The sequence below is a fragment of the Massilia norwichensis genome (assembly GCF_024753245.1).
GTDB classification, from domain to species: domain Bacteria; phylum Pseudomonadota; class Gammaproteobacteria; order Burkholderiales; family Burkholderiaceae_D; genus Telluria; species Telluria norwichensis.
Map to the genome: position 1 here is coordinate 1 of NZ_JANUGX010000010.1, position 57,671 is coordinate 57,671.

Sequence of the window (57,671 nt, forward strand, 5' to 3'; positions counted from 1 at the left end):
GGTGCCCACCCTACGTCCGGGTACCGGTAGGGTGGGCACCCCGTGCCCACGCGGACACCGGAATCACACCACCAGGCGCCCCGCCGCAATCGTCAAGGTCCGCCCGCAACGCGCCGCCATCGCCGGATCGTGCGTCACCAGCACCAGCGTCGAGCCGTGCTCGCGGTTCAGCTCGAACATCAGCTGGATCACCGCCTCGCCGGTGGCGGCATCGAGGCTGCCGGTGGGCTCGTCGGCGAACAGCAGCGGCGGATGCGTGACGAAGGCGCGCGCCAGGGCCACGCGCTGCTGCTCGCCGCCGGACAGGTATTTCGGATAGTGGCGCAGGCGGCTTTCGAGGCCGACCCGGCTCAGCATCGCCGCCGCCTTGTCGCGTGCGTCGCCGTCGCCGCGCAGTTCCAGCGGCAGCATCACGTTTTCCAGCGCGTTCAGGTGCGGCAGCAGCTGGAAGGACTGGAACACGAAGCCCAGCTTGGCCTTGCGGAAGGCGGCGCGGCCATCCTCGTCGAGGGCGAAGATATCGGTGCCGTCGAGCTTGACGGTGCCGCTGGACGGCGTGTCCAGACCGGCCAACAAGCCCAGCAGTGTCGACTTGCCGGAGCCGGAGGCGCCGACCAGGGCAAGCGTCTCGGCCGGTTGCACGGTAAAATCGACACTGTGCAGGATGGTGAGTTCGCCGCTGGCGTCCGCCACCCGCTTCGACAGGCCGGCAACTTCGATTGCCGGATGCCGGACACTTGTCTCACGTTTGGTAGCCTCGGGAATATCACGCATGCTTGCTCATCTCAATCTCAAAGTCAGGAAATGGACTGTCGGTACCCTGGCGGCCTTCGCGCTGGCCGCCTCCGGGAGCGCCTATTCTGCACCAAAAACCGTGCTGGTGGTGGGCGACAGCCTGTCCGCCGAATACGGCCTGGCGCGCGGCACAGGCTGGGTCGCCCTGCTCGAACAGAAACTGAAGGCGGCCAAGCTCGATGCGCGCATCGTCAACGCCAGCATCAGCGGCGACACCACCAGCGGCGGGCGCTCGCGCCTGCCGGCCCTGCTGGCCCAGCACAAGCCGAACGTCGTGGTGCTGGAACTGGGCGCCAACGACGGCCTGCGCGGCCTGCCGATCGCCTCGGCCGAAGACAACCTGCGCTCAATGATCGCGCTGTCGCAGCAGAACCAGGCCAAGGTGCTGCTGGTCGGCATCCGCATGCCGCCGAATTACGGCCGCGCCTATACCGAGCGCTTCACCGGCATGTACAAGGCGCTGTCGACGGAGCTGAAGGTGCCGCTGGTACCCTACATGCTGCAGGGCGTCGACCTCGTGCCCGCCAACTTCCAGGCCGACCGCATGCACCCGCTCGCGACCGCCCATCCCGTCATCCTCAATAACATCTGGCCGCAACTGGCGCCGCTCATCAAAAACTAACGAATGAAATACCCCGCTGTCCTCAGCTTCAACGACATCTTCCCGCAGCTCGACGCGTTCGACACCATCATCGACGCGCGCAGCGAATCGGAATACGCGCTCGACCACATCCCCGGCGCCATCAACTGCCCGGTGCTGAACGACGAGGAGCGCATCCTGGTCGGCACCACCTACAAGCAGGTCGGTTCCTTCGAAGCGAAACGGATCGGCGCGCCGCTGGTGGCGAAGAATATCGCGCGTTACATCGACACGCTGTTCGCCGACAAGCCGCGCGACTGGAAGCCGCTGGTCTACTGCTGGCGCGGCGGCAACCGCAGCGGTTCGATGGCGCACATCCTGGCCAAGGTCGGCTGGCCGGTGGTGCAGCTCGATGGCGGCTACAAGGCTTACCGCGCCTACGTCGCCGCGGCGCTGGAGAACCCGCCGGCGCTGTCCTTCCGCGTGGTCTGCGGCACCACCGGCAGCGGCAAGAGCCGGCTGCTGGAGACGCTGGACGCGATCGGCGCGCAGGTGCTCGACCTCGAACGCCTGGCTGCGCACCGCGGCTCGGTGCTGGGCCACCTGCCCGGCGAACCGCAGCCGACCCAGAAGATGTTCGAGACCCGCATCTGGGACAAGCTGCGCCGCTTCGATCCGAGCAAGCCGGTGTTCGTGGAATCGGAAAGCAAGAAGGTCGGCAACCTGCGCGTGCCGGACGCCGTCATGGAGCGGATGCGCGCTTCGCCTTGCATCGCGCTCACGCTGTCGCGGCCGAACCGGGTGCGCCTGCTGATGGAAGATTACCAGCACTTCTGCGCCGACCCGTCGAGCCTGAACGCCCAGCTGGATCATCTGGTGCAGCTGCACGGCCGCGCCAGGATCGATGCCTGGCACGAGATGGCCGAGGGCGGCCGCATACCGGAGCTGGTCGACGAGCTGCTGGTCGAGCATTACGATCCGGCCTACCTGCGTTCGATCGACCGTAACTTCGTGCAGTATCCACAGGCGCAGGTGCTGGAGCTGGGGGATATCGGCAAGGAGGATTTCCTGGCCGCGGCGCGCAGCCTTCAGTCGGCAGCAATGTAGCCGCGCGCGCCGGCCAGCTCCGGATCGTCGAAGATCGCCATCGCGGTGCTCATGCGCCGGAAGCCGAAGCGCGCATAAAATGCCTCCTTGCCGGGCACGGCGTACAGGATGATCTTTCTGTGCCCACGCGCCTGTTCCACCAGCCGCGCCACGATGGCCTTGCCGAGCCCTCTTCCCTGGTGGCTCGGCAGGATGGCGACATCGCACAGATACGCGGCGTCGACGCCGTCGCCCAGCACGCGGCCGGTCCCGACCAGGCTTCCATCATCGTAGACAAAACAGCGGTACAGGCTGTTCGTGAAGGCCGTGCGCAACAGCGCGGGCTCCTTGGTGCCCAGCGGCGCCAGGCGGATCACCTCGGACAGTTCCTTCCAGTCGACGCCATCCAGCGCGTCGCTCCAGTGCAAAGCCATGCCGTTTTCTCCTGTCGAATATGAAAAAAGCCCGGTCCGCTCACGCGTCCGGGCTTCATTGCTTGCTGCCTTGCTGGCTTACTCGGCGGCCTTCGCGCCCAGATCCACCGGCTTGACGTTCACCTTGGCCTTGGCCTTCTTCTTCAGGGCCTCGACGTAGCCGTACAGCTCGGCGTTGCCCACGGCGCGGGCGATCGCGTCGGCTTCCTGCTTGCGGCGCGCCTGGTCCGGCTGGGCCGGCTGCGTCACCTTGCCGATGCGGTACACGCCATAGCCCTGACCCGGCAGTTCGACGCCGACGTAGGCCGGCAGCTTGCTGACGTCGGCCTTCAGGACGGCCATCGCGGCGGTCGGGTTGATGGTCGGCTGCGGCATGGTGCGCGAGACGACTTTCACCTCACCGAAGCCGGTGGCGTCGCCCGATGCCTTGGCGGCGGCGATCCTGGCTTCGCCGGCCTGGCGTGCCAGGCGGATTTCTTCTTCCTGGGTCACGCGCTGACGGATCGCGCCTTCGACTTCGGCCAGCGGACGCTTGGTCGCCGGCTTGAACTCAAGCACGCGGCCCGCCACCAGGGTGGTCGGTGCCACTTCGATGGCGTCGGTGTTGCGCTTGTTGGCGATGGCGTCCTGCGAGAAGATCGCTTTCAGGAACTTGTCGTTGTTCACCAGCGGGTTGCCCACGGCCGGATTCGGCGTGCGGGTCAGACCTTCGACGGTCTGGATCGTGAGACCCAGCTTGTCGGCGGCCGGCTTCAGGCTGTCGGACTGCTCGTAGACGGTATTGGTGAAGGTCTCGGCCAGTTCCGTGTACTTGTTCGACAACTTGGTCTTCTTCAGTTCCGCGACGATCTCCGGCTTGGCCTCTTCCAGCGACTTCTGGGTCGAGGGCACGACCTTGGTCACCTTGACGATGTGGTAGCCGAAGTTCGAGCGCACCGGACCGCTGGTCTCGCCTTCCTTCAGACCGAAGATGGCGTCTTCAACCGGCTTGTCGAACAGGCCCTTCTCGACCACGCCGAGGTCGCCGCCGAGTTCGGCCGAGCCCGGATCCTGCGACTGTGCCTTGGCGATCTTCGCGAAGTCGGCCGGGTTCTTCTGCACCTCGGCCAGTATGGCTTGCGCCTTGGCCTTGGCGGCGGCGTCATCGGCCGGCTTGGCGTCCTTGGCCACGGTGATCAGGATGTGGCTGGCGGTACGCTTTTCCGGGGTCGAGAAGCGCGCCTTGTTCTTGTTGTAGAAATCGGTGGCTTCGGCGTCGCTGACGGTGACCAGCTTGTCGACGGCTTCCGGGTTCAGGACCACGTACTCGGCCTTGATGGTTTCCGGCACCTGGAACAGGGTCGCGTTCTTTTCGTAGTACGCCTTGACCATCTCGTCGGTGACCTTCACCTGCGCGGCGAAGCTCGTCGCCGGGAACAGCAGTTCCTGCACTTCGCGCTGCTGGTCGTTGATGTCCGACAGGCGGCCAGCGACCGAGCGCGGCGCGAAGGCGGTGGCGCCGACCGAGGCGGCCAGCTGCTGCACGGCCATCTGCTGGCGAATGCGCTGCTCGAAACCTTCGGCGGTCATGCCCTGCGAGCTCAGGAAAGCCTTGTAGGCGTCGATGTCGAAGCTGCCGTCAGGCTTGTTCAGGCCGGTCTGCTCGTGGATCGCCTTGACCAGGGCGGCGTTACCGATGGTGAGGTTGTTGCGGGCGACTTCGGCGTTGACGGCGCGCTCGGCCACCAGGCTGTCGAGCACTTCCTGCTTCGCTTCCGGGGTGTCGAACAGCTTCTGGTCGAACTGGGCGCCCATCATGGCGCGGGCCTGCTCGATCTGGCGGCGCTGGGCCGCTTCCCATTCCTGCTGCGTGATGGTGCGGCCGTCGACAGTGGCGACACCGTCTTTGCTGCCGCCACCTTCATACTGACTGACGCCGACGAGCACGAACGAAGGCAGGATCAGCAGGAGCAGCAGGAACTGCATCAGCCGCTGGTGGGTACGGATAAATTCAAACATGGTCAGCCAATCAAGGTTGAAAATGCGATTACAAAAAGCCGAAAAAAAAGGCGAACCGCGGTTCGCCTTTCTTTCACACCTAGCATCTGGCGGAGCGGACGGGGCTCGAACCCGCGACCCCCGGCGTGACAGGCCGGTATTCTAACCAACTGAACTACCGCTCCAGATTCTGTACTACCGATGCATCGACTTGTTGGTGGCGGAGCGGACGGGGCTCGAACCCGCGACCCCCGGCGTGACAGGCCGGTATTCTAACCAACTGAACTACCGCTCCACGCAATAAGGCGACACTTTCCGCTGCACCTCAGCGCAGCGAAGGCATTAGTTTACTGCATCTTTCAGGGCTTTACCAGCCTTAAATTTCGGGACCTTGGCGGCCTTGATCTTGATGGCTTCCTTGGTACGCGGATCGCGGCCGGTACGGGCAGCGCGTTCGCCGACGGTGAAGGTGCCGAAGCCGACCAGGGTCACGCTGTCGTTCTTCTTCAGGGTGTCGGTCACAGCGGTGATCATGGCGTCGAGGGCGCGTGCCGCAGAGGCTTTGGTCAGGTCCGCGGATTTCGCGATTTCTTCGATCAGTTCAGTTTTGTTCACTTCTTTCCCTCGTTAGACATTCGGCAAAAAACCGCAAGCGCGTATTAAACAAGGGGGCAATGCTTTATGTCAAGCAACGTTGCTGCAAAAGCGTCGTTCGAGCGTCGTAAACGACGTGGTTCCCACGTCTCAAAAACGTCATCCCCGCGTCTTAAAAACGTCGTCCCCGCGAAGGCGGGGACCCAAGTGCTGCATGCGTTATCGGCATGTTTGCAAACCTGGGTCCCCGCCTGCGCGGGGACGACGGGATAAGGCGGGGACGACGGGTAAGCGCCGCGACCGCGCTTAATGACGCATATTTAGTGCTTGACCACGCCGCCCTGCCCTTCGGCAGTCGCGGCCACTGGTGCCGCCACGGCAGGCACCTCGACCAGCGCCTCGGGCTGGCGTTCCAGCGCCACTTCCAGCACCTTCTCGATCCAGCGCACCGGCACGATCTCGAGCTTGTTCTTGACGTTGTCCGGGATGTCGGCCAGGTCCTTCACGTTCTGCTCGGGGATCAGCACCGTCTTGATGCCGCCGCGATGCGCCGCCAGCAGCTTCTCCTTCAGGCCGCCGATCGGCAGGACTTCGCCGCGCAGCGTGATCTCGCCGGTCATCGCCACGTCGGCGCGCACGGGGATGCCGGTGAAGGCCGACACCAGCGCCGTCGTCATGCCGATACCGGCCGACGGACCATCCTTCGGCGTCGCGCCTTCCGGCACGTGGATGTGGATGTCGGTCTTTTCGAAGGCTTCGGCCTTGATGCCGAAGCGCTGGGCACGCGAACGCACCACGGTGCGCGCTGCCTCGATCGATTCCTTCATCACGTCGCCCAGGGTACCGGTGCGGATGATGGCACCCTTGCCCGGCACGTTGACGGCTTCGATGGTCAGCAGGTCGCCGCCGACTTCGGTCCAGGCCAGACCAACCACCTGGCCGATCTGGTTTTCCTTCTCGGCCACGCCGAAGTCGAAGCGGCGCACGCCCAGGAACTTGTCCAGGTTCTTCGAGCCGACGATGACGCGCTTGCCATCCTTCTTCAGCAGCAGCATCTTGACGACCTTGCGGCAGATCTTCGAGATTTCGCGTTCCAGCGAACGCACGCCCGCTTCACGGGTGTAGTAGCGGATGATGTCGCGGATCGCGGACTCTTCGACCTTGATTTCCTCTTCCTTCAGGCCGTTGTTCTTGATCTGCTTCGGCAGCAGGTAACGCTGCGCGATGCTGGTCTTTTCGTCCTCGGTGTAACCCGACAGGCGGATCACTTCCATACGGTCGAGCAGCGCCGGCGGAATGTTGAACGAGTTCGAGGTCGCCACGAACATCACGTCCGACAGGTCGAAGTCGACTTCGACGTAGTGGTCGCTGAAGGTGTGGTTCTGCGCCGGGTCCAGCACTTCCAGCAGTGCCGAGCTCGGATCGCCGCGGAAGTCGGCACCCATTTTATCGATCTCGTCGAGCAGGAACAGCGGGTTGCGCACGCCGACTTTCGACAGCGATTGCAGCACCTTGCCCGGCATCGAGCCGATGTAGGTACGACGGTGACCGCGGATCTCGGCTTCGTCGCGCACGCCGCCCAGGGCCATGCGCACATACTTGCGGCCGGTCGCGCGGGCGATCGACTCGCCCAGCGAGGTTTTACCCACGCCCGGAGGACCGACGAAGCACAGGATCGGGGCCTTCAGCTTGTCGACGCGCTGCTGGACCGCGAGGTACTCGAGGATGCGTTCCTTGATCTTGTCGAGGCCGTAGTGGTCCGACTCCAGCACCTGCTGGGCCTTTTCCAGGTCGATGGTGACCTTGGATTTCTTCTTCCAAGGCAGGCCGACCAGGGTGTCGATGTAGTTGCGCACGACGGTGGCTTCGGCCGACATCGGCGACATCATCTTCAGCTTCTTGATCTCGGCCTGGGCTTTTTCCATGGCTTCCTTCGGCATCTTGGCTGCGATCACTTTCTTCTCGAGCTCTTCGATGTCGGCGCCGTCTTCGCCCTCACCCAGTTCCTTCTGGATGGCCTTGACCTGCTCGTTCAGGTAGTACTCGCGCTGCGATTTCTCCATCTGGCGCTTGACGCGGCCACGGATGCGCTTTTCGACCTGCAGGATGTCGAGTTCGCCTTCCAGCTGGCCGAGCAGGTGCTCAAGGCGCTTGGAGACGTTGAAGATCTCGAGGATGACCTGCTTCTGCTCGAGCTTGAGCGGCAGGTGGGCGGCAACGGTGTCGGCCAGGCGGCCGGCGTCGTCGATGCCGGCCAGCGAAGCCAGAATCTCGGGCGGGATCTTCTTGTTGAGTTTGACGTACTGGTCGAACTGCTGGACGATCGCGCGGCGCATCGCCTCGACTTCCGAATCGTCGCCGGTTTCGGAGTTGATCGGGGTCAGGTCGGCGACGAAGTGGCTCGGTGCGTCGGTGATGTGGTTGATACGGGCACGCTGCGCGCCTTCGACCAGCACCTTCACGGTACCGTCGGGCAGCTTCAGCATTTGCAGAATATTGGCCACGCAGCCGATCTCGTAGATGTCTGCGGCGGAAGGTTCGTCCTTGGCAGCGGCCTTTTGGGCTGCGAGCATGATGCTCTTACCCTGTTCCATCGCGGCTTCGAGCGCCTTGATCGATTTCGGGCGGCCGACGAACAGAGGTATCACCATATGCGGAAACACGACCACGTCGCGCAATGGCAGCAGCGGCAAGGTCATCTGTTCAGTAAATTTAGTAGTGGTCATGGCATACCTTATAAAAAGCGTGTTGACGATGTGGGGCGCACAGCGTCGGAACACAAGACCGGCCTCAAAATTATTTTCCGCAATAAATGCGGCAATCTAATATAGCCGTTCCGACAAAAGCGTTATTCAAATAAAAAAGCCACTACGCGACCAGGGTCACGAGTGGCTTTCCGTTTGAAGCCGTGGTCTTTTGTTGAGATAAATTGTACCGCCAAGAATCAGCGTTTCAAGACCTTTTGTGTTGTGTGCGCGAGGAAATTTTTAATTTTCCCCAGCGGCTTTCGGCGATTCGCTATAAATCAGCAAAGGTTTCGCGCCATTCGTGATCGTATTTTCATCGATCACGACTTTCACGACATTTTGCTGACTCGGCAATTCATACATCACATCCAGCAGCGCGTGTTCCAGGATCGAACGCAGGCCACGTGCGCCGGTCTTGCGCGCCAGTGCTTTCTTGGCAATCGCGTGCAGGGCCGCCGGGCGGATTTCGAGTTCCGCGCCTTCCATGTCCAGCAGTTTCGAATACTGCTTGATGAGCGCGTTCTTCGGCTCGACCAGGATCTGGATCAGCGCTTCTTCGGTCAGCTCGGCGAGCGTGGCCACGACCGGCAGACGGCCCACCAGTTCCGGAATCAGGCCGAACTTGACCAGGTCTTCCGGCTCGGCTTCCATCAGCACGTCGCTGACCGAACGCGAGGTCTGGCTCTTGACGTTGGCGCCGAAGCCGATGCCCGACTTTTCCGAACGGTTCTGAACGATCTTGTCGAGGCCGTCGAAAGCGCCGCCACAGATGAACAGGATGTTGGTGGTGTCGATCTGCACGAAGTCCTGGTTCGGGTGCTTGCGCCCGCCCTGCGGCGGCACCGAGGCCATGGTGCCCTCGATCAGTTTCAGCAGCGCCTGCTGCACGCCCTCGCCCGACACGTCGCGGGTGATCGACGGGTTGTCCGACTTGCGCGAAATCTTGTCGATCTCGTCGATGTAGACGATGCCGCGCTGGGCCTTCTCGACTTCGTAATTACAGCTCTGCAGCAGCTTCTGAATGATGTTCTCGACGTCCTCACCCACGTAGCCGGCTTCGGTCAGCGTGGTCGCATCGGCGATGACGAAGGGGACGTTCAGGGTGCGCGCCAGGGTCTGGGCCAGCAGCGTCTTGCCGGAACCAGTCGGGCCCACCAGTAGGATATTGCTCTTGGACAGCTCGATGTCGTCCTTCTTGCCCAAGTGCTTGAGGCGCTTGTAGTGGTTGTACACCGCCACCGACAGGATGCGCTTGGCCGTCTGCTGGCCGATCACGTACTGGTCGAGCAGTTCGGCGATCTCGTGCGGGCTCGGCAGGTCGGACTTGGCGCCACCAGCCACCGATTCCACGTTCGAGGTCTCGTCACGGATGATGTCGTTGCACAGATCGATGCACTCATCGCAGATGAAGACCGACGGTCCCGCGATGAGCTTCTTCACCTCATGCTGGCTCTTGCCGCAGAAGGAGCAGTACAGGAGTTTTTCACCGCTGGAGGATTTTTTGTCAGACATGGGGCAAGTTTCTGTTGAATTGCTGTGAATATAACGCTAATACGGGTGCGCAACAAGCGCGCACGTCTCCATGCTACCCGAAATAAAAAAAGAACGCCCGATCCGCTGTTGCGCTCGGGCGTCTTTCAGCAACATCTAAGTGGAGGCTTATGCGCGATTGGTCAAGACCCGATCGATCAGACCGTATTCCACGGCTTCCTCACTCGACATGAAGCGGTCGCGGTCGGTGTCTTTGTGGATCTGTTCGATGGTCTGGCCGGTGTTGTCCGCCATGATGCGGGCCAGGCGCTCGCGCAGGTACAGGATTTCCTTGGCCTGGATTTCGATATCCGACGCCATGCCCTGCGAACCGCCGGACGGCTGGTGAATCATGACGCGCGAGTTCGGCAGCGAGAAACGCTTGCCCTTGGCGCCGGCTGCCAGCAGGAAGGCACCCATCGAGGCCGCCAGGCCCGTGCACAGGGTCGACACATCCGGCTTGATGAAGTTCATCGTGTCGAAGATGGCCAGGCCAGCCGACACCGAACCGCCCGGCGAGTTGATGTAGAGCGAAATATCCTTGTCCGGATTTTCGCTTTCCAGGAACAGCAGCTGGGCCACGATGAGGTTGGCCATCTGGTCGTTGACAGGGCCAACCAGGAAGATCACGCGCTCCTTCAGCAGGCGCGAGTAGATGTCGTAGGCGCGCTCGCCGCGGCCGCTCTGCTCGATCACCATCGGCACCAGACCGAGGGCTTGGGTATCCAACGCAGGATTACGATTCATACCTGTCACTTTCCTTAAAGAAGAGTTAAAGAAGCCCGGGACCAGCGATCGCCGGCGGCCGGGCTTCAGAGGACTAGCTTACACCGAAGCTCAGGCTTGCGGCGCGCTGCCCATCAGCTCGTCAAAGGCGATGTCCTTGGTCGTCACCTTTGCCTTGCCCAGCACATAGTTAACGACGTTTTCTTCCAATACAAGAGCTTCGATCTCGCCCAGACGACGGCGATCGCTATAGTAATACTTCAGGACTTCTTTCGGGTCTTCGTAGCTTTGCGCGAAGTCTTCGATCTGCGACTTCACCTGCTCCTGGGTTGCCTGCAGGTTGTTTTCCTGCACCAGTTGCGACAGGATCAGACCCAGGCGCACGCGGCGCTCGGCCTTGGTGGCGAACAGGTCGGCCGGGAACGGCAGGCTCTTCACGTCCATGCCGCGCTGGGCCATGTCCTGGCGCGTCTGCTCGGCCAGACGCTGCGAATCCTGCTCGATCATGACCTTCGGCACGTCCATTTCGGTGGCCTTGACCAGCGCATCCATCACGGCTTCCTTGTTGCGGGCCTTGATGCGGGCGGTGACTTCACGCTCCAGGTTGACCTTGATGTCTTCGCGCATCTTCTCGACGCTGCCGTCTTCGATGCCCAGCGACTTGGCGAACTCGGCGTCGACTTCCGGCAGGTGCGCCCACTCCAGCTTCTTCAGGGTGATGGTGAACTCGGCGGTTTTACCGGCGACATCCTTGCCGTGGTAATCCTCCGGGAAGGCCAGCGGGAAGGTCTTGCTTTCGCCGACTTTCAGGCCGACGGTGGCGGCTTCGAATTCCGGCAGCATGCGGCCTTCGCCCAGCACGAATGCATAGTTGTCGGCCTTGCCGCCGGCGAATTCGACGCCGTCGATGCTGCCGACGAAGTCGACGGTCACGCGGTCGCCGTTGGCGGCCACCGGCTCGCCGCCGTCGCCGTGCTCGCCTGCCTCACCCTTGGTGTGGAAGTGCACGCGCTGCTTGCGCAGGATGTCGATGGTCTTGTCGATTTCGGCGTCCGACACCTCGGCCTTGGCGGTCTCGACTTCGATGCCGGCCAGGTCAGGCAGGCTCACTTCCGGGTAGACTTCGAAAGTGGCGTCGAAAGCCAGCATGCCTTCCGGCGCGTCCTGCTTCGGCTCGATTTTCGGCATGCCGGCAACGCGCAGCTGGTTTTCTTCGGCAGCCTGGCCGAAAGCCTGGCCGACCTTGTCGTTCAGCACGTCGGATTCGATCTGGAAGCCGTACTGAGCCGCAACCATTTTCAGGGGCACTTTGCCCGGACGGAAGCCCGGAGCACGAGCGGTCTTGGCCTGCACTTTGAGGCGCTTTTCAACTTCCGTACGTACGTCGCTCAGCGGAAAAGTAAGAGTCAAGCGACGCTCGAGTTTACCCAGGTTTTCGACTGCAGTTGCCATTGTTAAAATCGTCCAAAAAAATAATTATTCGTGGTGCGAGGAGGGGGACTCGAACCCCCACACCATTGCTGGCGTCAGGACCTAAACCTGGTGCGTCTACCAATTTCGCCATCCTCGCGCAGGATTGCATTTTGCCGCAAAAACAAAGGGCGCCCGTGCGTAAAACCGGTCGCCCTGCACTCCGCTGTTTAGGGGCTACAACTTCAACCAGTTATTTTACTGGATTTTCTGACACCATTGGGGATTTTTGAAACGTGCGCAATGGATGAGCTCATTGCGGCTTTTTCACCCTGAACCATGCCGCATACAATGCGGGCAGGAACAACAGCGTCAGCGCCGTCGCCACCAGCAGGCCACCCATGATCGCCACCGCCATCGGCCCCCAGAATACCGAGCGCGACAGCGGAATCATCGCCAGTGCCGCCGCCGCTGCCGTCAGCAGGATCGGGCGGCAACGCCGCACCGCCGCTTCGACGATCGCCTCCCAGGCCGCGACGCCTTCGGCGATGCTGGTTTCGATCTGGTCGACCAGGATCACGGAATTCCGGATGATCATGCCGAACAGCGCGATCACACCCAGGTTAGCGACGAAGCCAAACGGCCGATCCAGCAACAGCAAGGCCATCGCGGCCCCGGCCACGCCCAGCGGCCCGGTCAGGAACACCAGCAGCGCGCGCGAGAAGCTGTGCAGCTGCAGCATCAACAGCGTGAACACGATGAACAGCACCAAGGGCACATTCGCCGAGATCGACGCTTCCGCCTCCGAACTGTCGGCCGCAGCCCCTTCCAGCGTGATGCGGTAGCCGGCCGGCAGCTTGGCGCGCAGCGCCTCCAGCTTGTGCCCGACCTGGGTCGACACGGTCGGGCCCTGGATACCCTCGACCACGTCCGACTGCACCATGATCGCCCACTCGCGGCCCTGGCGCCAGACCACGCCCGGCTCCCACACGAATTCGATGCGCGCCACCTGCGACAGCGGCACCGCGCGCCCGGACGGCGTCGGGATATTGGTGTTGGCCAGCACCGACATGGTCGAGCGCTCTTCGATCGGCTGGCGCACGGCGATGTCGATCAGGCGGTTACTCTCGCGGAACTGGCCGATGGTCGTCCCCGACAGCACGGTGGCGACGGTGCGGCGCACCGCCTGGCTGGTCACGCCCAGCGCGCGCAGCTTGTCCTGGTCGAGATCGAGGCGCAGCACCTTGACCGACTCGTTCCAGTTGTCGTTGACGCCGACCGCGTTCGGGTTCGCGCGCAGCACTTCCTTGACCTGGTCGGCCACGCCGCGCACCACGGCGATGTCCGGCCCCGACACCTGGAACTGCACCGGATACGGTACCGGCGGGCCGTTCGGCAGCAGCTTCACGCGCCCGCGCACTTCCGGAAAATCGTTCTTCAGCACGAGCTGGATCTTGCGCATCAGGCTCTCGCGTTCGTGCGCGGACTTCGGCAGCACCACCAGTTGCGAAACGTTCGACTGCGGAAAGATCTGGTCCAGCGGCAGGTAGAAGCGCGGACTGCCGGTGCCGACATAGCTGGTCACGCTGTCGAGTTCCGGCTGGCGCCGCACCCATCCCTCGAACTTCTTGACCAGGGCCTCGTTGGCCGCGAAGCTGGTCCCTTCCGGCAGCCACATCTCGACCATCAGCTCGGGGCGGCTGGAATCCGGGAAGAACTGCTTCTCGATGAACTTGAAGCCGAACACACCCAGCGCGAACACCGCCAGCGACAGCGCGATGGTCGTCATGCGGAACGTCACGCACCAGTTGACCACGCGCCGGAAGCGGTTATAGGCCGGCGTGTCGAACACATCGTGGCCACCATGCTCGCCGCCTGGGTGCGGCTGCACCTTCAGCAAAATGAAACCGATGTAGGGCGTGAAGGTCACCGCCACCACCCACGACACCACCAGCGCGATCGCATTCACCGAGAACATCGAGAAGGTGTACTCGCCGGCCGCCGACTTGGCCAGGCCGATCGGCAGGAAGCCGGCGGCCGTGATCAGGGTCCCGGTCAGCATCGGGAAGGCGGTCGAGGTGTAGGCGAAGGTGGCCGCCTCGAAGCGCGACATGCCCTCCTCCATCTTCCGCACCATCATTTCGACGGCGATGATGGCGTCGTCGACCAGCAGACCGAGGGCGATGATCAGCGCGCCCAACGACACCTTGTGCAGCGAAATGTCGAAGATCCGCATGAAGAAGAAGGTAATCGCCAGCACCAGCGGAATCGTCAGCGCCACCACCAGGCCCGGGCGCACGTCGATGCGCCAGCGCGGCTTGCTGTGCAGGCCCAGCGCCAGGAAGGAGACGATCAGCACGATCACCACCGCCTCGATCAGCGTGTGCATGAATTCGGAAACCGAGGCCGTGACCGCCGCCGGCTGGTTCGACACGCGTTCCAGCTCGATGCCGACCGGGAGCTGGGCACGGATGCGCGCCACCGTGTCTTCGAGCCCCGTGCCGAGCTGGATGATGTTGCCGCCCTTTTCCATCGACACGCCCAGGCCGATCACTTCCTTGCCGTTGAAGCGCATCTTTTCGCGCGGCGGATCCTCGTAGGCGCGCTGCACGGTGGCGAAATCGCCGAGGCGGAAGGTGGTATTCCCGGCGCGCAGGCTGAGGTTCTCCAGCTGTTGTACGGTTTTCAGGGCGCCGGTCACGCGCACCTGCAGGTTCTCGCTCGGCGTCACCAGCACGCCGGCCGACTCGACCCCGTTCTGGGTCGCGATCTGGTTGACGATGGCGTCGAAGGGGATGCCCAGCTGGGCGAACTTCTGCTGCGAGAACAGGATGTTGACCTTCTCGGCCTGCACCCCGAACTGCTCGACCTTGGCGACCAGCGGCACATTGAGTAACTGCTGACGCACGAAGTCGGCGTAATCGCGCATCTCGGCATAGGTGAAGCCGTCGCCGGAGAGCGCGAAGATGGAGCCGTAGGTATCGCCGAATTCGTCGTTGAAGAAGGGACCGATCACACCCTGCGGCAGCGTGAGCGCGATGTCGCCGATCTTCTTGCGCACCTGGTACCAGGTCGGCGGGACTTCTTTCGGCGGCGTCGATTCGCGCAGCTCGAGGATGATCGTGGTTTCGCCCGGCTTGGAGAAGCTGCGGATCTTGTCGACGTAAGGCGTTTCCTGCAGCTTGCGCTCGAGCGGGTCGGTAACCTGCTGGGCCATCTGCACCGCGGTGGCGCCGGGCCAGCGGGCCTGGATCACCATCGCGCGGAAGGTGAAGGGCGGGTCCTCGTCCTGGCCCAGCTGCTGGTAACCGATGATGCCGGCCAGGAGCAGAACCGCGATCAGGTAGCGCGTCAGCGGGATGTTTTCCAGCGCCCAGCGCGACAGATTGAAATGCTTCATTTGCCGCCCGCCGCCGGCGTGCCCGCCGCTTCGGTTTCCGCATCGGCGCGGCGCGCCACGTCGGCGGTCAGGATCCTGACCTTCTGGCCGGGCTTGAGCAGATTGACGCCGGCCGTGACGATGGTCTGGCCGGGCTGGACGCCGCCGCTCAGCAGCACGTCGTTGCCGGCCACGCCGCCGACCTGCACCGGCTGCAGCCTGACGGCGTTGTTCTCGACCACCCAGACCGCGCTGGCACCCTTGTTCTGCACCAGGCTCGAAAGCGGCACGCGCAACTGGCTGCCGCCGGCGGCCTGGCGCTGGATCTCGACCACGGCCGTCATCCCGAGGCGCACGTCCTCGCTGGCCGGGATCGAGACCTTGACGGTATAGGTGCGGGTGGCGGGATCGGCCACCGGCGCGACTTCGCGGATCTTGCCCGGAATGCTGCGGTCCGGGTCGGCCCACAGGCGCACCTTGACCTGGTCGGCGTGGCGCAGCTCGTCGACCTGGTCTTCCGGCACGCCGATCACGACTTCCTTCTCGTCGGTGCGCGCCACCCGCACCACCGGGGTGCCGGCCTGCACCACCTGCCCGACCTCGGCGTCGATGCCGGTCACCACGCCGTCGGTATCCGCTTCCAGGCTGGCGTAACCGGTCTGGTTGGCCTGTTCGCGCGACTGCGCGCGCGCCGCCTCGACGCTGGCCTGGGCCGAGCGCGCCGCCGCGACCTTCTGGTCGAGCACCGCCTGGCTGACGAAATTCTGGCTGCGCAGGTCCTGGTAGCGTTTCAGCTCGGCGCGCGCCAGCTCATAACTGGTCTGGGCTGCGCGCAGGCTGGCCTGGGCCTGGGTTTGTCCGAGCCGCAGGTCTTGCGGATCGAGCTGCATCAGCACGGTGCCGCGCTTGACGCTGGAACCGACGTCCACCTTGCGCGCACTGATCTTGCCGCCGACCCGGAAACCCAGGCGCGACTCGTAGCGCGGGCGGACGTCGCCGGAAAAGGTGGTGCTGGCGTTGATGCCGCCGGCCGCCAGGGTCAGCGCGCGCACCGGGCGCACGTCTTCCGGCGGCGGCGCCTCCTTCGAGCAGCCAGCCAGCAGGGACAGCGCAACGGACGCGGCGATCAGGGAACGCGAGAGCGGAATACGGGGTAGGTGCACAGTGATTTCCTCTTGGAGGCAGGCCGCGCTGGCGCGGCAAAGGCGGCGACGATATTCTTTTATTAAATCCGAGCAATTATAATCATGCAAACACCGCCAGTAAATGACGTTAGAGTCAGTTCTCAATGCCCGTCGATCACTACGAAAATTTTCCCGTCGCTTCGATCCTGCTGCCGCGCCGCCTGGTGCCCGCGGTCGAGGCGATCTACGCCTTCGCGCGCAGCGCCGACGACATCGCCGACGAGGGTGACGCGCTGCCGGCCGAGCGTCTCGCCAGCCTGAACGCCTACGATGCGGCGCTGGACATCATCGAACGGGGCGACACGCCTGCGGACCCGATGTTCGCGCGCCTGGCCGAGGCCCTGCGCCGCCACGCCCTGCCCCTGCAGCCGCTGCGCGACCTGCTGAGCGCCTTCCGCCAGGACGTGGTCACCACCCGCTACGCCGACTACCCTGCGCTGCTGGATTATTGCCGCCGCTCGGCCAACCCGGTCGGCCGCCTGATGCTGGGCCTGTACGGCACCGTCGACGAAACCAGCCTGCGCGAGTCGGACGCGGTGTGCTCGGCGCTCCAATTGATCAACTTCTGGCAGGACGTCGGCATCGACATCGGCAAGGGCCGTATCTACCTGCCGCAGGAAGACCTGGCGCGCTTCGGCGTCGGCGAAGCCCAGATCGTGCAGGGCGAGGCCAACCCGGCCTGGCGCGCACTGATGCGCTTCGAGGTCGAGCGCGCGCGCGCACTGATGCTGGAAGGCGCGCCGCTGGCCACGCGGCTGCCCGGACGGATCGGCTGGGAGCTGCGCCTGGTCGTGCAGGGCGGTTTGCGGATCCTGGAAGCGATCGAGCGCGCGGATTACGATGTGTTCCGGCGCCGGCCGCAGCTCAAGCGCCTGGACTGGGCGCTGCTGCTATGGCGCGCCGCCAGGATGTAAGGCCGCGATGGTACTCGGCCGGCCCCGGATCGGCTAAGATAGCGGACTTGCACCACGCGCCACGACTTATTTATCTATGTCTCCCGACGACTACTGCCAACAAAAGACCGTCCAAAGCGGCTCCAGTTTCTACTACAGCTTCCTGTTCCTGCCGCCCGAGCGTCGCAGGGCGATCACGGCGCTGTATGCGTTCTGCCGCGAGGTCGACGACACCGTCGACGAGACGCATGACCAGTCGGTGGCGCGCATCAAGCTGGCCTGGTGGCGCACCGAGCTGGCCGCCATGTACAAGGGCGCGCCGACCCACCCGGTGACCCAGGCGCTGCAGCCGCACCTGGCGGCCTACAACCTGCAGCAGGAGCACCTGCAGGCCATCGTCGACGGCATGGAGATGGATCTGGACCAGTCGCGCTACCTCGATTACGCGGGCCTGCGCAAATACTGCTGGCATGTGGCCGGCGTGGTCGGCATCCTCTCGGCCAGCATCTTCGGCGTGACCAATCCGCAGACGCTGCAATACGCCGAGAAGCTGGGCCTGGCCTTCCAGCTGACGAACATCATCCGCGACGTCGGCGACGATGCGCGCAAGGGCCGCATCTACCTGCCGGTCAACGAACTGCAGCAGTTCGGCGTGACCGCGGCCGACATCCTGAATTTCCGCCACAGCGAGAAGTTCGAAGCGCTGATGAAATTCCAGGCCGACCGTGCGCGCGCCGTCTACGACGAAGCCTTCGCCCTGCTGCCCAAGGAAGACCGGCGCGCCCAGCGTCCCGGCCTGATGATGGCGGCGATCTACCGCACCGTCCTCGACGAGATCGAACGCGACGACTTCAAGGTCCTGAACCAGCGCATCTCCCTCACGCCGCTGCGCAAGCTGTGGCTGGCGTGGAAAACCTACATCCGTGGCTGAGCGCCGTGGCTAAGCACATCGCAGTCATCGGCGGCGGCTGGGCCGGTTGCGCGGCCGGCGTCGAACTGGCCGCGAAGGGCGCCCGCGTCACGCTGTTCGAGGCCGCGCGCACGCTGGGCGGCCGCGCCCGCGCCGTGCAGGCCAGGGAAGCCATGCTCGACAACGGCCAGCACATCCTGCTCGGCGCTTATGCGGACACGCTGGCGCTGCTGCGCCGGGTGGGCGTACGCGAGTCCGACGCCCTGCTGCGCCTGCCGCTGCAGATGCGCTATCCGCCGCAAAGCGGCCTGATGGACTTCGTCGCGCCGCGCCTGCCGGCCCCGCTGCACATGCTGGCGGCCCTGCTGCGCGCCAGGGGACTCGAACGCGAAGACAAGCTGGCGCTGGCCCGCTTCACCACCAGCGCGCGCTGGATGGACTGGGGCCTGAACCTCGACTGCAGCGTGGCCGAACTGCTGACCCGTTTCGGCCAGACCCCGCGCCTGATCCGCCTGATGTGGCAGCCGCTGTGCCTGGCCGCCCTGAACACGCCGATCGAGCGCGCCTCCGCCAACGTGTTCCTGGCGGTGCTGCGCGACAGCCTGGGCGCCAGGCGCAAGGCTTCCGACATGCTGCTGCCACGGGTGCTGCTCGACGCCCTGTTCCCCGAGGCGGCGCGCCGCTACATCGAGGCACGCGGCGGCAAGGTGCTGTGCGGTGCGCGCGTCGACGCGATCGCGCCGCAAGCCACAGGCTGGCAGGTGCGCAGCGGCGCCGACGCGGCCGAGGCCGACGCCGTGCTCCTGGCCACGCCGGCCTGGCAGAGCGCCGCCCTGCTGCGCGCCCTGCCCGAGCTGGATGCCCTGGCGGCGCAGCTGGACGCCTTCGAGTACGAGCCGATCTCGACGGTCTACCTGCAGTACGCAGCCGACCTGCGCCTGCCCCAGCCCTTCTGCGCCCTGCTCGACGATCCGGCACATGGCGCCTGGGGCCAGTTCGTGTTCGACCGCGGCCAGCTGGATCCGGGCCAGGGCGGCCTGCTGGCGGTGGTTGTCAGCGCCGCCGCCGACGCGGCCAGCCTGGAGCAGGACGCGTTGGCCACGGCGGTCGCCAGCCAGCTGGCGGCGGCCTTCCGCCAACCCGGCCTGGCGCAGCCGCGCTGGCAGCGCGTATTGACGGAAAAGCGCGCCACCTTCGCCTGCACCCCGGGCCTGGTGCGACCGGCGAACAGCACCGCCCTGCCCGGCCTGTTCCTGGCCGGCGACTACACCGCCGGCGACTATCCGGCCACCCTCGAGACGGCGGTACGCAGCGGCACGGCGGCGGCCCGCCTCACCCTCAGCCCGAAGGCGTGAAAGCCGGTCGTCCAACCCAAACGCAGCCTGGGCCGCGAAAACTGCAGCCTGTCGCAAGGGCGTGGCGGGATGGACCCGTGACGCGTACAGTAGCATCATCGAAACAAGTGTTATCGGATTTGCAAATGAACAGCCTGCTGGCCCTGCGCACCCTGCTCCTGCTCGCCTTCGTCGCCGCCGCGATGGCGGTGCTGTGGCATCCCGGCCTGGGCGCCTCGGGCGACCCGGCGACGGACGCCATGCTGATGGTCGCGCGGAACTGAAGCGGAGCATTCGATGGGAAAGCTGGAATACCTCGAGCTGCTGAAACGCGCCATGCTGGGCCTGCCGCCGGAGCTGCAGGCCAAGACCCTGGGCTACTACGAACAGCGCTTCGTCGACGGCCTGAACGCCGGACGCAGCGAACAGGAGGTGGCGCAGGAGCTTGACGAGCCGACCAGGATCGCGATGACGCTGCGCGCCAACAGCCATCAGGCGCAGCTCGGCGCGCAAGCCGGCGCCCAGGCCGGTGCCCAGGCCGCCGCGCCGCAGTTCAACGTGGCGCCGAAGCGCAACCCGGCCGGGGTGCTGCGGGTACTGGTGTCGGGCGCCGGCCTGGCCATCTTCAACCTCTTCATGATCGTGCCGGCGATGGTGTTCACGGCCCTGCTGATGGCGCTGTACGCCGCGGCCCTGGCCTTCTACCTGAGCGGGATCGCGATCACCGCCAGCGGCCTGGCCGGCAACAGCGAGCTGCGGCTCGACCTGCCGACCCGCTACGTCCAGATCGACAGCGACGATCCGGATGCCAAGCGCCAGATCCGGGTCCAGATCGACGAAAAGGGCATCAACGTGCACGAGGAAGGCGCCGCCCCCGACGGCACCGAGGAAAGGCCGGCATCGCGCCTGCGCCGCGGCGCCGAGGTGGTGGCCGGCAACCAGCTGCACATCACGACCGACATGGACGCCGACTCGCGCACCACCCAGACCCTGTTCGGCTTCGGCATGGTGCTGGGCGGGATTGCGATGTTCCTGCTGTCGCTGGTGGTGACGCGCTACGCGGCGCATGGGGTCAAGCGTTACTTCCAGATGAATTTTTCCCTGCTCAAGGGACACTGAGAGGGCTGCCATGCGCGCATTGATGAAAACCGGCTTCGCCCTGCTGCTGCTCGCCCTGCTGCTGATCGGCGCTTCCTACAGCATGCTACGGGCCCAGGGCACGGGCGGGGCGGCGAGCGCCGGCAGCCGCCTGGTCGACACCGAAAAACGCACGCTCGGCGCGAATGTGGCCGAAGTCGACGTCAGCGGCCCGATCAACCTGACCCTGCGCCAGGGCACCAAGGCCTCGCTCGAAGTACGCGGCGAACAGCGCCTGCTGGCCAACGTCGACACCACGGTCGAGGGCAACACCCTGCACATCGGCCCGCGCGGCATCCTGTTGCGCCATCGCCAGCCGATCGAAGTCATCCTGGTCTTGCCCACGCTCGAAAGCCTGAACATCGCCGGCAGCGGCCAGCACGACGTCAGCGGCTTCTCCGGCGACAAAATCGAGGTCAACCTCACCGGCTCGGCCGGCCTGCGCTTCCACGGCCGCTACCGCGAGATCGAGACCGCCCTGCAGGGCAGCGGCGAGCTTGAATTCACCGCCGGAAATGCCGAGCGCGTGACGGCGGACCTCAAGGGTTCGGGCCATTTGACCCTGGTCGGGGCCGCGCGCGAACTGCATGCGGAGCTGGCCGGCTCCGGCGAGCTGGACGCGCGTCACCTGCGCGCCGAGCAGGTCGAGCTGCAGCACCAGGGCTCGGGCACCAGCGCCGTCTATGCGAGCAAGCGGGTGCAGGTCGAGATGACGGGCAGCGGCGAATCCACCGTCCATGGCAACCCCGACAACCGCGCCGTCAGCCGCAACGGCAGCGGCAGCGTGCATTTCGAGGACTGAGCAGGCTCAGTCCTCGCGGCCCAGCCAGTCGAGGGCGCCCCGGCCCGCCGCGCGCCCGCTGCCGAAGCAGGCGGTGAGCAGGTAACCGCCGGTCGGGGCTTCCCAGTCCACCATTTCGCCGGCCACGAACACGCCCGGCAACGCGCGCAACATGCCGGCCTGGCCGACCAGCGCCTCGAAACGCACCCCGCCGCCGCTGCTGATCGCTTCGTCGATCGGGCGCGGCCGGACGAGCTTCAGCGGCAGCGCCTTGATGGCCCGCGCCAGCCTGGCCGGATCCGCATACTCGTCCTTGCTCAGGCATTCGTGCAGCAGGCCCGATTTCACGCCCTTGATCCCGAGCCGGCTTTGCAGGTGGCTGGACATCGAACGGGTGCCGCGCGGATGCGTCACCTCGGCCAGTACGCGCGCGGCATCGTGATCGGGCAGCAGGTCGATCCAGACCGTCGCCTCGCCATCGCGCAGGATGCGGTCGCGGATGTGTGCGGACAGCGCATAGACCAGGCTGCCCTCGATGCCGGTGGCGGTGACCACGAACTGGCCCTTGCGGTAGAGACCATGGCCGTCCGCGTCCTGCACCGCCAGGCCGACCGTGGTCAGCGGCGCGCCGGCGTGGCGGCTGCTGAAATGCGCACTCCAATCGGTATCGAAACCGCAGTTCATCGGCACCAGCGGCGCCAGCTCGACGCCTTTTTCGCTGAGCAGCGGCACCCAGGCCCCGTCCGAACCCAGGCGCGCCCAGCTCGCCCCGCCCAGCGCCAGCACGGTCGCATCGGCGGCGTCCAGCCGTTCGCCGTCCGGGGTGGCGAACACCAGTTGCCCCTCGCGCCAGCCCAGCCAACGATGGCGCATGTGGAAGCGCACGCCATTCTCGCGCAGGCGGTGCAGCCAGGCGCGCAGCAGCGGCGCGGCCTTCATATCGGTCGGGAACACGCGGCCCGAGCTGCCGACGAAGGTATCGACGCCGAGGCCATGGATCCACTCGCGCACCTGCTGCGGGCTGAAGCCGGCCAGCCAGGCTTCGACCTCGGCGCGGCGCTTGCCGTAGCGGCCGGCGAAGGCGTCGAAGTCCTCGGAATGGGTGATGTTCATGCCGCCCTTGCCGGCCAGGAGGAACTTGCGTCCCACGGAGGGCATGGCGTCGTACAGGTCGACCTGTACGCCGCCGGCGGACAGGATCTCGGCCGCCATCAGGCCGGCGGGGCCGCCGCCGATGACGATGGCGCGGCGTGCGGAATCAGGCGTTTGGGGGTGGGTGCTCATGGGCCGGCATTGTAGTCGATCCGGGTGCTCGAAAATATATGTAAAGGGTGCTTGACATCGGATTTTTTACGGCCTACAGTGTCAAGCATGCTTTACATGACAAGTGACCTTTACATACCTCGAGGAGACAACATGCATGAGAAACGCGTTACCCGCGCTTATTACATCGAACTGATGACGGCGCTCGTGGTGTATACCGTCTTGCTGTCGGCCGCGATCCGCTACGGCCGGCCGATGGAGGATGGCTGGCTGCGCACCCTGGTGCTGGTCACCCCGATGATCGGCTTCGGCCTGATGATCCGGACCATCGTGCGCCATGTCGCCCGCATCGACGAATACCAGCGCATCCGCCTGCTGGAGAACATCGCCGTCGCCGCCGCGATCACGCTGGCCGGCACCTTCACCTACGGTTTTCTCGAGACCGCCGGCTTCCCCAAGATCTCGATGTTCTGGGTCTGGATCGGCATGGGCGTCAGCACCGGCGCCGTGACCTTCATGCGCAAGGTGCTCGACCGATGAAGAACCTGATCCGCGACCTGCGCGGCGAACGCGGCTGGAGCCAGGCCCACCTGGCCGACCTGCTGAGCGTCTCGCGCCAGACCGTGATCGCCATCGAGACCGGCAAGTACGACCCGAGCCTGCCGCTGGCCTTCGCGATTTCCAGACTGTTTGCACGACCGATCGAAACCATCTTCTTCCCAGACCAGGAGCCAGCATGAGCCTCTTCACCTGCCGCAAACCCTACGCGCTTTTCCCCGTCGCCGTCGGCGTCCTCGTTGCGATGCTCTCGTCCGGACCAGGCCACGCAGCGGAAACGGCCGCCCCGCCGGCCAACCGCTTCGCCGCCACCATCGCCCCGGCCGAGCGCTTCGAGATCGATGGCGTGCTGGTGGAGAAGCACGGCAAGGCGGACCGACCCGGTCGCCCGCTGATCCTGATCCCGGGCCTGGCCACCGGCGGCTGGGTGTGGCAGGAAACGGTGCGCGCCTTCAGCGGCGAGCATGCCGTCTACGTCCTGAACCTGCCCGGCTTCGACGGCCGCCCCGCGGCGCCGGCCAAGGCCTTCGACGCGGCGCGTGCCGCGGTGGCGAAGCTGATCGAACAGCGCCGCCTGGACAAGCCGGTCATCGTCGGCCATAGCCTGGGCGCGACCATGGCCATCGCCGTGGCCGAGGACAAACCGGCGCAGGTGGGCGGCGTGGTCGCCATCGACGGCCTGCCTGTCATGCCCGGCACCGAGGACCTGCCGCCGGCCGAGCGCAGCCGCTATGCGCAGACCATGAAGGCGCGGCTGGCCGGCGCCAACGCGTCGCTGTTCGCCTCGCAGCAGCAAGGCTATATGCGCACCATCGGCGTGATGGACATGGGCAGGGCCGACGACATCGCCCTGCTCACCGGCCGCAGCGATCCGGCATCGGTCGGCCAATATGCGGCCGACGTGATCGAACTCGACCTGCGTCCCGGCCTGAAGAACATCCAGGCGCCGGTGCTGGTGATCTCGCCCTTCTTCGACATCGACGGCGGTGCGCAGGGGCTCACCGCCGACGCCAAGGCCGACTACTACCGCGCGCTGATGCAGGGCGCGCCGAAGATCGAGGTGGTGACGGTGGCGCCGGCGCGGCACTTCGCGATGATCGACCAGCCGCAGCAGGTCAACGACGCGATCCGCAAGTATCTGGCCTCGCTGTAAACACGCCGGACCATGCCGGGCTGAGGGGCGCGACATCCGGGCGGAACTACTATATGCTTTCCGGCGCGGCTCGATGGCGGCCGCGCCGTTTCCGTTCTTTCGTTAGGAGAATCATGCCCCGTCTCACCAAGCTTTCCGTGGCCCTGCTGCTCGCCGGCGCCGCGTCCGTACACAGCGCGGCCTTCGCCGCCGAAGCCGCAGCCGATCGGCCCCTGCCCGCGCGCCAGGCCGAGATCGACGCCATCGTCAAGGAGATCTCGCCGCAGCGTATCCAGGCCTATGTGAATAAGCTGGTCGGCTTCGGCACCCGCCACACGATGTCGGACACGACGTCCGAGACGCGCGGCATCGGCGCCGCGCGGCGCTGGATCAAGTCCGAGATGGAGCGCTGCGGCGCCGGCCGGCTGGAGGTGCGCTTCGACGGCCACCTGCACCCGGTCGACAACCGCATCGACAAGCCGACCGAGATCGTCAACGTGGTCGCCACCCTGCCGGGTACCCAGGCCGCTTCGAAGGACCGCCTGTACGTGGTCAGCGGCCACTACGACTCCCGCGTCACCGACGTGATGAATGCCACCGCCGACGCGCCGGGCGCCAACGACGACGCTTCCGGCACCGCGGCCGTGATCGAGATGGCCTGCGTGATGGCGCGCCACAAGTTCGACGCCACGCTGGTCTTCATGACGGTGGCGGCCGAGGAACAGGGCCTGTACGGCGCCGGCGACTTCGCGAAGAAGGCCAAGGCCGCCAGGCTGAATATCGCCGGCATGCTGAACAACGACATCATCGGCAGTTCGCACGACGAGAAGGGCAGGAAGGACGGCTCGCGCGTGCGCCTGTTCGCCGAAGGCGTGCCGCCGCTGAAGGAAGCGCCTTCGCCCGAACTGCGCACGCTGCTGGTGACCGGCGGCGAGAACGATTCGATCACGCGCCAGCTGGCGCGCCACGTCAAGGAGACCGGCGAGCGTTACGTTTCCGACTTCAAGGTCGACATCATCTACCGCCGCGACCGCTACCTGCGCGGCGGCGACCACAGCCCCTTCCTCGACGCCGGCTATGCGGCGGTGCGCTTCACCGAGCCGAACGAAGACTTCAAGCACCAGCACCAGGACCTGCGCGTGGAACAGGGCGTGAAGATCGGCGACTATCCGGAATTCGTCGATCCCGAGTACGTGGCCCAGGTGACGCGCGTGAACGCCGCTTCGCTGGCCTCGCTGGCGCTGGCCCCGGCCGCGCCGCAAGAGGTGAAGGTCAGGACCGCGGCGCTGGACAACGGCACCGACCTGATCTGGAAGGCGAATGCCGAACCGGACGTCGCCGGCTACCGCGTGGTCTGGCGCGAGACGACCGCGCCGCTGTGGCAGGGTGCGCGCTACGTCGGCAATGTCACCACGGCGCGCGTCGACATGTCGAAGGATAACGTGCTGTACGGCGTGCAGGCGGTGGACAAGGACGGCAACGTCAGCCCCGCCACCTACCCGCTGCCGATGCGCTGAAACCACCAATACCCGCACCGGGTAAAGCCTTACGCCGCGGCGCAACACGCCGCGGCGTTTTCATTTGTGCGGGCGCTTTTCGTCCGCTCTCCAGCGCCAGCGCAAGAAATCCTGCAAACACATGGGTAATACTCAGCGCGCATCGTGCTTTTTCGCTATGCACTGCAGCATATTTTGATGAGCAGGAGCACAACAATTGTCTTGACTTGTAGCGTGCTCGGCATATTCTTATGCGTACAACAAGATCTTTGAAGATCTGCAACGAACGACATACGCCTCTAGTGCGGTGGTGGTCAGAGGGGTCTGCGATTCGTCTGGTAGTCCGTATCACATTCTTGGAGGATGTAAATGTCGGCAATGACACGTAGGACATTGCTGGGCGCAATCGCGACCAGTCCGCTCTGGCTTCAATCCGCATGGGCCCAGCCCACGAATCTCAAGATCTCGCACCAGTTCCCCGGCGGCAGCGTTGCCGAGGGCGACTTCCGCGACCGCCTGTGCCGCATGTTCGCGGCCGGCGTCGAGCGCCGCACCCGGGGCAGGCTCAAATTCTCGATCTACCCGCATTCCTCGCTGATGAAGAGCGAAGACCAGATCCCGGCCCTGAGCCGCGGCCAGCTCGACATGGCGCTGGTGCCGCTCAGCTATGCCGGCAGCGACCTGCCCGAACTGAACATCGGCCTGATGCCGGGCCTGGTAACTTCCTACGAACAGGGCTACGCCTGGAAGAATGCCGAGATCGGCAAGGAATTCAACCGCATGCTGGCCGAGCGCGGCGTGGTCATCCTGAGCTGGATCTGGCAGGCCGGCGGCGCGGCCTCGCGGGGCAAGCCCATCGTCAACCCCGAAGACGCGGCCGGCCTGCGGGTGCGTGGCGGCTCGCCCGAGATGGACATGATCCTGAAGGAAGCCGGCGCCAACGTGGTCAGCATGCCGTCCAACGAAATCCGCGGCGCCATGGAAAAGGGCCAGCTCGATGCGGCCATGACCTCCTCGTCTTCGCTGATCTCCTTCCGCCTGGACGAAGTGTCGAAGTACGTGACCACCGCGCGCGGCGGCGCCTACTGGTTCATGCTGGAGCCGCTGCTGATCTCGAAGACCGCCTTCGACCGCCTGCCAAAAGATCAGCAGGCCGTGCTGATGTCGGTCGGCGCGGAGCTGGAAGCCTTTGCGCGCAAGTCGGCGCAGATGGACGATGCGGCGGTGGCGGCGCTGTTCCAGGGCAAGGGCGGCCGCACGGTCGACCTGAGCGGCGAGTCGCTGCGCAAGTGGCAGGAGATTGCGCGCGCGACGGCGTGGAAGGATTACGGGTCGCGTAACGAAAATTGTGCGAAGCTGCTGGCGCTGGCGGAAAAAACCTTGGCTTGATTGTGGCTCGTGGGCACGGGGTGCCCACCCTACGCCGGCACCCCGTCACCACGACCGATCACCGTAGGGTGGGGACCCGTGCCCACGTTCCGCTTCAACCGCCCGTCACTGGCGGGAAGAAAGCCACCTCCCCACCCTCGCGAATCGCCGTCTCCGGCTCGCACATCACATGGTTGAACGCCATGCGCAGCGCACGCTCGTGGCCCAGGGTCTCGGCCCAGACGCCGCCGCGCGCGATCAGGAATTCGCGTACCGCACCCACGGTCGATACGCCTTCGGGCAGGGTGACCGTTTCGCCGGCGGTACCGACCGCCTCGCGCACGCTGGCAAAAAATCGCAGATTGATATTCATGTAAACCTGTAGGACTCAGTGTTGCAGGAAGCTGAAGGGAATGAAGCGCACCATGTCGCCGCGCGCGATCGCCTGGCCCGGCGGACAGTCGATCAGGCCATCGGCCCACACGGTCGAGGTCAGCACGCCCGAGCCCTGGTTGGCGAACAAGTCCAGGCCGCCCTGTTCGTTGATGCGCGCGCGCAGGAACTCGTTGCGGCGGTCAGGTTTCGGCCAGTCGAAGTCGGCGCGCATCTGGATGGCGCGTGGCGCCACGTCGCCGCTCACGCCCTGCAGGCGCAGCAGGAAGGGCCGCACGAACAGCAGGAAGGTCACGAAGCTGGACACCGGATTGCCCGGCAGGCCGAGGAAGAACGCCGAACCGCCCGCTTCGCGATTGACTTCGCCGAAGGCCAGCGGCTTGCCCGGCTTGACGGCGATCTGCCACATGTTCAGCCGCCCTTCCGCCTCCACCGCCGGCTTGATATGGTCTTCCTCGCCGACCGAGACGCCGCCCGACGTGATGATCAGGTCGTGATCGCGGGCCGCTTCGCGCAGCGTATCGCGGGTCGCCTGCAGCGAGTCCGGCACGATGCCGTAGTCGGTGAATTCGCAGCCGAAGTTCTCCAGCAGGCCGCGCAAGGTGAAGCGGTTCGAGTTGTAGATCGCGCCCGGCTGCAGGGGCTCGCCCGGCATCGCCAGCTCGTCGCCGGTGAAGAACACGGCCACGCGCAGGCGGCGCCGCACCGGCAGCTCGGCCAGGCCCACCGATGCGGCCAGGCCCAGCTCCTGGCTGCGCAAACGGGTGCCGGCAGGCAGGATGACCGCGCCGGCGCGCACGTCCTCGCCCTGGCGGCGGATCCATTCGCCGGGCTGCGGCACGTGCCTGACGGTGACCACGTCGCCATCGAGCTCGCACTGCTCCTGCATCACCACCGCATCGGCGCCTTCCGGAATCAGGGCGCCGGTGAAGATGCGCGCGGCGGTGCCGGGCTCCAGGTAAGTGCCGACCTGGCCGGCCGGGATGCGCTGGGCCACCTTCAGGCTGGCCGCGCCGCCGGCGCAATCCGCAGCGCGTACCGCGTAGCCATCCATCTGCGTGTTGTCGGCGCCCGGGACGTCGAGCATCGATGCCTGGTCTTCAGCCAGCACGCGGCCGTTCGCTTCGAGCGTCGGCACGCGTTCGACGCCGTCGACGGGCCGCGCCGCGGCCAGCAGGAAGTCGAGCGCCTCGCGCACCGGCATCAGGGGTTTGCGGGCCGGCGTCGCTGCGGCGTTCATCGGCCGCTCCTTTCGGCGATATACGCCTTCATCAGCGCGACGTCCGGCTTCATCACGATGAAGCGCTGCGGCAGCGCCTCGATGTTCTCGAAGCCGGCCGGGCGCGCCGCGTCCATGCCCAGCGCTTCCAGGATGGTCTCGTTGAACTTGGCGGCCAGCGCGGTCTCCAGCACGATCATCGGGATGCCCGGCTCGATGTGCTCGCGCGCGACCTTGATGCCGTCGGCGGTGTGGGTGTCGATGGTGATGTCGTAGTCGTCGAAGACTTCGCGGATGGTCGCCAGGCGGTCTTCGTGGGTCGAGCAGCCGGACACGAAACCGTATTCGGCCACGCGCTTGAATTCGTCGCCGTCGCTGCCCGGCGCGCCGGACAGGTCGAAGCCGCCCTGCGTATCGACCTTGCGGAACAGCGCGTGCGTGCGCTCGGCATCGCGGCCCACCAGGTCGTAGACGAAGCGCTCGAAGTTCGAAGCCTTCGAGATGTCCATCGACGGGCTGCTGGTGTGGAAGGTCTCGGACGGCTTGCGCACGCGGTAGACGCCGGTGCGGAAGAACTCGTCCAGCACATTGTTCTCGTTGGTGGCCACCACCAGTTTCGCGATCGGCAGGCCCATCATGCGCGCGATGTGGCCGGCGCAGATGTTCCCGAAGTTCCCCGACGGGACCGTGAACGAGACCTTCTGCGCATTGGACGTCGTCGCCTTCAGGTAGCCGCGGAAGTAATACACCACTTGCGCGACCACGCGCGCCCAGTTGATCGAATTGACGGTGCCGATCCTGTGACGGGCCTTGAATTCGAGGTCGTTCGAGACCGCCTTGACCATGTCCTGGCAATCGTCGAACACGCCTTCGACCGCGATGTTGAAGATGTTCGGGTCCTGCAGGCTGAACATCTGCGCGGTCTGGAACGCCGACATCTTCGCGTGCGGCGACAGCATGAAGACCTTGACCCCGCGCTTGCCGCGCATCGCGTACTCGGCGGCGCTGCCGGTATCGCCCGAGGTGGCGCCGAAGATGTTCAGCTCATCGCCGTTCTTCGCCAGCGCGTACTCGAACAGATTCCCCAGCAGCTGCATCGCCATGTCCTTGAAGGCCAGGGTCGGGCCATTCGACAGGCCCTGCAGGATCAGCTTGCCCTGCGCGCCGTCTTCGAGCACGCGCAGCGGGGTGATCTCTTCGCTCGATTCATCGGCGCGCGCGTTGCGGTAGACCTCGGGCGTGTAGGTCTTGCTGGTCAGCGCCTTCAGGTCGGCATCGGGGATGTCGGTCGCGAACTTGCGCAGGATTTCATAGGCCAGCTCGGCGTAGGACAAGCCGCGCCAGGCATCGAGCTCGGCGCCGGTCACCTGCGGATAGTCGGCGGGCAGATACAGGCCGCCGTCCGGCGCCAGGCCGCCCAGCAGGATGTCGGAAAAGCGCTGGGGATTGCGTGCTGCGGACGCGCTGGTCGCGCGGGTGGACACATAGTGCATACGGTAAGCGGGATCGAAGTTGGCGGACGTTGACTATTGATTATAGTGCGACTGCAGCAAACTTGTCTTTTTACCGTAGTTGTTCAGGTGCGATGCGTGGGAACGTCATCCCAGCCCCCGGCTGGGATGACCCCACCCTACGCTCAACACGCGGCGTGGTTGACGGTGACCACGTGGATGGCCAAACCGCCCAGCGACGTCTCCTTGTACTTGGCCTGCATGTCATAGCCGGTCTGGCGCATGGTCTCGATCACGTTGTCGAGGCTGACGAAGTGGGTGCCGTCGCCCTTCATCGCCAGCGAGGCGGCGGTGATCGCCTTGATCGCGCCCATGCCGTTGCGCTCGATGCAGGGGATCTGCACCAGGCCGCCGATCGGGTCGCAGGTCATGCCGAGATGGTGCTCGATGCCGATTTCGGCCGCGTTCTCGATGCGCTCATTGGAACCGCCGAGCGCCGCCACCAGGCCGGCCGCCGCCATTGCGCAGGCCACGCCGACCTCGCCCTGGCAGCCGATCTCGGCGCCCGAGATCGAGGCGTTCTTCTTGCACAGCATGCCGATCGCCGCCGAGGTCAGAAGGAAGTCGCGGATGCCCTTCGCCGCATCGCTCGGGCGGCAGTCTTCGGCGTAGTAGCGCAGCACCGCCGGGATGATGCCGGCCGCGCCATTGGTCGGCGCGGTCACGACCCGGCCGCCGGCCGCGTTCTCCTCGTTGACGGCCATCGCGTACAGGGTCACGTGGTGGGTGGCGTCGTGCGGCAGTTCGTTACGGCGGTTGCCGGCGTCGCAGTGCGCCTGCTTCCAGAGGTTCGCCGCACGGCGCTTGACGTTCAGGCCGCCCGGCAGTTGGCCTTCGGTGACCAGGCCATGGGCGATACAGTCGCGCATCACCTGCCAGATGCGGTCCAGGCCCGCGTTCAGCTCTTCTTCGGTCATGCGCGCCAGCTCGTTCGCCCGCAGCATGTGCGGAATCGACAGGCCGTCCGCCCTGCCCTGCGCCAGCAGGTCGCTCATGGTATCGAAGGGGAAAGGCACGGCGGTGCCGCCCTCGCTCGGCGCCCGGCTCTGGCTTTCGCCCGCCGCGGTGATGAAGCCGCCGCCCACCGAATAATAGATGCGCTCGATGATGCTGCCGTCCGCCAGCTTGAGCACGAACTTCATGCCGTTCGGGTGCTCGGGCAGCGTCGACTGCTTGTGCCATACCAGGGAGGTAGCGTACTGGAAAGGCACTTCCTTGGTGCCGAGCAGCTTGAGCACGCCGTCCAGCTCCGCCTCGGCCAGCTTGTCCTCGACGCTGTCCGGGTCCACGCCCTGCGGGGTCTCGCCCATCAGGCCCAGGATCACCGCCTTGTCGGTGGCGTGGCCGACACCGGTCAGCGCCAGCGAACCATACAGGTGGGCTTCGACGCCGACCGCCTCGCTCAGGTCCCCGCACTCGAGCAGGAAACGGCGCGCGGCGACCATCGGGCCGACCGTGTGCGAGCTCGATGGGCCGATGCCGATCTTGAATAGGTCAAATACGCTCATATCCATGAGCTGTCTCCTGAAAAATCTTTTTTTAGGCTGTCTGCCCGACGTCGACGTTTTCCAGCATGTCCGCCACCATCTCTTCAACCCCGATCCGCGCCTTCCAGCCCCAGTCGGCGGTCGCGCGCGCATCGTCCAGGCTCTTCGGCCAGGAATCGGCGATCTGCTGGCGGCTGTCCGGCTTGTAGGCGATCTCGAAAGCCGGCAGCTTCGCCTGGATCGCGGCGGCCAGTTCGCGCGGGTTGAAGGACACGCCGGCCACGTTGTACGAGGAGCGGATCGCGACCGCATCAAGCGGCGCATCCATCAGTTCGATGGTGGCGCGGATCGCGTCCGGCATGTAGATCATCGGCAGCGTGGTTTCCGGGCCCAGGAAGCACTCGTAGGTCTCGCCCTTCAGCGCCGAGTGGAAGATGGCGATCGCATAGTCGGTGGTGCCGCCGCCCGGAGGCGATTTGAAGCTGATGATGCCCGGGTAGCGGATGCTGCGCACGTCGACGCCATATTTGGCGTGGTAGTACTCGCACAGGCGCTCGCCGGCCAGCTTGCTGATGCCGTAGATCGAGGTCGGGTCCATCACCGTGTACTGCGGGGTGTTCTCGGCCGGGGTGTTCGGACCGAAGGCGGCGATCGACGACGGCCAGAACACCTTCAGCGGCTTGCCGGCTTCGACGCGCGCCTTGGCGATTTCCAGGATGTTCAGCAGGCCGTCCATGTTCAGGCTCCAGGCCTTCAGCGGGGCTTTCTCGCCGGTGGCCGACAGCAGCGCGGCCAGTTGGTAGACCTGGGTGATCTCTTCCTCGGCGATGATGCGGGCCACGGCATCGCGGTCCATCACGTCGAGGCGGGTATAGCGCGCCGCGCCGTAGACGTTGGCTTCGCCGATGTCGGAGGCGATGACGTTTTGCGCGCCGTGCTGTTCCGCCAGCGCGGTCACGAGTTCACTGCCGATCTGGCCGTTGGCGCCGATGATGAGGATGCGTTCCATGCTTTACCTATTTCTGTTTTAGTTCTTAATGATGCCCAGCTCGCGGCCGGCTTGTTCGAATGCCTTCAGCACGGTGTCGAGCTGTTCGCGGGTGTGCGCCGCCGACAGCTGCACGCGCACGCGCGCCTGGCCCATCGGCACCACCGGGTAGAAGAAGCCCGACAGCAGCACGCCCAGTTCGAACATGCGGGCTGCGAATTTCTGCGCCACCGGCGCGTCGAACAGCATCACCGGCACCACCGGGTGGGTGCCCGGCTTGATGGTGAAGCCGATGCGCTCGATCTCCTTGCGGAAGTAGGCGGTGTTCTCGTGCAGGCGGTCGCGCAGTTCGGTGCTTTTACTGATGCGGTCCAGCACGGCCAGCGAGGCGCCGGCGATCATCGGCGCCAGGCTGTTCGAGAACAGGTAGGGGCGCGACTTCTGGCGCAGGGTTTCGATGACTTCCTTGCGGCCGGAGGTGAAGCCGCCCATCGCGCCGCCCAGGGCCTTGCCCAGGGTGCCGGTGATGATGTCGATCTTGCCCATCACGTTGAAGTGCTCGTGGGTGCCGCGGCCGGTCTTGCCCATGAAGCCGGAGGCGTGCGACTCGTCGATCATGGTCAGGGCGCCGTATTTCTCGGCCAGCTCGACGATCTTGTCCAGCTGGGCGATGGTGCCGTCCATCGAGAAGGCGCCGTCGGTGACGATGATCTTGTGGCGCTTGCCGGCGTCGGTGGCGGCGATCAGCTGCTTTTCCAGGTCCGCCATGTCGTTGTTGGCGTAGCGGTAGCGCGCGGCCTTGCACAGGCGGATGCCGTCGATGATCGAAGCGTGGTTCAGGGCGTCCGAGATGATCGCGTCGTTCTCGTCGAACAGCGGCTCGAACACGCCGCCGTTGGCATCGAAAGCCGCGGCGTACAGGATGGTGTCTTCGGTGCCGAGGAATTCGGACAGCTTCTGCTCCAGTTCCTTGTGCACGGTCTGGGTGCCGCAGATGAAGCGCACCGAGGACAGGCCATAGCCGTATTTTTCCAGCGCGGCGGCGGCGGCCTTCTGGGTTTCCGGATCGCCCGACAGGCCGAGGTAGTTATTGGCGCACATGTTGATCAGCGTGCGGCCATCGGCGGCCACGACTTCGGCGCCCTGGCGCGATGCGATCACGCGTTCGGGCTTGAACAGTCCCTCGGTCTGCAGCGTGTCGAGCTTCGTCTGGAGGGCGCTATAGAATGCCTGGTCGCTCATTGTCTTCCTCGTCCTTGTCATTTGGTGGCGGATGTTGTACCGTTGATCCGTTCGATGTAGTGAACTGAGTTCTTTATCTCGAACAGAAATTCAATATATCGAATCTTACTCCCGGCTATCACAGTTGGCAAGCAAGTCGGCAAACAAGTCCAAATGAATAAAATGGTAAGCACCCTGACGCCCGCCGCCCCGGCGAGCGCACCGCCCGAAGTCGGCGCCACCCTGCAGCGCCTGCGCCTGGCGCGCGGCCTGACGCTGGAAGACCTGTCGCGCATCGCCGGCGTGTCCAAGTCCATGCTGTCGCAGATCGAGCGCGAAAAGGCGAATCCGACCATCGCCATCACCTGGCGCCTGGCGAATGCGCTTGGGGTGCAGATCGGCGAACTGCTGTCCTCCGAAGTACGCAGCAGCGACATGATCCGCGTGGTCGACGCCCACGAGATCCCGACCCTGCCCGGCGCCCACGCCGGCTATTCGCTGCGCATCCTCGGCCCGATGGACCTGGCGGGCAAGTACGAGTGGTACGAACTGACGCTGGCGCCGGGCGGCGAACTGGCTTCGCAGCCGCACGATCCGGGCACCAGCGAACACCTGACGGTCCTGAGCGGCGCGGTCGAACTCGAAGTGGGCCTGGAAAAGAAGCGCGTCAAGCATGGCGCGACGGCGCGCTACCCGGCGGACGTCGCGCACACCATCCGCAATGCCGGCAAGACGGAGGCGAAAGCCCTGATGGTGGTGGTGCACCGTTGAGTTGTTGTTGTTACTGAACAATAGCGCAGTAGACAAGTGCACCAAAAGGGTGACAGTTAAAGCTCGGCAAACTATGATGCTCCGTTGCAATTAATTCGCAGCGCGGCGGGCCGTGCGCGATGTCGGAGCGTCCACATGCTTGAAGTCCGCGATATCGCCTCCTGGCGCGAACGCATTTTCTCATCGCTGTTGTCGGTGGTGCTGGTGGTGGGCGCGCTGGCGACCCTGCCAGTCATCCCCTTCCTGGTCCAGCAGGGCCTGTGGCCGGTGGCAGTGGCGGATACGATTGCGCTGGCCTGGATCTTCGCCATCTGGCGCCTCGGCCGGCTCAGCTACACGGTCCGGGTGATGCATTTCCTCGCCGTCGTGTACGCACTGGCGATCACCCTGATGCTCTCGGTCGGCACCGCCAGCATGACTTACCTGCTGGGTCCGCCAGTGATCGCCGCCATCCTGCTCAGCTTGCGCCCGGCCATGCTTGCCCTCGCGCTGGGCGCCGTCCTGCTGGTCGCGCTCGGCAACAGCGGACACGTCACCTTCAGCGTCCCCGGCTGGCAGCATGAGCCGTTCAAGGCCTCCCTGCTGGCCGCGCTGAACTACATCGGCGTCGGCGCGATGCTGACCCTGACCTGCGGCACCCTGCTCAAAGGCCTGTCGCGCTCGCTTGGCGATGCGCACACCCTGAACGGCGAACTGCAACTGACCTCGGCGGCGCTGGCGCGCCTGAACGACATGGTGCTGATCACCAGGGCGGTCGAAGGCGAGAACGTGACCCAGCCGGTCACCTTCGTCAACGACGCCTTCCTGCGCCGGACCGGCTACACGCGCAGCGAGATCCTGGGCCACAGCCTGCGCGTGCTGCTCGGCCCGCAGTCCGACCAGGCCGCGGTCGGCCGCATCGTCGGCGCCATGCGCAAGGGCCAGCCCTGCAATACCGAGCTGATGAGCTATACCAAGGCCGGCGAGCCTTTCTGGGTCGAGATCGAGATGGTGCCCTTCGCGCCGCCGGGCGCACGCGCCAGCCACTGGGTCATCGTCGGCCGCGACATCACGCAGCAGCGCCAGGCAGCGGAGGCGATCCACCGTCTGGCCTTCTACGACGTCCTCACCGGCCTGGCCAACCGGCGCCTGCTGGTCGAGCGCCTGGAAGCGATGGTAGAGGCGGCGAACGCCGGACGCGGACTGGGCGCCCTGCTCTACCTGGATCTCGACAATTTCAAGAACGTCAACGACGCCCGCGGTCATTCGACCGGCGACGCCCTCCTGCGGCACGCCGCCGCGCGTCTGCTCGAGGCCGTACGCGATTGCGACACCGTGGCCCGCATCGGCGGCGACGAATTCGTGGTGCTGATCGGGAACCTGCCCGGCGACGCCGATGCGGCGACCCGGACCGCGCTGGCAATGGCGGACCAGATCCGCGCCGCCCTCGCCGCGCCGCTGGACATCGACGGCCATGGCTTCCGCATTGCCGCCAGCATCGGCATTGCGCTGCCGCTGGATGCCGGCGCGACGGCCGACGCGCTGCTGCTGGAAGCCGACACCGCGATGTACCACGCCAAGGCCGGCGGCCGCGACAGCGTCGCCCTGTTCGCCAGGAGCATGCTGCGCGACGCCCAGCAAAAGCTGACGCTGGAGCACGACCTCGGCCAGGCGCTGGACAGGGGCGAACTGGCCATGCACCTGCAGCTGCAGGTCGACCATGCCGGCACGCCGGCCGGCGCCGAACTCCTGATGCGCTGGACCCGCGCCGACGGCAGCATGGTGCCGCCGGACGTCTTCATCCCGGTTGCGGAAGCCGGCGGCCTGATCGTCCCCCTGGGCCAGTGGGCGCTGCGCCAGGCCTGCGCGGCCTGGCTGGCGCTGGACGCCGCCGGCCATCGTTTGCCGCTGTCGCTGAACGTCAGCCCGCTGCAGTTCCGCCAGCCGGACTTCGTCGAGCAGGTTCGCGCCGTGCTGGCGGAGACCGGAGCGCCGCCGCAGCAGCTGATCTTCGAAGTGACCGAGGGTTTGCTGATCGACGACATCGACCAGACCGTGGCGCGCATGCGCGCGCTTTCCGAGCTCGGCATCCGCTTCTCGATCGACGACTTCGGCACCGGCTACTCGAACCTGTCCTACCTGAAACGGCTGCCGCTGTACGAACTGAAGATCGACAAGAGCCTGGTGCGCGACATGCCGCACGACCAGAACGGCACCGCGATCGTGCAATCGGTGCTGGCCATGGCGCGCCACCTGGGGCTGCGGGTCGTCGCGGAAGGCATCGAGACCGCCGAGCAGGCGGCCTTCCTCGCCGCGCACGGGCGGCCCTATATGCAGGGCTATCTGTTCTCGCGTCCGGTGGCGCTGGGCGCCCTGCTGGACCAGATGGACGCCCGGGCGGATCTGGCTGCCTGAACGGCGCCCGCGCCGCTGCACCCAGCAGTGCGCACCGGGCGTGGTGTTTCTGCTAAGGTGGCCTCCATCAGCATGGAGGAGCCAGCATGGAGCGATTCCTGATCATTTACCACGGCGCACCCGGCGGCGAGCCGGAAGAGGCGGAGCAACACCTGGACCGCTGGGCCGCCTGGCTCGATGCGCTGGGCACGGCCGTGCTCGACCGCGGCAGCCTCAGCCACGCAGCAGTCGAAGTCAAGAGCCGCCTGCTCGGCCCCAAGTCGGCCACCAGCACCATTTCCGGCTATTCGGTGATCCAGGCCGAGGATTTCAACGCCGCTGTGCGTGTGGCCGAAATGTGTCCCATCTTCGAAACCAATGGCTGGGCCGAGATCGTGCGCCTGACGACGCCGCTGGGCTGAACGCCCTGAGCTGAGCAAACTACAAACCGCGCAAGGCCGGCACCTAGGCGGGACTCGCCGAAATCGTATTGTGCCCGGCTTCCGGAATCACCCTGGCCGTGGCGACGCCCGGCGCGAAGCGCGACAGCAAACGCTGGGTGCTCCATGCGGGAATGATGTCGTCGCGTGCGGCCATCAGCACCAGGACCGGCATTCGCAGCTGCAGCGCGTAGCGCCCGGATTCGTAGCGGTCCTTCAGCAGCCAGCGCACCGGAAACACCGGGAACTGCTGCGCAGCCAGGTCGACGATGCTGTCGAAGGGCGTGACCAGCACCAGCTTTCTTACCGGGCGACGGGCGGCGAGCTGCATCGCCACGCCGGTGCCCAGACTGCGGCCGACCACCTCTACCTCCGGATGCGCGGCGGCGACGCGATCGAACAGCAGCACGGCGTCGTCCACCAGCGCCTGTTCGCTCGGCGCGCCGGTACTGCCGGCATAGCCGCGGTAATGCATCAGGTAGAGCGCGTGTCCGGGAAAGGCTTTATCGAGGGCCGGCAGGCTGGCAGTGACGTCCTCCGCGTTGCCGCCCAAATAGATGAGCGCGCTTTTACCGGCCAGCGGCCGTTCGGAAATCCTGAGTACTGCGCCGGGGACGGCAAGGGAGGTGGTGACGGGCACCGGGAAGGCAGCCGCCGGCGGCGGGTAATAGATGAGCGATCGCTGCCCGAGGAACAGGCCCAGGCAGGCAAGCGCGTACACGGCAACGACGGCGATCATGATCACACCGAAAAATCTGCTCATGTTTCTCCAGACAAGGCCGGTGCCGTGCACCGCTAGCCAGGCATTGTGCACCGCGTCACCCTGGACGCGGCGCACGGACAGGCTTTACTCGGCGCCACCCATCGCTGCCGGCGCCTGCTCCATCTTCAGCGCCTTCGTCAGGAAGCCCCAACGGTCCGCCACTTCCTCGATCTGCTTGGAAGTCGGCTTGCCCGCGCCGTGGCCGGCCTTGGTGTCGATGCGGATGATTACCGGGTTGCCGCCCGCCTGCGCGGCCTGGGCGGTGGCGGCGAACTTGAAGCTGTGCGCCGGCACCACGCGGTCGTCATGGTCGGCGGTGGTAATCATGGTCGCCGGATAGCAGGTTCCGGGTTTCAGGTTGTGCAGCGGCGAGTACTTGACCAGGGCCTTGAACTCGTCCGGATTCTCCGACGAGCCGTAGTCCGAGGTCCAGGCCCAGCCGATCGTGAACTTGTGGAAGCGCAGCATGTCCATCACGCCCACCTGCGGGATCGCCGCGCCGAACAGGTCCGGACGCTGGGTCATGGCCGCGCCGACCAGCAGGCCGCCGTTGCTGCCGCCGCCGATCGCCAGCTTGCCCGGCGAGGTCACCTTGTTATTCACCAGCCATTCGGCGGCGCCGATGAAGTCGTCGAACACGTTTTGCTTCTTCAGCTTGGTGCCGGCCTCGTGCCAGGCTTCGCCGTATTCGCCGCCGCCGCGCAGGTTGGCGACCACGTAGACGCCACCCATCTCCATCCAGGCCAGGTTGGCCGGCGAGAAGCCCGGGGTCATCGAAATATTGAAGCCGCCGTAGCCGTACAGGTAGGTCGGGTTGCTGCCGTCCAGCTTCAGGCCCTTCTTCGAGACGATGAACATCGGCACCTTGGTACCGTCGCGGCTGGTGAAGAACTGCTGGCGGGTCTCGTACTCGGCCGGGTTGAAGGCCACCTTCGGCTGGCGGAACACGGTCGATGCGCCGCTCTTCATGTCGAGGCGGTAGATCGTGGTCGGGGTGGTGAAGCCGGTGAAGGAGAAGAAGGTTTCGGTCTCGCCGCGCTTGCCGCCGAAACCCGACACCGAGCCGATGCCCGGCAGCTGGATTTCGCGCACCGGCTTGCCCTTCAGGTCGACGACCTTGACCACGCTGCGCGCATCGGCCAGATACTCGGCGACGATCTGGTTGTTGATCATGTGGGCCGACTGCAGCGTCTGCTGGCTTTCCGGCACGATGGTCTTCCAGTGAGCTTCCTGCGGCTTGGCCAGGTCGATCGCGACGATGCGCTGGCGCGGCGCATTGCGGTCGGTGCTGAAGTAGAACACGCTGCCGACATTGTCGATGAAATCGTAGCCGGCCTCGAAATTGTCGATCAGCGGCACGACCTTGCTGTCGGGCTTGGAGAGGTCCTTGTAAAACACGCGGTACTTGCGCGCCGTGCCCTTGGTCGCCTGGATCAGCAGGTAGCGGCCGTCGTCGGTGGTCTGGGCGTGGAAGCCCCATTCCTTCTCGTCCGGGCGGTCGTAGACCAGCACGTCCGCATCCTGCGTGATGCCGAGCTTGTGGTAGTACAGCTTCTGGAAGTAGTTGACGTCGGCCAGCTTGGTCGCTTCCTTCGGTGCGTCGTAGCGGCTGTAGAAGAAGCCCTTGCCATCCTTGGTCCAGGCGGTGCTCGAGAATTTGACCCACTGGATATGGTCTGGCAGATCCTTGCCGCTGTCGACGTCGCGCACGCGGATTTCGTTCCAGTCCGAGCCCGAGGCCGCGGTCGAATAGGCCAGCAGCTTGCCGTCCGGGCTGACCGCCATGCCGGCCAGGGCGACGGTACCGTCGGCGGCCAGGGTGTTCGGGTCGAGCAGCATGCGCGGCGTGTCGGACAGCGACTTCATCGTGTACAGCACGGCCTGGTTCTGCAGGCCGTCGTTGCGGCTGAAGAAGTAGCGGCCGCCTTCCTTGTAGGGCACGCTGTAGCGCTCGTAATTCCAGAGCTGGGTCAGGCGCTGGCGGATCGCTTCGCGCTGCGGGATCTGCGCCAGCCAGTCCTGGGTCACCTTGTTCTCGGCGTCGACCCAGGCCTTGGTTTCGGCACTGTTCGCGTCCTCCAGCCAGCGGTAGGGATCGGCCACTTTGGTGCCGTGATAATCGTCGATCTGGTCGACCTTTTTCGCGACCGGGTAGCTCAGCGGGGTGCCGCTGCAAGCCTGTGCTGCCGGCGTTCCGGTTGCGGCGTAGGCGCTGCCGAAGCCGAGGAAAGCGGCCGCGACGGCGGCGGCCAGGGTGGCGTGTCTCATGTGCATGCTTGTTATCTTTGACGGTGAAGGAAGTGGCTCATGCCGTTGGGCATGATAGCGCGAATTGCTGCACCGACAAATATCCTTACAGCTACACGTCAATACGCCCTTTCGCGCGCCACTGCCGGCTGAGATCCTGCGCATCCTCGATCTCGCGGGCCGACAGGCGGCGCGCGACGATGGCCTTGTTGGCGCTGGCCGCGGCATCGCCGGCATCGGCCGCCAGCAGCATCCACATGTAGGAGCGCACGCTGTCGCGCGGCACGCCGCGCCCGCTGTTGTACATGCCGCCCAGGTTGTACTGGGCCAGCGCATGGCCCTGCTCGGCCGCCAGTCCGTACCAGCGCACGGCCTCGGCGTCGTCCTGGGCCACGCCCTGGCCGGTGGCGTACATCACGCCCAGGTTGTTCTGGGCGCTGGCGTCGCCCTGCGCGGCCGCGCGGCGGTACCACTCGACGGCCTGGACTTCGTCGCGGCGCACGCCCTGGCCGTTGGCGTACATGACGCCCAGCGTGAACTGGGCATTCGCCGCGCCCTGGCTGGCGGCCTGGCGATACCAGTAGAAGGCCTGGCGCGCGTCGGCCGCCACGCCGCGTCCGTGCGCGTACATATTGCCGAGATTGTATTGGGCCAGCACATGCCCCTGCTTGGCGGCGCGGGTGGTCAGGGTCAGCGCCTCGGCCTCGTCGCGCAGGCCGCCGCGTCCGCTGGTCAGCAGCAGCGCCAGGCTGAACTGGGCTTCCGCATCGCCCTGCCCTGCCGCGCGGTGCAGCCAGGGCAGCGCCGCCTTGGCGTCGCGCGGCACACCCACGCCTTCGAGATAGCACAGTCCGAGCAGGCGCTGGGCGGAAGGATCGCCGCGCCCTGCCGCACGGCGGAACCAGTAGGCGGCTTCGAAATCGTTCGCGGCCATGCCCTGGCCGCGGCGCAGCATCAGGCCCAGCGCGACTTCGGCCGGCGCGTACTTGCCCAGCGCCGCCTTGCGCAGCCAGGCCGCCGCCAGCGGGTAGTTGACCGGCGCGCCCTCGCCGCGCAGATAGCATTCGCCGAGCATGTGCTGGGCGCTGGGCAGGTTCTGGCTGGCCGCGCGCTGGTACCAGTCCAACGCCTGTTCCGGGCTGCGCGCCACACCGCGTCCGGCGCGCAGCATGTCGCCCAGATTCTGCTGGGCCGAAGGATCGCCCTGCTCCGCCGCCAGCGCGAACCAGCCCACCGCCTGCGCATCGGCGTGCGCCACGCCCCGCCCCTGGGCGTACATCGTGCCGAGGTGGTTCTGGGCGAAAGCGAGCCCGCGCTCGGCGGCCCGGCGCAGCCATTCGAAGGCCCGCGCATCGTCGCGCGCGACGCCGTCGCCATTCTTGTAGATCAGGCCCAGGTTGAACTGGGCATAGGGGTCGCCACGTTCGGCCGCGCGGGCAAACCAGGCCAGCACGGAATTCTCCGGGGACACGTCAGACTGCTGCATGCTCGCTCCAGGAAAAATCGGACAAAAAATCGGCGGAACCGCTGAATCGCGGCACCTCGAGAATTGCCAAAAGTTTAACTAGGAGGAATCCGACGGGTTTGATCTGAAGCAGACGGGCAACCCTTCAACGCGGAAAAAAAGTCCGGGAAAAGTCGCCGCCAGCCAGATTTAGCGCAAATGTCGCGGAAATGCAGCGTAGCAGCCGCAACAATCGTTGAGATCCAACAAACTGTGGGGTCAGTGCAAACGCTACGAGCGCAACGCAGCAATGAGTGCCTTATCAGACGCTCGAGAGTGTCTTGGCGTAGTCGCCGATGTAGCCGTGGACCTTTGCCGCCGCCAGCCGGTTGATCTCGACCAGCAGCTCCGGCGCCACCGCGCCGATGCCGTAGGAGCTCCCAAGATGGCGTCCGATATGCAGCAGCAGATTGGCCGCGACCTCGGCGTCGGCCTCGGCCCGGTGGGCGGTGCCGCGGAAGGCGATGCCCAGCGAACGCGCCAGCTCGCCGAGCTTGTAGCTGGGCAAACCGGGCAACACGCGGCGCGACAGCTTGACCGAGCACACCAGGCCCGCGTGGCGGCAGTCGTGGCCCAGGCGCGCGCCCTCGGCTTTCAGGAACTTCTCGTCGAAGCTGGCATTGTGGGCAGCCAGGACATCGCCGCCGATGAATTCGATCAGCTCGGGCACCACGTCTTCGGCCAGCGGCGCGGTGTCGACCATCTTCTGGGTAATGCCGGTCAGCGAGGTGATGAAAGGGGGAATCCGCACGCCGCAATTGACCAGCGACACATAGCGCTCGACGATTTCGCCGCCGGCGATGCGCAGCGCGGCCACTTCGGTGATGCGGTCGCCGGACTCCGGCGACAGGCCGGTGGTCTCGAAGTCGAGCATCACGATCGGGCGTTCAAACATGGTCTGCCTTTCCAAAAAAGGGCGCTTAGCCGAATTTGCGGGCGGCGTCGATCGCCAGGCCCGCGCCAATGCTGCCGAACAAATCGCCCTCGACGCGGCGCGCCTGCGGGACGATGGCGGCGATACGCTCGCGCAGCGCCGCGACGCCGCTCGAGCCGCCGGTGAAGAACACGGTATCGACCTTCTCGGCCGCCACCCCGGCTTCGCCCAGCAGGCGCTGCACGGTGGCGCCGACCTCGTCGACCAGGCCCGCGATCGCCGTCTCGAACACGGCGCGTTCGACCTGCAGGCGCTCGGGCGGCGACAGGCGGTCCAGATCCAGCTCGACCAGCGGCGTGCCGGACAGGCCGATCTTCGCTTCCTCGACACGCATCGCCAGCCAGTGGCCGGCGCGCTCGTCGATCAGATTGCGCAGGCGCGACAGCTTGGCCGGCTCCGCGGCGTCGCGCGCCAGGTCTTCCAGCTGCGCCACGTTCTTGCGGGTGTACGCCTGGTTGATCGTATGCCAGGTCGCCAGGTTGAAATAATAGCTGGACGGCACCGGCGCGCCCGATACCAGGGTGCTGCCATAGCCCAGCAGCGGCATCACCGAGGCCAGGCTCAGGTACTTGTCGAAGTCGGTACCGCCGATGTGCACGCCGCCGGTGGCCAGGATGTCCTCGCGGCGCTCGATGCGCTGGCTACGGTCGGGACCGAGCCGCACCAGCGAAAAGTCCGAAGTACCGCCGCCGATGTCGGCGATCAGCACCAGTTCCTCTTTCTCGATCCGCGATTCGTAGTCGAAGGCGGCGGCGATCGGCTCGTACTGGAAGCCGATCTCCTTGAAGCCCGCCGCGCGCGCGATCTCGGCCAGGGTGTCTTCGGCGAGGCGGTCGGCGGCCGGGTCGTCGTCGATGAAGTATACCGGGCGGCCGAACACGGCGCTGGTGAATTCGCGGCCCGCCTGCTGCTGGGCGCGGCGGCGCAGTTCGCCGATGAAGTGGGACAGCAGCTGGCGGAACGGCAGCGCGCGGCCGCCGACCTCGGTCTGGCCGTCCATCAGGCTGGTGCCGAGCAGGCTTTTCAGCGAGCGCATCAGGCGCCCCTCGTAGCCCTCCAGATAGTCCGCCAGCGCGGCGCGGCCATAGCGGACCTGCTCGTCGTCGGCGTTGAAGAACACCACCGACGGCAGGGTCGCCTTGCCGTCCTCGAGGGCCAGCAGGCTGGTGTGGCCGGGACGCACCCAGCCGACAGTAGAATTGGAGGTGCCGAAATCGACGCCGCAAGCGTTCGCCATGGATGCTGACCAGTGAAGAGGAAAAGGGAAAGGGGCGAGATGTTACCAGAGTCGAGCCTGCCCGGCCAGCCCGGCCCCTGTCGCCAGGCCGTCACAAGCGCCAATCGTGCGCCCCCGGCGACAGGCTTATAGTGTAAGGACTAGCCAGAAAGGCAAGCATGCTCTACGAGTGCACATTGCAACGCAACTGCTCGATGACGCCGCGCCAGGTCGCGCGCGCCTATGCCTTGCTGTGCGCGATGTCGCTGACGATCGCCCTCGCCTTCTTCCTGCAGGGCGTGTGGATCGTGCTGGCCTTCTCGCTGCTGGAGCTGAGCTGCGTCGGCCTGGCGCTGCTGCTGTACGCGCGCCACGCGCTGGACCGCGAACGCATCGTGCTCTCCAACGATTGCCTGCTGGTCGAGTGCGTGCAGGCGGACCGGCGCAGCCAGTCGCGCCTCGATCCGCTGGGCCTGCGCGTGCTGTCCGGCCCCGAAGCCGCGGCCGGCCGGCGGGATGCGCGGCGCGCCCTGGTCACGCTGGAATCGCGCGGCGTGCGGGTCGAGATCGGCCGCTTCGTTAACGAGGCCCAGCGCCGCCAGGTGGCGCGCGAACTGCGCCATGCCCTGCGCCAGATTTCTCTTCATTAATTCTCCGCGACTTTCTCCTCGACTGAACCGTGTAAGCGCCGTCCGACACTCACACGGCTAGGCTACCGATGTTTCAATTTCTACATGTTTTGCATAATGTGGAAATACAAATGCCGCGCCAGAAGATCTGCGCGGCATGCATCATTTTGGAGAAGAAGAATGAACAAGGAACAAGGCGGCCTGGCCGTCGTCGTCCACGGCGGCGCCGGCAGCTCCCCGGATTACAAGGACGGCTGCGAGCTGGCCGCGCGTCGCGCCGTCGAGGAAATCGGCATCAGCGGCGATGCGCTGGAAGCCGCCATCGCCGCCGTCAACGTGCTCGAAGACGACGGCCGCTTCAACGCCGGCCGCGGTTCGGTCCTGTGCCTGGACGGCGCGACCGTCGAAATGGACGCGTCGGTGATGGATACGCGCGGCCGCCTCGGCGCGGTCGCCTGCGTGCAGGGCATCGAGAACCCGGTGCTGCTGGCACGCGCGGTGGCCGACACCCCGCACTGGTTCCTGGCCGGCGAAGGCGCGAACCGCTTCGCCGCCGCGATCCGCCATCCGAAATGGGACAAGATCTCCGAACACCAGCGCGAGCAGCATCGCCAGATCCGTGAAGCGCTGGCCAGTTCGAAACAGGCGATGCCGGGCGTCGACAACCAGACCTTCCTGCGCTTCTGGAACTACGGCAGCACCCCCGACATGCCGGCCGGCGCCGCCTGCGACACGGTTGGCGCGGTGGTCCGCGCGCCGGACGGCCACTTCGGCGTGGCCGCGTCCACCGGCGGCTCGGCGCCTTCGCTGCTGGGCCGCGTCGGCGATACCCCGATCATCGGCGCCGGCTTCTATGCCGGCCCGCACGGCGCCGTGGCCGCCACCGGCATCGGCGAATACATCGTGCGCCACCTGCTGGCGCACCGCGTCTATTCCTGGATCGAGGACGGCATGCCGCTCGAGCAGGCCCTCAAGCGCGGCATCGACCTGTTCGACAAGGACGTGCCGGTCGGCCTGATCGCGGTCAGCCGCACCGAGGCCGGGGCCTGGAGCAACCAGGACATGCCGCAAGCGAAAATCGTTCAACCATAAAGCAGAGACACATGACACCACGAGAACAGACGCAAGACCAGCAGGCGCAAGAACGCCAGCTGCGCGAGAGCCATGGCCACCTCGTGATCATCGGCGGCCACGAAGACCGCAAGCGCGACAAGGAAATCCTGACCCGCTTCGTCGAACTCTCCGGCGGCGCGGACGCGAAGATCGTCGTGATCTCGGCCGCCAGCACGGTGGCCGACGAGATGTGGCAGATCTACGACAAGGCCTTCGGCGAACTGGGCGTCGCCACGCGCGTGCACCTGCACCTGCAGAGCCGCCAGGACGCCAACGACGAAGCGCACATCAAGGACATCCTGGACGCCACCGGCATCTTCATGACCGGCGGCGACCAGAAGCGCCTGCTGGCCATCATCGGCGGCACCGCCCTCGACCACCGCATGCACGAAGCGCTCAAGCTGCGCGGCGCCTGCATCGGCGGCACCAGCGCCGGCGCCTCGGCGATGTCCGGCCACATGCTGGCCCAGGGCCGCGCCGAGCTGCATCCCGAAAAAGGTTCGGTCAGCCTCGGCGCCGGCCTGGGCTTCCTGCACAAGATGGTGGTCGACCAGCACTTCTCGGAACGCCAGCGCCTGTCTCGCCTGCTGTCGGTGGTGGCGCAGAACCCGTATTTGCAGGGCATCGGCATCGACGAGGACACCGCGCTGGTGATCGAACGCGGGGTCGGCATCGAGGTGCTGGGCGAAGGCGCGGTCACCATCGTCGACGGCCGCAACATGAGCACCAACATCGCCGAGATCAAGGACAACGAAACCCCGGAACTGATCGACGTGCGCCTGCACCTGCTCCCCAGCGGCAGCAAGTACCGGTTGCCCTCCGCGGACGGCGCGCCTGAAGACCGCCGCATCCCGCAACCGCTGCTCGAGTTTTTGGAAAATGTAACGAAACGGAATCCGCTCTCATGAGAATCATCGAACAACGCTTCCTGCGCGGCCCCAATTTTTACGCCGCCACCCCTTGCCTGATGGCCGTGCTTGAGGGCGAACACACCAGCATTCCCGGCCTCGGCGCACGCCTGCTGGAACAGCTGCCGGAGATGGCGCCGGAATCCGCGGCGCGCCTGTCCGACTGCAGCTCGCCGATCGAGGCGCTGGAGCCGGTCACGATGGAACTGCAGCGCCTGGCCGGCGCCGCCGGCAGCTTCAGCCTGAGCGCGGCCGTGGCCGGCAAACCGGAACAGCTGCGCGTGGTCTGCGGCTACACCACCGAACAGGTGGCCGGCGCCGCCCTGCGCACGGCGCGCGACATGATCGCCGCCCTCGCCGCCCACGAAGCCTTCGACCACGCTGCAGCACTCGAAGAACTGAAGGAAACCGCCCAGGATTACGCGATCGGCACCAGTACCGGCGCCGTCGTCAACGCCGCCCACAAGCGTGGTATTCCGAGCCTGCGCCTGACCGACCAGGCCAACCTGTTCCAGCTGGGCTGGGGCAGCAAGCAGAAGCGCCTGCAGGCGACCATCACCGGCGCCACCAACAACATCGCGGTCGGCATCGCCAGCGACAAGCAGCTGACCAAGACCTTGCTCGACCAGGCCGGCTGCCCGGTCCCGGCCGGCGAAACCGTCACCAGCCTGGCCGCGGCCCAGCGCGTTGCGCGCAGGTTAAGCGCAAGCGGCGGCACGGTGACGATCAAGCCGCTGGACGCCAACCAGGGCAAGGGCGTGACCACCACCTGCACCACGCCGGAAGAAGTCGAGCGCGCCTTCGAGTTCGCGCGCAAGTACGGCCGCCACGTCATCGTCGAGGAATACCTGCGCGGACGCGACTACCGCGTGCTGGTCACCGGGAAGAAGATCGCCGCCGCGTCCTGGCGCCGTCCGCCGCACGTGACCGGCGACGGCGTGCACACGATCCGCGAACTGGTCGAGATCGAGAACCGCAACCCGGCGCGCGGCGACGGTCACACCAACATCCTGACCAGGATCCCGCTCGACGCCATCGCCGAACAGGTGCTGGCGAAAGCCGGCTACACGTTTGACGCCGTGCCGCCGGAAGGCGAATCGGTCGACCTGCGCGGCAATGCCAACCTGTCCACCGGCGGCACCGCCGAGGACGTGACCGACCTGCTGCCGGAAGAAACCCGCGAGATCTGCATCCGCGCCGCCCGCACCATCGGCCTGGACGTGGCCGGCATCGACATCGTCTGCCAGGACATCGCGCAACCGCTGCGCGAGCAGCGCGGCGGCATCATCGAAGTCAACGCGGCGCCGGGCATCCGCATGCACCAGTACCCGAGCCGCGGTACCCCGCGCGACGCCGGCGGCGCCATCGTCGATGCCCTGTTCGGCGAGGACGACGGCCGCATTCCGGTGATCGGCGTGACCGGCACCAACGGCAAGACCACCACCACCCTCCTGATCGCGCACGCGGCCCGCATGGCCGGCCTGCGCACCGGCGTCACCACGACCGAGGGCGTGTTCGTCGACGGCCAGCAGATCGCCAAGGGCGACTGCACCGGCTATCGCTCGGCGCGCAGCGTGCTGACCTCGCCGGACGTCGACTTCGCGGTGCTGGAGACGGCGCGCGGCGGTATCCTCAAGCGCGGCCTGGCCTACGACCGCTGCGACGTGGCGGTGGTGCTGAATGTATCGGCCGACCACCTGGGCCTGGACGGCGTCGACACGGTCGAAGAGCTGGCCAAAGTGAAGGCAGTCGTGGCCCAGCGTGCCTCGCGCGCCGTGGTGCTGAATGCCGAGGACGACCATTGCGTGGCGATGGCGGCCAGCCTGGCCGACGGCGTCGAGGTGCTGTACTTCTCGCTGGACGCCGACAATCCGGTCCTGCTGCGCCACCTGGACAACGGCGGCCGCGCGGTCTACCTCGAAGACAACGCCATCGTGCTGGCCGACGGCACCCGTCACCAAGCCATCGCCGACGTGCGCCAGCTGCCGGTGACGCTCAAGGGCGCGGCCCGCTACAACATCGCCAACAGCCTGGCCGCCGCCGCCGCGCTGGTCGCCAGCGGCTTCGGCAACGCCGAGATCGAAGATGGCCTGCGCAGCTTCGTCTCCGACTGGAAGAACAATCCGCTGCGCTCGAACCTGTTCGACGTCGACGGCGTGACCGTGATCGTCGATTACGCCCACAACAGCGCCGCCTACGCCGCGCTGGCCGAGACCGCGCGCGCGATGACGCCTGGCCGCCTGGTCGGCGTGGTAGCGGCGCCGGGCGACCGCCGCGATGCCGACCTGGTCGACATCGGCGCGACCTGCGCGGCCGGCTTCGACGAGCTGGTGGTCTATGAGACCGAGAACCGCGGGCGTGAATCGGGTTCGGTGGCGGCCAAGCTGGTCGAAGGGATCAGGCTGGCCAAGTTCGAGGAAGACCACCTGCGCGTGGAACTGGACGTGCACGAGGCGATCCGCGCCGGCCTGGCACGCTGCGAGAAGGGTGATGTACTGCTGTTCGGCTGCGGCTCGGATATCAGCGAGCTGCTGGAGGCGATCCGGCCGACGTCGCCGGAGGTGGCGAAGCGGATCGAGACCGAGGCGGCTTCCGTGTGAGGACATAATCTTTCATCAGGCGGCGCTTGATGAAAGATTATTGCAAGCCCAGCATTTACTTCATCACTTTTTCTTGCGGCTTCTCCCACAGGAGGAAATGAGCATTCGACGTTGAACCCATCGCCTTGACGAAAAGGCGATTGTCGAAGCCAGGCAGGCGGCGCTGCATCTCGACCAGTATGGCCTGATCCCCGGCCGCACCCTGCGGGTACACCAGCACAAGCTCACCGGCACGGCCATGGAGGCCGATAAACACATCGTCGACGAACGGTCCCTCATCAGTCGTGGTCACCCCGACCCTGCTCAGATCCTCCCAGGAGATCGCGCGGCGCTGCCCATCCGGGTAGTCTGCCGAGATTCCCCCATCATCGAAACTTACGACCACTTGCGCTCCGCGCCCCGAGGCGCGACCGGCGCCCTGCCGTACACGATGGCGCGATGCAATCGCCAGGGCCACGAACGCCAGGATGCCCACTAGTACGAGTACATGTTGTGCCATGTTGTTCTCCCCCTGAGAGGATGAATTGATCATGTTGGTCACGCAACCAATATTGATCACGATAGCTTGGCAACCGGAGTAAAGCAAGCTATATTTGGATGATCAACCAAATTTCTCACTAACATGCCCCGCACGCCGAATACCGCTGAACGACGCCGCCAGATCGTGATTGCGCTGCACGCTGTCATGGCTGAACACGGCTATGAGAGGGCCAGTATCCAGGCCATCGCAAGACAGGCCGGCTTGGCGCCGGGACTGATTCATTATCATTTCAAGAATAAGGAAGAAATCCTGCTGGAGCTGGTCAAGACGCTTGCCGATGTTGCCCAGGCGCGCTACAGCGAGCTGACTGCGCAGGCAAGGTCTCCGGACGAAAGGCTGAAGGCCTTCCTCGACGCGCGGCTCGGCACAGGAGCAGGCGCCGATCCGCAGGCGGTGGCTGCCTGGGTCATGGTCGGGGCGGAGGCCGTGCGCCAGCCACAGGTGCGGCAGGCCTACCAACAGGTGCTGGCCGCCGAGCTGGCGCAGCTACAAGGGCTGCTCACAGCCTGCCTCGCAGATCGGGGCAAGACTACGGCTCGCGTCTCGCTCCTCGCCGCATCCTTGCTCGCTTTCATGGAGGGCGCCTTCCAGCTCGCCAGCGCCGCGCGTGAATTGATGCCAAGGGAATACGCGGCGGGTATGGCACTCCGAATTGTCGACCGCTTCATCGATGCCGAACCAACAAGCGACGATTCACCCGGAAAGGTTTGAGATGGAACATTGGGACGCGCGCTGGCGCCGCACCTGGCAGGACCTTGCCCTGCCCTTACCTGAGTCGAAGCATGCGTCGGGCCTCGCCGACCTTCTGGCCCGCTACCGCGAACCGCAACGCCACTATCACACACTGCAGCACCTTGGCGAATCCTTTGCTGTCCTCGATAGCCTGCTGCATACGGCGGCCCAGCCGGGCGAGCTCGCCCTGGCTCTATGGTTCCACGATGCGATCCACGACGTCCGACGTCACGACAACGAGCAGCGCAGCGCAGAACTAGCGCTGGCATGCCTGGCAGCTGTGGGCGCTACGCCGCCACTGATGCGCCGGGTCTGGGAGCTCATCTTGGCGACCCGTCACCACGAGGCAGCCAGCGACCCCGACCTGGCGATCCTGCTGGACGCCGACCTCGCCATCCTGGGCGCACCGCGGGTACGCTTTGCCGAGTACGAGGACCAGGTCCGTACCGAATACGCGCATGTACCGCAGGATGCCTGGGCAGAGGGGCGCGCGAAAGTATTGCACCGGTTCCTCGCGCGCCCGCGCATCTACACGACGCCGGCGATCTTCACGCGGCTCGAAGACCAGGCAAGGACCAACCTCCGGTGTAGCCTGGCGATCTAGAGCCTCACCCCGCCTGCGCCGCAATCCGCTCCGCACTCTCCGGATCCATCTCCCGGATCGCATCGACAAACACCTGCAGCGAAGACCCGCAGGCAAACACCAGCACATCCCCACGCTCGCACAAGGACAGGCCCAGGCGGATCGCCTCCCCCACCTCCAGTTCGCGGTGCAGGGTATCGGTCTTGCCGACCACCTCTTCCGCGCCCTGCACGATCAGGTCGACCGCGCCGCCATAGGCGCGCCCACGGCTCGACGATTCGTAGATCACCAGCTCGTCGAAGCGCGACGCGCACACACGGCCGACCTCGACCAGGTCTTCGTCGCGGCGGTCGCCGGGCGCGGTGACGATGCCGACCAGGTTCCCCGGCAGCAGCGAGCGCGCCATCTCGGCCAGGGCCTTGTAGGCGGCCGGGTTGTGAGCGTAGTCGACGATCACCGTCACGCCGCGCACCTCGAACACATTGGTGCGCAGCGGGTTGGTCTTGCCATCGCTCACAAAAGTAGACAGGCCGGTGGCGATCTGCAGGTTCGAGAAGCCGGCCGCCATCAACGCGGCCGCCGCTGCCAGGCCGTTGGCGATGTTGTAGCGCGCGCGGCCACCCATCGAAATCGGCATGCTTTCCACGCGCAGCAGTTCCTGGTGCACGTTGCCGTCGGCCAGCACCAGCGCATTGTCCTGCAGGTAGGCGGCGCGCCCACCCTCTTCCAGGTGGCGCAGCAGCACCGGCTCGTCCGGGTTCATCGAGAAGTAGACCAGCTCGACGTCCGGGCGCACGCGGCGCGCCATCGCCACGCACAGCGGGTCTTCCGCGTTCAGCACCGCGGCGCGGCTGGCCGAGAGCGGCACCACGGCTTTCACCTGGGCCAGGTCTTCGATGGTCTCGATGCCGTCCAGGCCCAGGTGGTCGGGCGAGACGTTCAGGCAGATGCCGACGTCGCAGCGGTCGAAGGCCAGGCCGCGCTTGAGGATGCCGCCGCGCGCCGTCTCCAGCACCGCCACTTCCACGTCGGGCGAAGCCAGCACGGTGCGCGCCGACCAGTAGCCGGTGCAGTCGCCCTTGGTGATCTGCTTGCCGTCGACGTAGACGCCGTGGGTGGTGGTGGCGCCGGTCACGCGGCCCGCCAGGCGCACCGTGTGGGCCATCAGCAGCGTGGTCGTGGTCTTGCCGTTGGTGCCGGTGCAGGCGATGATCGGGATGCGGCCGTCCGAGTTGCCCAGCAGGCCCTCGACGATGGCGTCGCCGGCGTCGCGCGGCTCGCCGCTGCTGGGATATTGGTGCATGCGGATGCCGGGCGCCGCGTTCACTTCGATCACGGCGCCGCCCTGGGCCGCCAGCGGCAGGCTGATGTCGCGGCAGACGATGTCGATGCCGGCCACGTCGAGGCCGATCTTGCTGGCTGCGCGCACGCAGATCTGGCGCGTGGTTTCCGGCAGCAGGTCGGTCACGTCTTCGGCGGTGCCGCCGGTCGACAGGTTGGCGTTGCCGCGCAACTCGACGGTGATGCCCTCGGCCGGTACCGCATCCGGCGCGTAGCCCTGCTTGCGCAGGATGTCTTCGGCATGGGCGTCGAGCGCGATCTGGGTCAGGATGTTGGTGTGGCCTTCGCCGCGCGCCGGGTTGCGGTTCTCGATCGCAACCAGTTCGCGGATGCTGTGGCGGCCGTCGCCGACCACGTGCGCCGGACGGCGGCAGGATGCCGCGGCGACCCGGCCGGCGGCCACGAACACGCGGTAATCGCGTCCCTGGACATGGCGTTCGACGATGATCTTGCGCCCATGCTTGCGGGCGAAGGCATAGGCCTGCTCGACTTCTTCCGGCGTGCGGCAATCGACCGTCACGCCCTTGCCCTGGTTGGCGTCGAGCGGCTTGACGGTGACCGGCACCTTCAGCTTGCGCGCCACGCGCAGCGCATCGTCGATGTTCGTCACCGTTTCGCCTTCCGGCACCGGCACGCCGGCTTCCTGCAGCAGGGTCTTGGTCAGCTGCTTGTCGCTGGCGATGCGCACCGCGATGTTGCTGGTCTCGCCGGTGATCGTGGCCTGGATGCGCTTCTGCTTCACGCCCCAGCCGAGCTGGAACAGGTTGGCATCCTCGGTGATGCGCTGCACCGGGATGCCGCGCTCCTGGGCCGCCGCCAGCACTGCGGCGGTAGAGGTACCGATCGCGTAATGTTCGGCCAGCTCGCGCAGTTCTTCCAGGCGCGGCGCCAGGTCGAAAGAGGCGGCGCCATGCGCCAGCGCATCGACGATCTCCACCGCCAGCTGGAAGGCCGGCTGCGCCACCTTCTCGATCTGGTAGGCGCAGACGATGCGGTACTGGCCCGGGGTACCGGCCACCGGGCGGGTGCGGCCGAAACTGGCCGGGGCGCCGGCCAGGCATTGCAGGCCCAGGGTCACGTGTTCGATCACGCGCGCGAGAAAGGTCCCTTCGCGCAGGCGCTGGGCGAAGCCGCCGGGCTGGCCGGTCGGCACCAGGTAATCGGCCAATGACGGCAGCAGGTTCAGCAAGGCTTCGTTGAACTGCGGCAGTTCGCGCGTCGACACGCCGTACAGATCGCCGAGGTCGAGGACGGAAAGCAGGCAGGGGGTATCCGCATGGATGTTCGGGCCACGCAGGAATCGTTGTTCGAGAATTTGCACGTGTTAGTCCTTGATCGTGAGGCTATGCGCACAGCGGCGCGGAAGGAAGGCCTCCCGCGCCGCTGCAATTTACTGCGGTGTTACCGTAAAACTCAAGCGTCGAGCAGTTGCGAATACAGGCGGGTCGCCATCAGCCCGATCGCCGTGTGGTGCAGCGAAGGCGACATCAGCTTGCCCAGCATCGCCATCGCCTCGCTTTTTCCCGCCGCGCCGGCGACCTTCTCTTCCAGCTCGCGCAGCTCGCTGTCGCCCTGCATGCTGCCGGCCGCATGGCGGCGGATCAGGCTGCGCTCGGGGTGGCTGCCACGGCCGGCGTGCTGGTTCAGGGTCTCGAGCGTACGCTGGCGCGCGCGGTGGCTCAGCACGCGCGTGGTGCGCTGGCTGGCGCCGACTTCGCGCGGGGTCTGGATCCAGTCGCGCAGCACCTGCTGTTCGTAGCTCGAGAAGACGCCGAACATCTCGGCGCGCTCGCCCTGGATCAGGCGCCAGAAGCGGCTGTTCTCAGCCTCTTCGCCGCGCTTGATCCAGCCGGCGCTTTCCATCGCCGCCATGAATTCGGGGATCTTCGCCGGTTCGCCCAGCCAGTCGTTGATCGAACGGCCGGCCACGCGGCAGTAATCCGAGTGCATGTTGCGGCCGACCGCGGCCTTGTTCGTGAAGATTTCGACCAGTTCCGCTTCCAGGTCGAAAGCGGCGATGATCGAGGTCGTGCACGCGCCCAGCTCGTTCAGGCGGTAGCCGTCCAGCACGCGCTGGAAGAAGGCGGCCAGGTCGCTCGACTGCGCCATCAGGTTGCGCAGCGCCTGCACCGCCTTGTGCGCGTGGCCGCTGCCGGCATTGTCGACGGTGACGTGCAGGGTGAAATAGTAGGGATCGATGCCCAGTTCGTTCAGCTCGTAGGACGTGATCAGGAGGTGCAGCGGCAGCTGTTCGTATCCCAGGTTGTAGCCGATGACTTCGGGCAGGAACTGATCGGCGTTGTAGGCCAGCGCCAGCTGGATCGCGCCCTGCACGAAATGCGGCTCCGACAGGCTTTCCCAGTGTTCGCAGCCGTGCGCGGCCAGCAGGCGGCGGTAGAGCGTGACGTGGTTCTTGTCCGGCACGCCGTCGCCGAGCTCTTCGAGATAGGTCTTGATGAGTGGGTGGAAGTCCGGATTTTCCCAGCGCGGCAGCGTGCCGTACAGCCAGGCGCCGTCGACCAGCTTGGTCGGCGCGGCGCCCTTCAGGAAGTAGAGCGCGTGCGACTTGTTGCTGAAGTAGCGGCGCGGCGCACCGTTCTTGCGGGCGCTCAGGTATTCGCGGTAGGAGATGCCGACCGCTTCGGCGCGGCCTTGAATCCAGGCCGGCAGCTGCCACAGCGCCTCGGGCAGCTCGCAGGGTTCCTGGCGCGCAGCTTCGATCTGGGCCAGCAGGAACTCGCGCGACTCGGCGAGCGCGGCCTGCGGGTTGTCGAGCAGCGAAAAATACAGTGCTTTCGAGCTTGCGATCGCCTGGCGCGCATGCGCTTGTGGCGCGGTCTCCAGCTCAGGCGTATCCATAGCGTAGGTGGTAGTCATAGACAATCTTTTGGTAAATGTTCTACCACGATTATCCGGTCTGTCCTGGACGCACGTAATCGGTTGCCGGCTTACCTGAATGTCGGACAGGGATTACAAAAATTGCATGTTTTTGGGAAACATCCCAGAAAACAGACGGGGCGCGCCGGCCGAAACCGGGGCGCCCCGCCAAGGGTCTTATCTAACTGAATTTACTGCGACTGCGCGCTGCCGTGCAGCAGCGAACGGCTGCGGGCATAACCGAAGTACACCAGCAGGCCGATCGCCAGCCAGATCAGGAAGGCGATCCAGGTGATGGCGCTCAGGAAGCTCATCAGCGCCAGGCAGAAGATGACGGCGATCGCCGGCACCACCGGCACGCCCGGGCAGCGGAAGGCGCGCTTCAGGTCCGGACGCTTCTTGCGCAGCACGACCACGGCCACCGACACCAGGCAGAACGCCGCCAGGGTGCCGATATTGACCAGCTCGGCCAGCACGTTCAGCGGCACGAAGGCGGCGATCACGCCGAACACGATGCCGACCAGCCAGGTGGCGAAGTAAGGCGTGCCGTATTTCGGGTGCACGGTCGACAGCTTGGCCGGCAGCAGGCCGTCGCGCGACATCGCGAACAGGATGCGGGTCTGGCCGTAGGCCATCACCAGCATCACGGTGGTCATGCCGAGGATGGCGCCGAGGTCGACCAGCTTGGACAGCCAGTTCACGCCGGCGTACTGCAGGGCCAGCGAAACCGGGTGGTCGACGCCTTCGAACTTCGCGAAGGGAACGATGCCGGTCATGATGGCCGACACGATCACGTACAGGATGGTGCAGACGGCCAGCGAACCGATGATGCCGATCGGCAGGTCGCGCTTCGGATTCTTGACTTCCTCGGCAGCCGAGGTGACGGCGTCGAAGCCGATGAAGGCGAAGAACACCAGTGCGGCGGCGCTCATGATGCCCGAGGCGCCGAACGGAGCGTACGGCGCCCAGTTGTCGGTGTTGACGTGGCCGAAGCCGAACAGGATGAACAGCACGACCACCGAAATCTTGATGACGACCATGACGTTGTTGACGCGCGCCGATTCGCGCACACCCAGCGACAGCATCCAGGTCAGGAGCAGCATGATGACCAGGGCCGGCAGGTTCATGACGGTGTCGACGCCCGGACGCGCGCCCGGGGCGGCGGTCAGGGCCGCCGGCAGGTCCACGCCCCAGCCGTGCAGCAGCGACTGGAAATAGCCGGACCAGCCGACCGCGACGGTCGAAGTCGCCAAGCCATATTCGAGCAGCAGGTCCCAACCGATCATCCAGGCCACCAGTTCGCCCAGCACCGCATAGCTGTAGGTGTAGATCGAGCCGGCGATCGGCACCGTCGAGGCAAACTCGGCGTAACACATGGCCGCGAAGCCGCAAGCGATGGCGGCGACGATGAAGGACAGCGTCAGCGCCGGGCCGGCGGCCAGGGCGCCGGTGCCGGTCAGCACGAAGATGCCGGTGCCGACGATGGCCCCGATGCCCATCAGGATCAGGTCGAACGGGCCGAGCACCTTCTTCAGGCCGCCCGGCTTGCCGGCATGGGCGACCATGGCGTCGAGGTTCTTGGTTCTAAAAAGACTCACTGCGTTTCTCCAATCGATAGTAGATAGTTCCCCAGCCCTGTTCTGTTGGATGTCTCCTCTGCGGGCTTGGTATGTCCGGCGTTTCCATGCAAAAAGAATGCCAGGCGGCAGCATAAGCGGCATGCCATTATTACTCAAAAATCAATCGATAGAGTACGCCTTTGCCCGAAAAATGCTGATTCCGAAAAAAATTTCAGCGCAGGGTGCAGATCAAAAGCTCCGGATCGGCGTGCAGGCGCAGCGGAATACCGGCGCAGCCGATGCCGCGCCCGACAAACAGCGGGCCGTTGCCGGCGATTTCGAAGCGGCCCTGGGGGTAGAGCCGCGAGCCGCGTCCGCCGGGGCGCTTGAGCGGCGTGCCGTCGCGG

49 protein-coding genes and 3 tRNA genes (1 of these 52 running past the window's edge) are annotated in these 57,671 nt (G+C 65.9%); 22 read left to right on the forward strand and 30 right to left on the reverse strand.

Features of this window, described 5'->3' with window-relative positions:
* Window positions 1–63: 63 nt before the first annotated feature.
* The gene (locus NX782_RS10185) at window positions 64–774 is read right to left on the reverse strand and encodes an ABC transporter ATP-binding protein (protein WP_258845341.1); all 711 of its coding nucleotides are present in this window, start codon (window positions 772–774) and stop codon (window positions 64–66) included.
* On the opposite strand from NX782_RS10185, the gene NX782_RS10190 reads away from it, so the two are divergent.
* Entirely contained in the window at window positions 773–1,417 is a 645-nt protein-coding gene (locus tag NX782_RS10190; RefSeq protein WP_258845342.1) for an arylesterase, read from the forward strand. The two genes, NX782_RS10185 and NX782_RS10190, sit on opposite strands and share 2 nt — an antisense overlap.
* Window positions 1,418–1,420: 3 nt before the next feature.
* The gene (gene mnmH, locus NX782_RS10195; RefSeq protein ID WP_258845343.1) at window positions 1,421–2,482 is read left to right on the forward strand and encodes a tRNA 2-selenouridine(34) synthase MnmH; all 1,062 of its coding nucleotides are present in this window, start codon (window positions 1,421–1,423) and stop codon (window positions 2,480–2,482) included.
* Here mnmH and NX782_RS10200 read toward each other — a convergent pair.
* From NX782_RS10200 to NX782_RS10255, 12 genes are all read right to left on the reverse strand, one after another.
* Complete coding sequence (locus tag NX782_RS10200) at window positions 2,464–2,895, reverse strand: GNAT family N-acetyltransferase (protein WP_258845344.1); 432 nt, start codon at window positions 2,893–2,895, stop codon at window positions 2,464–2,466. The two genes, mnmH and NX782_RS10200, sit on opposite strands and share 19 nt — an antisense overlap.
* A 78-nt stretch (window positions 2,896–2,973) precedes the next feature.
* On the reverse strand, window positions 2,974–4,893 hold the full coding sequence (locus NX782_RS10205; RefSeq protein WP_258845345.1) for a SurA N-terminal domain-containing protein: 1,920 nt from the start codon (window positions 4,891–4,893) through the stop codon (window positions 2,974–2,976).
* Window positions 4,894–4,980: 87 nt separating this feature from the next.
* Window positions 4,981–5,057 (reverse strand) — tRNA-Asp (locus tag NX782_RS10210).
* A 33-nt stretch (window positions 5,058–5,090) separates the two neighbouring features.
* Window positions 5,091–5,167 (reverse strand) — tRNA-Asp (locus NX782_RS10215).
* A gap of 47 nt (window positions 5,168–5,214) precedes the next feature.
* The gene (locus NX782_RS10220) at window positions 5,215–5,487 is read right to left on the reverse strand and encodes an HU family DNA-binding protein (RefSeq protein ID WP_047825070.1); all 273 of its coding nucleotides are present in this window, start codon (window positions 5,485–5,487) and stop codon (window positions 5,215–5,217) included.
* A gap of 299 nt (window positions 5,488–5,786) precedes the next feature.
* Entirely contained in the window at window positions 5,787–8,192 is a 2,406-nt protein-coding gene (gene lon / locus NX782_RS10225) for an endopeptidase La (RefSeq protein WP_258845346.1), read from the reverse strand.
* Between the two features lie 261 nt (window positions 8,193–8,453).
* The gene (gene clpX / locus NX782_RS10230) at window positions 8,454–9,725 is read right to left on the reverse strand and encodes an ATP-dependent Clp protease ATP-binding subunit ClpX (protein ID WP_258845347.1); all 1,272 of its coding nucleotides are present in this window, start codon (window positions 9,723–9,725) and stop codon (window positions 8,454–8,456) included.
* 147 nt (window positions 9,726–9,872) lie between these two features.
* Entirely contained in the window at window positions 9,873–10,490 is a 618-nt protein-coding gene (gene clpP / locus NX782_RS10235) for an ATP-dependent Clp endopeptidase proteolytic subunit ClpP (RefSeq protein WP_197416444.1), read from the reverse strand.
* Between the two features lie 90 nt (window positions 10,491–10,580).
* On the reverse strand, window positions 10,581–11,921 hold the full coding sequence (tig, locus tag NX782_RS10240) for a trigger factor (RefSeq protein ID WP_258845348.1): 1,341 nt from the start codon (window positions 11,919–11,921) through the stop codon (window positions 10,581–10,583).
* 31 nt (window positions 11,922–11,952) lie between these two features.
* Window positions 11,953–12,039: transfer RNA gene (locus tag NX782_RS10245), tRNA-Leu, on the reverse strand.
* Between the two features lie 153 nt (window positions 12,040–12,192).
* Window positions 12,193–15,279: an efflux RND transporter permease subunit gene (locus NX782_RS10250; RefSeq protein WP_258845349.1), complete on the reverse strand. Its 3,087-nt coding sequence runs from the start codon at window positions 15,277–15,279 to the stop codon at window positions 12,193–12,195.
* The gene (locus NX782_RS10255; RefSeq protein WP_258845351.1) at window positions 15,276–16,421 is read right to left on the reverse strand and encodes an efflux RND transporter periplasmic adaptor subunit; all 1,146 of its coding nucleotides are present in this window, start codon (window positions 16,419–16,421) and stop codon (window positions 15,276–15,278) included. Before NX782_RS10255 ends, NX782_RS10250 begins: the two co-directional genes overlap by 4 nt.
* Before the next feature lie 125 nt (window positions 16,422–16,546).
* On the opposite strand from NX782_RS10255, the gene hpnC reads away from it, so the two are divergent.
* The 6 genes from hpnC (at window position 16,547) to NX782_RS10285 (ending at window position 21,518) form a co-directional block, all read left to right on the forward strand.
* A complete protein-coding gene (gene hpnC, locus NX782_RS10260; protein WP_258845352.1) occupies window positions 16,547–17,356 on the forward strand; it encodes a squalene synthase HpnC in 810 nt (269 codons plus the stop codon).
* A gap of 76 nt (window positions 17,357–17,432) precedes the next feature.
* Complete coding sequence (gene hpnD, locus NX782_RS10265; protein ID WP_258845353.1) at window positions 17,433–18,266, forward strand: presqualene diphosphate synthase HpnD; 834 nt, start codon at window positions 17,433–17,435, stop codon at window positions 18,264–18,266.
* Window positions 18,263–19,600: a hydroxysqualene dehydroxylase HpnE gene (hpnE, locus tag NX782_RS10270; protein WP_258845464.1), complete on the forward strand. Its 1,338-nt coding sequence runs from the start codon at window positions 18,263–18,265 to the stop codon at window positions 19,598–19,600. The genes hpnD and hpnE overlap by 4 nt, the downstream gene beginning before the upstream one ends.
* A gap of 107 nt (window positions 19,601–19,707) precedes the next feature.
* Complete coding sequence (locus NX782_RS10275; protein WP_258845354.1) at window positions 19,708–19,863, forward strand: hypothetical protein; 156 nt, start codon at window positions 19,708–19,710, stop codon at window positions 19,861–19,863.
* A gap of 13 nt (window positions 19,864–19,876) precedes the next feature.
* The gene (locus NX782_RS10280) at window positions 19,877–20,698 is read left to right on the forward strand and encodes a DUF1700 domain-containing protein (RefSeq protein ID WP_258845355.1); all 822 of its coding nucleotides are present in this window, start codon (window positions 19,877–19,879) and stop codon (window positions 20,696–20,698) included.
* 10 nt (window positions 20,699–20,708) lie between these two features.
* Window positions 20,709–21,518 (forward strand): head GIN domain-containing protein, encoded by an 810-nt coding sequence (locus NX782_RS10285; protein ID WP_258845356.1) that lies wholly within the window; start codon window positions 20,709–20,711, stop codon window positions 21,516–21,518.
* A 6-nt stretch (window positions 21,519–21,524) separates the two neighbouring features.
* On the opposite strand, the gene NX782_RS10290 is transcribed toward NX782_RS10285, so the two are convergent.
* Window positions 21,525–22,781: a TIGR03862 family flavoprotein gene (locus tag NX782_RS10290; RefSeq protein ID WP_258845357.1), complete on the reverse strand. Its 1,257-nt coding sequence runs from the start codon at window positions 22,779–22,781 to the stop codon at window positions 21,525–21,527.
* Between the two features lie 132 nt (window positions 22,782–22,913).
* Between NX782_RS10290 and NX782_RS10295 the strand changes: the two genes are divergently transcribed.
* The 5 genes from NX782_RS10295 to dctP all read left to right on the forward strand — a co-directional run bounded on the left by NX782_RS10295 (window position 22,914) and on the right by dctP (window position 27,335).
* On the forward strand, window positions 22,914–23,300 hold the full coding sequence (locus tag NX782_RS10295; protein WP_258845358.1) for a hypothetical protein: 387 nt from the start codon (window positions 22,914–22,916) through the stop codon (window positions 23,298–23,300).
* Entirely contained in the window at window positions 23,297–23,500 is a 204-nt protein-coding gene (locus tag NX782_RS10300; protein WP_258845359.1) for a helix-turn-helix transcriptional regulator, read from the forward strand. The genes NX782_RS10295 and NX782_RS10300 overlap by 4 nt, the downstream gene beginning before the upstream one ends.
* On the forward strand, window positions 23,497–24,471 hold the full coding sequence (locus NX782_RS10305; protein ID WP_258845360.1) for an alpha/beta fold hydrolase: 975 nt from the start codon (window positions 23,497–23,499) through the stop codon (window positions 24,469–24,471). The genes NX782_RS10300 and NX782_RS10305 overlap by 4 nt, the downstream gene beginning before the upstream one ends.
* A gap of 113 nt (window positions 24,472–24,584) precedes the next feature.
* Window positions 24,585–25,967 carry a M28 family peptidase gene (locus NX782_RS10310; RefSeq protein ID WP_258845361.1) on the forward strand — a complete coding sequence of 461 codons (1,383 nt, stop codon included), beginning with the start codon at window positions 24,585–24,587 and terminating at the stop codon, window positions 25,965–25,967.
* Window positions 25,968–26,315: 348 nt separating this feature from the next.
* Window positions 26,316–27,335, forward strand: a complete 1,020-nt coding sequence (dctP, locus tag NX782_RS10315; protein ID WP_258845362.1) for a TRAP transporter substrate-binding protein DctP — start codon at window positions 26,316–26,318, stop codon at window positions 27,333–27,335.
* Between the two features lie 94 nt (window positions 27,336–27,429).
* On the opposite strand, the gene moaD is transcribed toward dctP, so the two are convergent.
* The 6 genes from moaD to kbl all read right to left on the reverse strand — a co-directional run bounded on the left by moaD (window position 27,430) and on the right by kbl (window position 34,154).
* Complete coding sequence (moaD, locus tag NX782_RS10320; protein WP_258845363.1) at window positions 27,430–27,687, reverse strand: molybdopterin converting factor subunit 1; 258 nt, start codon at window positions 27,685–27,687, stop codon at window positions 27,430–27,432.
* Between the two features lie 15 nt (window positions 27,688–27,702).
* A complete protein-coding gene (locus NX782_RS10325) occupies window positions 27,703–28,947 on the reverse strand; it encodes a molybdopterin molybdotransferase MoeA (protein WP_258845364.1) in 1,245 nt (414 codons plus the stop codon).
* Window positions 28,944–30,419, reverse strand: a complete 1,476-nt coding sequence (gene thrC, locus NX782_RS10330) for a threonine synthase (protein WP_258845365.1) — start codon at window positions 30,417–30,419, stop codon at window positions 28,944–28,946. The genes NX782_RS10325 and thrC overlap by 4 nt, the downstream gene beginning before the upstream one ends.
* 143 nt (window positions 30,420–30,562) lie before the next feature.
* A complete protein-coding gene (locus NX782_RS10335; RefSeq protein ID WP_258845366.1) occupies window positions 30,563–31,951 on the reverse strand; it encodes an L-serine ammonia-lyase in 1,389 nt (462 codons plus the stop codon).
* A gap of 25 nt (window positions 31,952–31,976) precedes the next feature.
* On the reverse strand, window positions 31,977–32,933 hold the full coding sequence (locus NX782_RS10340) for an NAD-dependent epimerase/dehydratase family protein (protein ID WP_258845367.1): 957 nt from the start codon (window positions 32,931–32,933) through the stop codon (window positions 31,977–31,979).
* Between the two features lie 18 nt (window positions 32,934–32,951).
* Complete coding sequence (gene kbl / locus NX782_RS10345; RefSeq protein WP_258845368.1) at window positions 32,952–34,154, reverse strand: glycine C-acetyltransferase; 1,203 nt, start codon at window positions 34,152–34,154, stop codon at window positions 32,952–32,954.
* Window positions 34,155–34,307: 153 nt separating this feature from the next.
* Between kbl and NX782_RS10350 the strand changes: the two genes are divergently transcribed.
* The 3 genes from NX782_RS10350 to NX782_RS10360 all read left to right on the forward strand — a co-directional run bounded on the left by NX782_RS10350 (window position 34,308) and on the right by NX782_RS10360 (window position 37,699).
* Window positions 34,308–34,904 carry a helix-turn-helix domain-containing protein gene (locus tag NX782_RS10350; RefSeq protein ID WP_370661785.1) on the forward strand — a complete coding sequence of 199 codons (597 nt, stop codon included), beginning with the start codon at window positions 34,308–34,310 and terminating at the stop codon, window positions 34,902–34,904.
* A 135-nt stretch (window positions 34,905–35,039) separates the two neighbouring features.
* Window positions 35,040–37,298, forward strand: a complete 2,259-nt coding sequence (locus tag NX782_RS10355; RefSeq protein ID WP_258845369.1) for a putative bifunctional diguanylate cyclase/phosphodiesterase — start codon at window positions 35,040–35,042, stop codon at window positions 37,296–37,298.
* An 86-nt stretch (window positions 37,299–37,384) separates the two neighbouring features.
* Window positions 37,385–37,699 (forward strand): hypothetical protein, encoded by a 315-nt coding sequence (locus NX782_RS10360; protein ID WP_258845370.1) that lies wholly within the window; start codon window positions 37,385–37,387, stop codon window positions 37,697–37,699.
* Between the two features lie 43 nt (window positions 37,700–37,742).
* Here NX782_RS10360 and NX782_RS10365 read toward each other — a convergent pair whose 3' ends face one another.
* From NX782_RS10365 to NX782_RS10390, 5 genes are all read right to left on the reverse strand, one after another.
* Window positions 37,743–38,480: an alpha/beta hydrolase gene (locus NX782_RS10365; RefSeq protein WP_258845371.1), complete on the reverse strand. Its 738-nt coding sequence runs from the start codon at window positions 38,478–38,480 to the stop codon at window positions 37,743–37,745.
* Between the two features lie 84 nt (window positions 38,481–38,564).
* Window positions 38,565–40,754, reverse strand: coding sequence for a prolyl oligopeptidase family serine peptidase (locus NX782_RS10370; RefSeq protein ID WP_258845372.1), 2,190 nt, complete (start codon window positions 40,752–40,754; stop codon window positions 38,565–38,567).
* Window positions 40,755–40,839: 85 nt separating this feature from the next.
* On the reverse strand, window positions 40,840–42,213 hold the full coding sequence (locus NX782_RS26390) for a tetratricopeptide repeat protein (RefSeq protein ID WP_308632909.1): 1,374 nt from the start codon (window positions 42,211–42,213) through the stop codon (window positions 40,840–40,842).
* A 280-nt stretch (window positions 42,214–42,493) separates the two neighbouring features.
* Window positions 42,494–43,126, reverse strand: coding sequence for a 3'-5' exonuclease (locus tag NX782_RS10385; RefSeq protein ID WP_258845373.1), 633 nt, complete (start codon window positions 43,124–43,126; stop codon window positions 42,494–42,496).
* 25 nt (window positions 43,127–43,151) lie between these two features.
* Complete coding sequence (locus tag NX782_RS10390) at window positions 43,152–44,402, reverse strand: Hsp70 family protein (RefSeq protein ID WP_258845374.1); 1,251 nt, start codon at window positions 44,400–44,402, stop codon at window positions 43,152–43,154.
* 176 nt (window positions 44,403–44,578) lie between these two features.
* On the opposite strand from NX782_RS10390, the gene NX782_RS10395 reads away from it, so the two are divergent.
* The 4 genes from NX782_RS10395 (at window position 44,579) to cphA (NX782_RS10410) (ending at window position 49,631) form a co-directional block, all read left to right on the forward strand.
* Window positions 44,579–45,031, forward strand: a complete 453-nt coding sequence (locus NX782_RS10395) for a DUF2244 domain-containing protein (protein WP_258845375.1) — start codon at window positions 44,579–44,581, stop codon at window positions 45,029–45,031.
* A gap of 159 nt (window positions 45,032–45,190) precedes the next feature.
* On the forward strand, window positions 45,191–46,102 hold the full coding sequence (locus NX782_RS10400; protein ID WP_258845376.1) for an isoaspartyl peptidase/L-asparaginase: 912 nt from the start codon (window positions 45,191–45,193) through the stop codon (window positions 46,100–46,102).
* A gap of 11 nt (window positions 46,103–46,113) precedes the next feature.
* Window positions 46,114–47,031, forward strand: coding sequence for a cyanophycinase (locus tag NX782_RS10405; RefSeq protein WP_258845377.1), 918 nt, complete (start codon window positions 46,114–46,116; stop codon window positions 47,029–47,031).
* Complete coding sequence (gene cphA / locus NX782_RS10410) at window positions 47,028–49,631, forward strand: cyanophycin synthetase (RefSeq protein ID WP_258845378.1); 2,604 nt, start codon at window positions 47,028–47,030, stop codon at window positions 49,629–49,631. The genes NX782_RS10405 and cphA (NX782_RS10410) overlap by 4 nt, the downstream gene beginning before the upstream one ends.
* 55 nt (window positions 49,632–49,686) lie before the next feature.
* On the opposite strand, the gene NX782_RS10415 is transcribed toward cphA (NX782_RS10410), so the two are convergent.
* Entirely contained in the window at window positions 49,687–50,130 is a 444-nt protein-coding gene (locus NX782_RS10415) for a hypothetical protein (RefSeq protein ID WP_258845379.1), read from the reverse strand.
* Window positions 50,131–50,253: 123 nt separating this feature from the next.
* Between NX782_RS10415 and NX782_RS10420 the strand changes: the two genes are divergently transcribed.
* Complete coding sequence (locus tag NX782_RS10420) at window positions 50,254–50,883, forward strand: TetR/AcrR family transcriptional regulator (protein WP_258845380.1); 630 nt, start codon at window positions 50,254–50,256, stop codon at window positions 50,881–50,883.
* Window position 50,884: 1 nt separating this feature from the next.
* Complete coding sequence (locus NX782_RS10425; protein WP_258845381.1) at window positions 50,885–51,508, forward strand: HD domain-containing protein; 624 nt, start codon at window positions 50,885–50,887, stop codon at window positions 51,506–51,508.
* A gap of 4 nt (window positions 51,509–51,512) precedes the next feature.
* Here NX782_RS10425 and cphA (NX782_RS10430) read toward each other — a convergent pair whose 3' ends face one another.
* The 4 genes from cphA (NX782_RS10430) to NX782_RS10445 form a co-directional block, all read right to left on the reverse strand.
* On the reverse strand, window positions 51,513–54,149 hold the full coding sequence (gene cphA, locus NX782_RS10430; RefSeq protein ID WP_258845382.1) for a cyanophycin synthetase: 2,637 nt from the start codon (window positions 54,147–54,149) through the stop codon (window positions 51,513–51,515).
* Between the two features lie 92 nt (window positions 54,150–54,241).
* Complete coding sequence (locus NX782_RS10435) at window positions 54,242–55,705, reverse strand: iron-containing redox enzyme family protein (protein ID WP_258845383.1); 1,464 nt, start codon at window positions 55,703–55,705, stop codon at window positions 54,242–54,244.
* A gap of 191 nt (window positions 55,706–55,896) precedes the next feature.
* Window positions 55,897–57,303: a branched-chain amino acid transporter BcaP gene (gene bcaP / locus NX782_RS10440; RefSeq protein ID WP_370661786.1), complete on the reverse strand. Its 1,407-nt coding sequence runs from the start codon at window positions 57,301–57,303 to the stop codon at window positions 55,897–55,899.
* Window positions 57,304–57,496: 193 nt separating this feature from the next.
* Window positions 57,497–57,671, reverse strand: partial view of a metallophosphoesterase gene (locus tag NX782_RS10445; protein ID WP_258845384.1) — the end only. 671 nt of this gene lie beyond the right edge of the window; the window shows 175 of its 846 coding nt (coding positions 672–846); its start codon lies beyond the right edge, outside the window; the stop codon is at window positions 57,497–57,499.

Bases quoted from the DNA above. Each gene is read 5' to 3' on its own strand.
- NX782_RS10190 (WP_258845342.1), top strand. From the start codon at position 773: ATGCTTGCTCATCTCAATCTCAAAGTCAGGAAATGGACTGTCGGTACC.
- NX782_RS10185 (WP_258845341.1), bottom strand. From the start codon at position 774: ATGCGTGATATTCCCGAGGCTACCAAACGTGAGACAAGTGTCCGGCAT.
- mnmH (WP_258845343.1), top strand. From the start codon at position 1,421: ATGAAATACCCCGCTGTCCTCAGCTTCAACGACATCTTCCCGCAGCTC.
- NX782_RS10200 (WP_258845344.1), bottom strand. From the start codon at position 2,895: ATGGCTTTGCACTGGAGCGACGCGCTGGATGGCGTCGACTGGAAGGAA.
- NX782_RS10205 (WP_258845345.1), bottom strand. From the start codon at position 4,893: ATGTTTGAATTTATCCGTACCCACCAGCGGCTGATGCAGTTCCTGCTG.
- lon (WP_258845346.1), bottom strand. From the start codon at position 8,192: ATGACCACTACTAAATTTACTGAACAGATGACCTTGCCGCTGCTGCCA.
- clpX (WP_258845347.1), bottom strand. From the start codon at position 9,725: ATGTCTGACAAAAAATCCTCCAGCGGTGAAAAACTCCTGTACTGCTCC.
- clpP (WP_197416444.1), bottom strand. From the start codon at position 10,490: ATGAATCGTAATCCTGCGTTGGATACCCAAGCCCTCGGTCTGGTGCCG.
- tig (WP_258845348.1), bottom strand. From the start codon at position 11,921: ATGGCAACTGCAGTCGAAAACCTGGGTAAACTCGAGCGTCGCTTGACT.
- NX782_RS10250 (WP_258845349.1), bottom strand. From the start codon at position 15,279: ATGAAGCATTTCAATCTGTCGCGCTGGGCGCTGGAAAACATCCCGCTG.
- hpnC (WP_258845352.1), top strand. From the start codon at position 16,547: ATGCCCGTCGATCACTACGAAAATTTTCCCGTCGCTTCGATCCTGCTG.
- hpnD (WP_258845353.1), top strand. From the start codon at position 17,433: ATGTCTCCCGACGACTACTGCCAACAAAAGACCGTCCAAAGCGGCTCC.
- NX782_RS10280 (WP_258845355.1), top strand. From the start codon at position 19,877: ATGGGAAAGCTGGAATACCTCGAGCTGCTGAAACGCGCCATGCTGGGC.
- NX782_RS10285 (WP_258845356.1), top strand. From the start codon at position 20,709: ATGCGCGCATTGATGAAAACCGGCTTCGCCCTGCTGCTGCTCGCCCTG.
- NX782_RS10290 (WP_258845357.1), bottom strand. From the start codon at position 22,781: ATGAGCACCCACCCCCAAACGCCTGATTCCGCACGCCGCGCCATCGTC.
- NX782_RS10295 (WP_258845358.1), top strand. From the start codon at position 22,914: ATGCATGAGAAACGCGTTACCCGCGCTTATTACATCGAACTGATGACG.
- NX782_RS10300 (WP_258845359.1), top strand. From the start codon at position 23,297: ATGAAGAACCTGATCCGCGACCTGCGCGGCGAACGCGGCTGGAGCCAG.
- NX782_RS10305 (WP_258845360.1), top strand. From the start codon at position 23,497: ATGAGCCTCTTCACCTGCCGCAAACCCTACGCGCTTTTCCCCGTCGCC.
- NX782_RS10310 (WP_258845361.1), top strand. From the start codon at position 24,585: ATGCCCCGTCTCACCAAGCTTTCCGTGGCCCTGCTGCTCGCCGGCGCC.
- dctP (WP_258845362.1), top strand. From the start codon at position 26,316: ATGTCGGCAATGACACGTAGGACATTGCTGGGCGCAATCGCGACCAGT.
- moaD (WP_258845363.1), bottom strand. From the start codon at position 27,687: ATGAATATCAATCTGCGATTTTTTGCCAGCGTGCGCGAGGCGGTCGGT.
- NX782_RS10325 (WP_258845364.1), bottom strand. From the start codon at position 28,947: ATGAACGCCGCAGCGACGCCGGCCCGCAAACCCCTGATGCCGGTGCGC.
- thrC (WP_258845365.1), bottom strand. From the start codon at position 30,419: ATGCACTATGTGTCCACCCGCGCGACCAGCGCGTCCGCAGCACGCAAT.
- NX782_RS10335 (WP_258845366.1), bottom strand. From the start codon at position 31,951: ATGGATATGAGCGTATTTGACCTATTCAAGATCGGCATCGGCCCATCG.
- NX782_RS10340 (WP_258845367.1), bottom strand. From the start codon at position 32,933: ATGGAACGCATCCTCATCATCGGCGCCAACGGCCAGATCGGCAGTGAA.
- kbl (WP_258845368.1), bottom strand. From the start codon at position 34,154: ATGAGCGACCAGGCATTCTATAGCGCCCTCCAGACGAAGCTCGACACG.
- NX782_RS10350 (WP_370661785.1), top strand. From the start codon at position 34,308: ATGAATAAAATGGTAAGCACCCTGACGCCCGCCGCCCCGGCGAGCGCA.
- NX782_RS10355 (WP_258845369.1), top strand. From the start codon at position 35,040: ATGCTTGAAGTCCGCGATATCGCCTCCTGGCGCGAACGCATTTTCTCA.
- NX782_RS10360 (WP_258845370.1), top strand. From the start codon at position 37,385: ATGGAGCGATTCCTGATCATTTACCACGGCGCACCCGGCGGCGAGCCG.
- NX782_RS10365 (WP_258845371.1), bottom strand. From the start codon at position 38,480: ATGAGCAGATTTTTCGGTGTGATCATGATCGCCGTCGTTGCCGTGTAC.
- NX782_RS10370 (WP_258845372.1), bottom strand. From the start codon at position 40,754: ATGCACATGAGACACGCCACCCTGGCCGCCGCCGTCGCGGCCGCTTTC.
- NX782_RS26390 (WP_308632909.1), bottom strand. From the start codon at position 42,213: ATGCAGCAGTCTGACGTGTCCCCGGAGAATTCCGTGCTGGCCTGGTTT.
- NX782_RS10385 (WP_258845373.1), bottom strand. From the start codon at position 43,126: ATGTTTGAACGCCCGATCGTGATGCTCGACTTCGAGACCACCGGCCTG.
- NX782_RS10390 (WP_258845374.1), bottom strand. From the start codon at position 44,402: ATGGCGAACGCTTGCGGCGTCGATTTCGGCACCTCCAATTCTACTGTC.
- NX782_RS10400 (WP_258845376.1), top strand. From the start codon at position 45,191: ATGAACAAGGAACAAGGCGGCCTGGCCGTCGTCGTCCACGGCGGCGCC.
- NX782_RS10405 (WP_258845377.1), top strand. From the start codon at position 46,114: ATGACACCACGAGAACAGACGCAAGACCAGCAGGCGCAAGAACGCCAG.
- cphA (WP_258845378.1), top strand. From the start codon at position 47,028: ATGAGAATCATCGAACAACGCTTCCTGCGCGGCCCCAATTTTTACGCC.
- NX782_RS10415 (WP_258845379.1), bottom strand. From the start codon at position 50,130: ATGGCACAACATGTACTCGTACTAGTGGGCATCCTGGCGTTCGTGGCC.
- NX782_RS10420 (WP_258845380.1), top strand. From the start codon at position 50,254: ATGCCCCGCACGCCGAATACCGCTGAACGACGCCGCCAGATCGTGATT.
- NX782_RS10425 (WP_258845381.1), top strand. From the start codon at position 50,885: ATGGAACATTGGGACGCGCGCTGGCGCCGCACCTGGCAGGACCTTGCC.
- NX782_RS10435 (WP_258845383.1), bottom strand. From the start codon at position 55,705: ATGACTACCACCTACGCTATGGATACGCCTGAGCTGGAGACCGCGCCA.